Below are 55,263 nucleotides of genomic sequence, written 5' to 3'. Positions count from 1 at the left end.
GCAGATCGGTGCCAGCGACTTCGGCTACCGCATCGCCGAGCAGTTCGGCCTGCGCATGGTCGCGCCGCGCCCGGCGCTGGTGCCACTGACCTTCGGCGGCGAAGCCTGGGCGCCCTATGCCGAACTGGCCGGGCTGGCGCTGCCGGTGCGCATCGAGACCGGGGCCAGGAAGGAGAAGATGGCCTTCCTCGAGGACCTGCTGTTCACCCACCGCGGCCTCTCGGGCCCGGCCGTGCTGCAGATCTCGAGCTACTGGAAGCCCGGCGCGCCGCTCACGCTGGATTTCGCGCCCGGCGTGGACGTGGCCGCGGCCTTCGCCGAGGCCAAGCTGCGCTCGAGGAAGCGCATCGCCAACGAGCTCGCCGCCCTGGTGCCCTCGCGGCTGGCCGATGCCTGGGTCGGCCAGGACGGCGCGCTGCAGCGGCCGATCAACGAGGCCGCCGACCGCGCGCTGGCCGCGCTGGCCGAGCGCATCGCGCGCTGGCAGATCGTGCCCTCGGGCACCGAGGGCTACAAGAAGGCCGAGGTCACGGCCGGCGGCGTCGACACGCGCGACCTGTCGTCCCAGACGATGGAATCGAAGCAGCCGGGCCTGTATTTCATCGGCGAAGTGGTCGATGTCACCGGCTGGCTCGGCGGCTACAACTTCCAATGGGCCTGGGCGAGTGCCCACGCCTGCGCAAACGCGCTATAATCGCCGGCTAACTTTGGCCTTCCCTCAACGGCCACACACTTTTTCTTGTTGAGGAACCCCGGCCTGGGGCTCTCGATCCTCCCCCGGCCAAATTTCAAATCAACGATTCCTGATGACCACCATCCGCGTTAAAGAAAACGAGCCCTTCGACGTCGCCCTGCGCCGTTTCAAGCGCACCATCGAAAAGCTCGGCCTGCTGACCGACCTGCGCGCCCGCGAGTTCTACGAAAAGCCGACCGCCGAGCGCAAGCGCAAGAAGGCAGCCGCCGTGAAGCGCCACTACAAGCGCGTTCGCAGCATGCAGCTGCCCAAGAAGCTGTACTGACGCACCCTGGCACCGGAGACAGCGGCCGATTCGACAACACCGAACCCGCCGCCCTCCGCCCCGCCAACTGCCTTCCAGCCGCGCCAGGGAAACCTGCCGCGGCTTTGTTTTTTCCCGCAGGAGACCCCATGAGCCTCAAAGAACAGATCACCGAAGACATGAAGACCGCGATGCGCGCCAAGGACTCCGAGCGCCTGGGCACGATCCGGCTGCTGCTGGCCGCGCTCAAGCAGAAGGAAGTCGACGAGCGCGTCGAGCTCGACGACGCCATGGTCGTGGCCATCGTCGACAAGCTGGTGAAGCAGCGCAAGGACTCGGTCACCGCCTTCACCCAGGGCGGCCGCGCCGACCTGGCCGACAAGGAAGCGGCCGAGATCAAGGTGCTCGAGGTCTACCTGCCGCAGCGCATGGGCGCCGACGAGATCGCCGCCGAGGTCAAGGCCATCGTGGCCGAGCTCGGCGCCGCGGGCCCGGGCGACATGGGCAAGGTGATGGGCGCGGTCAAGACGCGCCTGGCCGGCAAGGCCGACATGGGCCTGGTGAGCGCCGCGGTCAAGGCCGCGCTGACCGGCGCCTGATCGCCATGACCGCCGGCACCGAGGCCGCCGCGATCCCGAAGGCCTGCGCCTGCCTGGTCGACGCGCGCGGCCGGCTGCTGGTGTTCCGCCATCCCGAGGACGGCAACATGCAGCTGCCCAAGGGCACCGTCGAACCGGGCGAGTCGCCCGAGTTCGCGGTGCGGCGCGAACTGCTCGAGGAATCGGGCATCGACCATGCCGGCGCGCTGGTCTCGCTGGGCACCCTGCAGCGCGACTGCGAGGCCGGCGTCGAGGGCAACACCCACCGCCATCCGCAGCTGTGGCACCTGTTCCTGATGCACGCCGAAGGGCCGCTGCCCGAGCACTTCGACCATGTGGCCATGGGCAGTCCCGAGGAGGACGGCCTGGTGTTCTCGTTCAGCTGGCTGGCGCCCGAGGCACCGATCGACGGCTACGCCCTGCCCTACCGCCAGACCATCGAGCGGGTGCGCGCCGCGCTGGCGTCGACGCAGCCCGTCGCGGCCGGCTGAGGAAGGCTCCCGCTCATCCCATGGCCCGCACGGCCATGTAGGCGCCCAGCAGCCCCAGCCCGACCAGGAAGCAGCGCCTGAACACCGGCACCGGCAGCCGCTGGCGCAGCCAGGTGCCCAGCACCATGCCCGCGATCGCCGGCACCAGCATCAGCGCCGAACCGCCGAGCACCGCCAGCGGATAGCCTCCGTTGCCCGCGAGCCCGATCGCCAGCACCACGGTCGAAGTGGTGAACGAGATGCCCATCGCCTGGATCAACGCGTCGCGCTGGAAGCCCAGCGCCTGCAGGTAGGGCACGGCCGGCACCACGAACACCCCGGTCACGGCCGTCACCAGCCCGGTCGCGATGCCGACCAGCGGCCCGAGCCAGCGCTCGTGCGCGGGCGCCACCTTCAACTGCCGCCCGGTCAGCCCCCACAGCGCATAGGCCACCAGCGCCACGCCGAGCGCCACCGAGGCCCAGGCACCGGCCGGCACGCCCAGCCACCAGGCACCGCCCAGCGTGCCCGCCACGATGCCGGCCTGCATGCCGCCGATGCGCCGCAGCACCGGCAGGAAGCTCGCGCGCGGCCCGGTCTGCCAGACGTTGGTGACCAGCGAGGGCACGATCAGCAGCGCCGCCGCCTGCACCGGCCGCATCCACAGCGCGAGCAGGCCCATCGACACCGTCGGCAGCCCGAGGCCGATCACGCCCTTGATCACGCCGGCCAGCAGGAAGACCGCCGCGGCGGCGAAGCCGTGCCCCGCGAGGCCGGCCAGTTCGTTCGAGAAGGAGGAAGACGTCATCGGCGCGCAGTCTGCCGGCCGCGGCGCCGGCAGGGAATCCGGCATTCGCGCAGCGAGCCTCAGGCACAGACTGAGGCCGGCGTGCTACCTTGCGGGCTCACCATGCGATTCGATCTCACCGACCTGCGGCTCTTCCTCCACGTCGTCGAGGCCGGCAGCCTGACCGCCGGCGCGCAGCGCTCGCACATGACGCTGGCCTCGGCCAGCCAGCGCGTGCGCGGCATGGAGGACGCGCTCGGCACCCCGCTGCTCACGCGCCATGCCCAGGGCGTGCGCCCCACCGAGGCCGGCCGCACCCTGCTGCACCATGCGCGCGTGGTGTTGCAGCAGATGGAGCGGCTGCGCGGCGAGCTCGGCGAATACGGCCAGGGCCTCAAGGGCCATGTGCGCTTCCTCTGCGGCACCTCGGCGCTGACCGAGCACCTGCCCGAGGTGCTGGCGCGCTTCCTGGCCCAGCATCCGCGGGTGTCGATCGACCTCGAGGAACGGCCCAGCCCCGACACCGTGGAGGCGCTGCGCGCCGGGCTGTGCGACATCGGCATCGTCTCCGACGCCATCGACACCGAGGGCCTCGAATGCCATCCGTTCCGGCGCGACGACCTGGTGCTGGTGATGCCGCGCGGCCATGCGCTGGCCGGGCGCCGGCGCGTGAAGCTGGCCGAGGTGGTCGACAGCGAGTTCGTCGGCCTGCCCGCCGACAGCGCGCTGCAGCAGCTCGTGACCATGCATGCGCGCGCGCTCGGGCGCCACCTGTCCTACCGCGTGCGGGTGCGCAACTTCGAGGCCGTGTGCCGCATGGTCGAGCAAGGCATCGGCGTGGGCATCCTGCCGCAGACCGCGGCCGCGCGCTGCGCGCGTTCGATGAAGATCGCGCGCGCCTCGCTGGCCGACGCCTGGGCCGAGCGCACCTTGATGGCCTGCGTGCGCAATTCGGAGGAGCTGCCGCTGAACGCGCGGCGCATGCTCGCCTACCTGCTGGAGCCGGTGGAAAAGCCTTGAGCCCCGCGCGTGACCGGCCGCCCCTGCGCCGCGCGCGCCGCCACGAAGGCCTCGAAGGCCTCGGCGCTGGTCTTGCGCGGGCGGTAGCCGAAGCGCTCCTTCAGCGCGGTGTTCGACAGCACCGGCCGGTAGCGCAGGAAGTCGAGCTGCTCGGGCCCGTAGCGGCTCACGCCGAGCGCCGAGCCCACCGCCAGCGCCGTCTTCAGCACGCCCGCGGGAAAGTCGACGGTGCGCTTGCCCAGCCGCGCCGCGATCTCGTGGATCGGCAGCGCGCCATCGCCCGCGAGGTTGTAGCAGCCGGACGGCGTGCCGCCCTCGAGCGCATGGGCGATGGCGCCGGTCACGTCCTCGTCCCAGACGAAGACGAAGGGACTCGCGCTGCCGCGGATCGCGATCAGCCGCCGCTTCTCGAACAGCGCCGTGATCTGGTTGTCGACGCGCTCGCCGAGGATGGTGCCGATGCGTAGCACCGTCTGCGCCAGCGAGGGATGGCGCGCGCGCCAGTCGGCCAGCAGCTCCTCGACCTGGCGCTTGTGGTCGGCATAGGCGAACACGGCATTGCCGCGCAGCGGCTGGCGCTCGTCGATCCAGGCCGGGTTGTCTGCGTGGTAGCCGTAGGCCGCGCCGCTCGACGACACCACGATGTGCGCGACCCGGTACATGGTGCAGGCCTTGAGCACGTTGCGCGTGCCGCCCACGTCGACCGAATGCTCGAAGTCGCGGTTCGAGTCCCTGCCCGGCGTGACGATCGAGGCCAGGTGCACCACGGTGTCGATGGCATGGTCGGCGAAGGCCTTGCCGATGCCGGCCTCGCGCACGTCCTGCGCCAGGTAGGCCACGCCCGGCAGCCGGCGCTCGCGCGGCACCTCGCGCACGTCGAGCGCCACCAGGCCCTCGAGCTGTCCATGGCCGAGCCGCGGCGCGAGCGCGGCCAGCACGCCACGGCCCAGGAAGCCGTCGGCGCCCGTCACCAGCACGCGGCGCGCGGCGGCCGTCATGGCGTCGCGGGCCGGCGGCCCCACCAGCTCGCGAGCGCGAGGCCCGCGATGATGTCCCAGAAGCCCCAGACGCCGGCCACCACGGCCATGCCGCCGAGCCCGCCGAAGAAGCTGAAGATCAGCACCAGCCCGAGCCCCGCGTTGCGGATGCCGACCTCGATCGCGACCGCGCGCCGGTCGTAGTCGGCCAGCCCCGACAGCCGCGCGCAGAGGTAGCCCGTGCCGAAGGCCAGCGCGTCGTGCAGCACCACGGCCAGCAGCACCAGCCCCACGTAGTCGAGGAAGTAGCGCCAGTTGCCCGCGATCGCGCCGACGATGAAGGCGATCAGCGCGAGGAAGCTCAGGATCCGCGCCGGCTTCTTGATGCGCGCCGTGAGCCCCGGCAGCCGGTGCGCGCAGGCCACGCCGAGCACGAAGGGAATGCCGATGATCATCACGATGTGGCCCAGCATGTCGAGCGGGTCGAGCGCGATGGTCTGGAGCAGCGGCGCGGCGGTCGGATGCAGCCCGCCCCAGAAGGCGAAGTTCAGCGGCATCAGCACGATCGACAGCGCGTTCGAGATCGCGGTCATCGACACCGACAGCGCCACGTTGCCGCCCGCGCGGTGCGTGAGGATCTGCGAGATGTTGCCGGGCGGGCAGCAGGCCACCAGGATCATGCCGAGCGCGATGCTCGGGGCCGGCTTCAGCAGCAACGTGAGCGCGAAGGTCACGGCCGGCAGCACGATGAACTGCGCGCCGATGCCCACCGCCATCGCGCCGGGCATGCGCGCCACGCGCTTGAAGTCCTCGATGCGCGTATCGAGCGCGATGCCGAACATCAGGAAGCCCAGCACCACGTTGAGCAGCACCAGCGAGGCCGGGTTGAAATGCAGGCGGATCTCGTCGACGGGCAGCATGGGGCGCGTGTCCTTTTTCGTCGGCTCAGGAAGGATCGGCCAGCGCCGCCGAGGCGGCGCGCACCGCGGCGCGGTAGGTGTCCTTGTGCACGTAGTAGGCCATGCGCTCGAGTTGCAGGTACCTGTAGCCGCCCGAGAGGTCGGGCGGCGGTCCCTTGGCGGCCGTGCGCAGCGCCGCGGCCTTGGGCGAGCCCGCCGCCTGCGCGCGCAGGTAGCGCGCCACCAGTTCGGCCTGCTCGTAGCGCCCCTGCCAGCCGATGCCGCTGGCCTCGATCATGCCGAGCACGGCGAGGTTCTCGAAGCGCGGCGAGAAGATGTTGAGGTACAGCCGCGGTGCCATGCCCTGCCAGTCGAGCAGCGCGCGGTCGATGAACGGATAGTGCAGCGCATAGCCGGTGGCGGTGAGGATCAGGTCGTAGTCGCGCGTGCCGCCGTCCTTGAAGTAGACGGTGTGGCCGGCCAGCCGCTCGACGTCGGCGCGCACCGCGATGTCGCCATGGCCGATGTGGTGCAGGATCAGCGAATTGACGATCGGATGCGACTCGTACATGCGGTAGTCGGGCTTCGGAAAGCCGAAGCGCGTGGGGTCGCCGGTGAACCACTGCAGCACCTTGGCGTCCAGCCGCTGCTTGAGCCACGGCGGCAGCGGCTTCTTGCCGCCGAGCGTGTCGGCCGGCTTGCCGAACACGTACTTGGGCACGAAGTAGTAGCCGCGCCGCACCGAGATGTCGACGCACTTCGCGTAGTGCACCGCGTCGACCGCGATGTCGCAGCCCGAGTTGCCCGCGCCCACGATCAGCACCCGCTTGCCCTTGAAGATCTCGGCGTGCTTGTAGTCGCTGGTGTGCAGCAGCTCGCCCTCGAAGTGGCCGTCGAAGCGCGGATGCTTGGGCTCCGACAGCGTGCCGTTGGCGATCACCACGCCCTTGAATTCGAAGGTCTCCACGCCCTCCTCGCCATCGCCGTCGGCCGGGCCCACGCTCACCTGCCAGGTGGTGTCGGGCGCATCCGAGGTCGGCTCCACGCGCAGCACGCGCGTGCCGAAGCGGTAGTGCTCGCGCAGCCCGAAGCGGGTGGCGAAGTCGCTGAAGTAGCGGCGCAGCTCGCGGTGGCTCGGATAGTCGGCCACCGTGTCGGGCATCGGGAATTCGGTGAACTCGGTGGTCCTCTTGCTCGAGATCAGGTGCGCCGAGTGGTAGACCGTGGAGCGCGGGTTGTCGATGTCCCACAGCCCGCCCACGTCGCTGTGCGCCTCGAAACCCTGGAAGGGAATGCCGTGCTTCTGCAGGTTGCGGGCACCGGCGAGGCCCGAGGGGCCGGCGCCGATCAGCGCGATCTGTTCGTGGGTGGGCACTGTCGCTGTCACGTTGGCGGCGAGCCTTCCTTCGGCGTTGGCGGTGATGAAAAGGGTGGCAGCCCGGGGATCGGCGTGGCGCCGGCCTCGCCCGCGCGCGGCTTGCGCGGCTGACCGCTCAAGAGCCGGTCATGCAGCGCCTCGGGCAGGCAGTCGAGCGCCTTCGAGAGCCAGCCGATGCGCCGCGGCAGCACGATGCGCTCGCGGCCCGCGGCCACCGCCGCGAGCGTGCGGCGCGCGGCCTCCTCGGGCTCGAGCAGCCCCGGCATCGCGAAGCGGTTGCCCGCGGTCAGCGCGGTGCGGATGTAGCCCGGGCTCACCGTGTGCACCCCGACGCCGCTGCCGCGCAGCTCGGCGCGCAGGCTCTCGAGGTAGCGGATCAGCCCGGCCTTGCTCGCGCAATAGGCGCCGTTGCCCGGCATGCCGCGCCAGCCCGCGATGCTGGCCATGCCGACCAGCGCGCCGCGCGCCTCGCCGCGCATCGCGGCCACGAAGGGCTGGAAGGTGGTCGCGGCGCCCAGCAGGTTGATCTCGAGCATGCGGCGCAGCACCGCGAGGTCCTCGGCCTGCGCGGTGTCGAAGCCGCCGGCCACGCCCGCGTTGGCGATCACCAGGTCGGGCGTGCCGGCCCGGGCCATCCAGTCGGCAGCCATGGCCTGCATCGCCACCGTGTCGGCCACGTCGGGCGTGTAGACCGCGCAGCGCCCGGGCGCCAGCGCCTCGAGCGCGCGCAGCCGTTCGCGATCGAGCCCCACCAGTGCCACCTGCGTGCCGTCGGCGATCAGCCCGCGCGCCAAGGCCTGGCCCAGGCCGCCACAGGCGCCCGTCAGCACGGCATTGCGAAAGCGAGGGGGCATCGGGGAAGCGCGGCTCGAAAAAAGATGCGCCCCAATGTAGCGGCGCGTTTTACCGCGCCGCCCCGGCGTTTTCCCTTGCACGCCGGGCCGCGGGGGCCGGCGCCGCTCAGGCCTCGGCCGGAAACTCGATCTGGATCTTCACGTCCGTCGCCCGCCCTGCCGCGGCCTCCTCGAAGGCGCGGATGCCGTCCTCGAACGCGAAGGTGCGCGAGATGAAGGGCTTGACGTCGACCTGGCCCGAGGCGATCAGCGCGAGTGCGCGCGGGAAGATGTTGGCGTAGCGGAACACCGACTCGATGCGCAGCTCCTTCGCCTGGATCGCGACGATGTCGAAGGCCACCGGCGCCGGCGGAATGCCCACCAGCACCACGCAGCCGCCGGGGCAGGCCAGCTCGAAGATGCCCTCGAAGGCGCGCACGCTGCCGCTGGCCTCGAACACCGCGTTGGCGCCCCAGCCGTCGGTCAGCTCGCGCACCGCGTCGGCCAGCTGGCGCTCGCGGATGTTCACCGTGCTCACGGCCGGGTTGTTCGCGAACAGCGCGAGCTTCTCGGGCACCAGGTCGGCCAGGATCACGCGCGCCGCGCCGCCGGCGAGCGCGGCCAGCACGGTCATCGCGCCGATGGTGCCGGCGCCCACCACCACCGCCACGTCGCCGGGCTTGAGCGCGGCCTTCTTCGCGGCCTGCAGGCCGATCGCCAGCGGCTCGACGATCGCGCCCTCGGCGAAGCTCACGTTGTCGGGCAGGCGGAAGGTGAAGGCCGCCGGATGCACCACGTAGGGCGTGAGGCAGCCGTGGATCGGCGGCGTGGCCCAGAAGCGCACGGCCGGGTCGAGGTTGTAGATGCCTTCGCGCACGGCGCGCGAGTCGAGCTGCGGAATGCCGGGCTCCATGCAGACCCGGTCGCCGGGCCGCAGGTGCGTGACCTCGCTGCCGACCTCGGCCACCGTGCCCGAGGCCTCGTGGCCGAGGATCATCGGCTGGTCGACCACGTAGGGCCCGATGCCGCCGTGCTGGTAGTAGTGGACGTCGCTGCCGCAGACACCGACGGTGTGCATGCGGATCTTCACGTCGCGCGGGCCGACCGGCTGCGGCGGCAGCGCGATCTCGCGCAGCGCGAGTTCGTGGGCTTTCTCGAGGACAAGGGCTTTCATGGAAGGTTCTTGCAAAGGGTCGATCGGGTATTCAGTGCAGCGCTTCGGCCGCGGCGCGCCGCAGCGAAGCACCGGTCTGCGCATCGAACAGGTGGAGCTGGGTCGCGTCGATGCCGAAGCGCACGCGCTCGCCGAGCCGCGGCGCCTGCGCCGAATGCACCAGCGCGGCGATCTCGCTGCCCGGGCCGTCGCCGATGCTCACGAGCACCTCGTTGCCGAGGTACTCCACCAGCTGCACCTGGCCCACGAAGGCGCCCGCGTCGTCGGGCCGCGCGAGCAGGTGGGCCGGCCGGATGCCGAGTGTGACGCGCTCGCGCCCCTCGAGCGCGAAGCGGCGCGCATCCACGCGCACCGTGCCGCCGTGCCCGCGCAGCACGGCGCCGCCGTCGCCGTGCGCCACCGTCATCTCGAGCAGGTTCATCGGCGGCGTGCCGATGAAGCCGGCCACGAAGGCAGAGCGCGGGTTCTCGTAGATCTCGCGCGGCGAGCCCACCTGCTCGATGCGGCCGTCGCGCAACAGCACGATGCGGTCGGCCAGGGTCATGGCCTCGTGCTGGTCGTGCGTGACATAGACCGTGGTGGTGCGCAGCGTCTGGTGCAGCCGCGCGATCTCCACGCGCATGTGGTTGCGCAGCTTGGCGTCGAGGTTCGACAGCGGCTCGTCGAACAGGAACACCTTGGGCGTCTTGATCATCGCGCGCGCGATCGCCACGCGCTGCTGCTGGCCGCCCGAGAGCTCGGTCGGCCGGCGCTCGAGGTAGCGCTCCAGGCCCAGCGTGTCCGACACCTCCTTCACGCGGCGCGCGATCTCGCTCTTCGGCACCTTCAGGCGCTTGAGCCCGAAGGCGATGTTGTCGCGCACGCTCATGTGCGGATAGAGCGCGTAGTTCTGGAACACCATCGCGATGCCGCGCTCCTGCGGCGGCAGGTCGTTGACGCGCGTGCCGCCGATCAGCAGCTCGCCGCCGCTGATGTCCTCCAGGCCCGCGAGCATGCGCAGGATGGTCGACTTGCCGCAGCCCGAGGGGCCGAGGAAGACGACGAACTCGTTGTCGCAGACGTCGAGGTCGAACTGGTGCACCACTTGCGTGTCGCCGTAGCGCTTGATGATCTTGTGACAGCTGATGGCGGACATGTTGTTTCGTCTCTCTGAAAGGGGATGCGCGGTCTTCATGCCGCGTCGCGCTTGCGCTTGAAGGCCGCGTTGAGGAAGCCGCTGAGCACGCCGATCATCAGGAGCGGCGGCAGCGACAGCAGGATCACGGAGGCATTCAGGATGCCCCAGGGCACGTCGCGCCCGAGCTGGCTCAGCTCCGAGGCCACGATGGGCAGCGTCTTGGCGTCCGAGGTGGTCAGCATCAGCGCGATCAGGAACTCGTTCCACACCAGCACGAAGCCGAAGGCGATGGCGCCGACCAGCGAGCGCGCGGCGATCGGCAGCGCCACCTTGAAGAAGATCGCGTAGGGGCCGTAGCCGTCGACGCGGCCGGCCTCCTCCACCTCCCGGGGCACCGCCTTGAAGGCCGGGATCGCGAGCCAGATCACGGTCGACAGCGTGAGCAGCGTGTAGGTCACGATCAGCGCGATGCGCGTGTCGTAGAGCTCGAGCTGCAGCCAGATCACCATCAGCGGGATCGCCACCGCCACCGGCGGCAGGAAGCGCATCGACAGCACGAAGAACTGGATGTCGTCGGCGCGCCGCACCGGGTAGCGCGCCAGCGCATAGGCCGCGGGCAGGCCCAGCAGCGCGCCGATCAGCACGGCCGAGCCCACCACCACGAGCGAGTTGACGAGCCCCTGCGCCACCGCCTCGCGGCCCAGCACGTAGTCGTAGTTCTCGAGCGTGGGCGTGAAGAGGAACTTCGGCGTCGACGAGACGATGTCGACCCGGTTCTTGAACGAGTTGAGGAAGGTCCAGAGCACCGGCACCAGCGCCGAGAGCGCGGCGGCGGCGAGCACCAGTCGCGCCACCAGGGTGCCGAGGCCCAGGCGCCGGCGCGCGGCCGGGCGGATGGCGGGCGCATCGCCGGCGCGCAGCACGGGCGCGGCGGAAGTCGTGGCGGGGGTCATGCGGGCCGGGTCCATTTCCAGAGGTAGGTGAAGGCCACGGTCGAGGCCACCATCATCAGCACGGCCATGCTCGAGGCATAGGAGATGCGGCCCGACTCGATGAAGCCCTGCGAGAAGGCATACATGTCGAGGGTCTCGGTCGAGATGCCGGGGCCGCCGCGCGTCATCACGTAGATCAGGTCGAAGGCGCGCAGCGACTCGATCATCTTCACGAAGGTCAGGCTGATCAGCGGCGCGCGCAGCATCGGCAGCGCGACGAAGGCGTAGACCTCCCAGGGCTTCGCATGGTCCATGCGCGCCGCCTCGAAGGGCTGCGGCGGCAGGGTCTCGAGCAGCTTGAGCACGATCACCGCGAAGAACAGGCCCCATTGCCAGACGTCGACGAAGGCCACCGTGAGCAGCGCCGTGAGCGGCTGCGCGAGCAGGTCCAGCGGCTCGCCGGTGATCGCCTTGTAGGGCCAGGTCAAGAGGCCGAACAGCGGATGGAAGGCGAACTTCCAGACGAAGGCGGCCGACACGCGCGGCAGCAGCACCGGCACGATGAACAGCATGCACAGCACATTGCGCCAGCGCGGCGTGGCGCTCTGGAACAGCAGCACGCCGAGCAGCACCGCGAGCCCCATGGTGGCGCTCACGGTCAGCAGCTCCCAGGTCAGCGAGACGCCGACCGAGTTGAGGAAGCGCCGGTCCGAGAACAGCTGCAGGTAGTTGGAGAACCACACCCAGCCGATGTCGGACTGGCCGAGCTCGCGGTCCTGCAGCGACACGGCGATGGCGAACACGGTGGGCACCAGCGCCAGCACCGCGAGCACGAGCAGGCCGGGGCCGATGAAGACGAGCGGCAGTCGGGTCTTGTGAAGGGTCATCGCGGGACTCGCAAGGAACGCGGGGCCGGGCGGCTCACTTGCGGCGCCGCGCGATCAGCTGCTTGGCGTAGCCGTCGAGCTCGTCGAGGCCGGCCTGGATGTCGGTGCGCGAGCCGGTGATCAGCTCCTCGAGGATGATCCCCCAGCGATCGCCGAGGTCGGGCCAGGCCGGGTCCTGCCAGAAGTTGACCGCGGTGAGCTTGCCGGTGTCGGCCAGCGCCTTGCCGAGGTCGGCGCCGTAGCGCTTGGCGAACTCGGGACTGCCCAGCACGCTGGTGCGATTCAGTTCGCCGAACTGGCCCTCGGCGAGGCGGCGCTGCTCGTTCTTCTTCGAGGTGGCCCAGGCGATGAAGAGGCCGGCGCACTTCTTCGCCTCCTCGCTCTTGTTGGCCTTGGCGCCGATCGCCAGGCCGTGGCCGTAGCCGCCGCCGGTCAGCGGCGCGGGCGGCGTCGCATAGGCGATCTTGCCGATCACGGTCGACATCTTGGGATCGAGCGCGTTGCCCGCGAGCGGCGTCGACTCGACCAACAGCGCCACCTTGCCCGCGAGGAAGGCGCCGGTGGCCTCGTCCCAGCCGCCGGTCTTGGTGCCGGGCGCCGAGTACTTGAAGAGCTCGAGGTAGGTCTGCGTGGCCTTGAGCGCGGCGGGCGAGTCGAACACCGGCTTGTCGCCGTCGAACCACTGGCCGCCATAGCCGCGGAAGTAGGGCATCCAGCGCCACACGTTGGCGCCCGAGCCGCGCTGGCCGCGCAGCGCCACGCCGTAGACGCCGTTGGCCGGGTCGTTGAGCTTCTTCGCGGCGGCCACGAATTCCTCGAGCGTGGCCGGCGGCTTGATGCCGGCCTTCTCGAGCAGGTCCTTGCGGTAGACCATCAGGTCGCCGCCGCCGGTCAGCGGCGCGAACCAGGCCTCGCCCGCGTAGGTGGCGACCTTCTGGCGGCCGGGATCGAAGTCGGCGTAGTCGTAGTCGGCCGGGTAGTACTTCGCGAGCGGCACGATCCACTTCGACTGCGCGAACAGCGGCACGTTGGCCTCGTCCACGTAGTAGACGTGGTACTTGCCCACGGTCGAGGCATCGGCGCGCGTCTTGGTGCGGCGGTCGTTCTCGTTGAGGTTGTCGATGCTGAACGAGGCGCCGGCCAGGGCCTTGAACTCGTCCTTGTACTTTTCGAGCAAGGTCAGGCCGTCACGCGGCTGCGCCAGCACCCGCACGTCCTCCTTGCACATCGCGCCCTGCGCCAGCGCGGCACCAGCGGCACCGGTCGCCAGCAGCGCCACGAGCAGCGTGCGGGCGCGGGCGCGCCTCCCTGCGGATTCCTTGAACATCGCTTGTCTCCGTTGAACTTGTTGCGGATCGCCGGCCGAAGCCGGGGAACAAGCCCGCCGTGCCGGGCGCCCTTTTCGAGGGGCGGCACGACAGCGACGGGACGGGGTGAAGCGTATGCAGCGGCTCAGCGGCGCCGCGTACCCCCCAAACGGGGTACTGGTACTTTCATGACCAGGCCGACTGGGGTTTTACCGGGGTCGTGGGCGGGTAGTGGACGGTGCGCAGCCCGAAGCGCTCCTGCGCCTGCTGGCGGTAGGCGCTGGGCGTCATGCCCTTGTGCTGCAGGAAGCGGCGGTTGAAGTTCGCGATGTTGAAGAAGCCGACCTCGTAGCAGATGTCGCTGACCAGGCGGTCCGAGGTCTGCAGCATCTGGCAGGCCTTGGCGATGCGCAGCCGGGTCACGAACTCGGTGAAGGTGCTGCCCATCTGGCGGTGGAAGTAGCGCGAGAAGCTGCTCTCGGCCATGTTCGCGATGGCGCTGACCGAGGCCAGCGAGATCTCCTCGGCCAGGTGCTCGTCGAGATGGTCGAGCACGCGGCGCATGCGCGTGCTGGTGGCGGGGTCGCCGTCGGAGGGCTCGTCCTCGCTCGAGATCAGGCGCCAGTCCTCCCAGCGCGCGAGCTCGTGCAGCAGGCCGATGAACTCCGCCAGCCGCGCCATGCCCTCGTGCGCCTGCACGCGCTGGAAGCGCTCGCGCGCCACTTCGCCGATGCCGAAGAACTCGATGCCGCGGCGCGCGCGGTCGAGCATCGGCAGCACCGCGTCGATCTCGGGGAACAGCGCCGAGCCCTTGCGCAGCGGCTCCTCGCGGAAGTGGATCACCATGCTGCGGTCGGCGATGCCCTCGGCCGGCACGTCGTCGGAGATCCAGGTGTGCGGCAGCCGCGATCCCACCAGCGCCACGTAGCCGGGCTCGAAGCGGCCGATGTGGTTGCCCACGAAGGCCTGGCCGGTGGTGCGGTTGATGATCTGCAGCTCGTACTCGTCGTGGTAGTGCCAGCAGTCGAAGGGCCAGGGCACGCCGTGCTGCAGGCAGCGCACGGTGCCGCCGCCTGCGGGCTCGAAGCCCAGGCGCGGGTCGCGCAGCAGTTCGTGTTCGAGTTCGGGTTTGCGGGCGGCGCGCTGGGGTCGGTTCATCGTTCGTTGTCTCCCTGCCATCAGGCCGCCAACCGGATGCCGCGACCGCGGCGCCCATTCCCCGGGGGATCAGGCGCCAGCGACCTTCATGCGGTTGACCAGCAGCGAGCCCGTCGTCTTGGCGCCGAAAGTGTAAGCATCGGCCCCGATGGCTTCAATCCCCATCAGCATGTCCTTGAGGTTGCCGGCGATGGTGATCTCCTCCACCGGGAACGCGATGCGGCCCTTCTCGACCCAGAAGCCGCTGGCGCCGCGCGAGTAGTCGCCGGTCACGTAGTTCACGCCCTGCCCCATCAGCTCGATGACGAACAGGCCGGTGCCCAGCTTCTGCAGCATGGCGTCGAGGTCGTCGCCGGCCTGCGTGAGGCGCGAGCTCAGCACCAGGTTGTGCGAGCCGCCGGCATTGCCGGTGGTCTTCATGCCGAGCTTGCGCGCCGAGTAGGTCGAGAGGAAGTAGCCCTCGAGCCGGCCCGCGTCGACCACCTTGCGCGCCCGCGTGATCACGCCCTCGTCGTCGAAGGGCGAGCTGCCCTTGCCGCGCAGCACGTGCGGGTCTTCGCTCACGTCGACGTGCGAGGGCAGCACGGGCTTGCCGAGCGAGTCGAGCAGGAAGGTGCTCTTGCGGTAGAGCGCGCCGCCGCTGGTGGCCTGCACGAGCCCGCCGAGCAGGCCCGCGGCCAGCGGCGACTCGAACAGCACCGGGCATTCCACGGTCTTAATCTTGCGCGACTTCAGGCGGCTCAGCGCGCGCTCGGCGGCGTAGCGGCCCACGGCCTGCGGGCTCGCGAGCTCGTCGGCCGAGCGCATCGAGCTGTACCAGGCGTCGCGCTGCATGTTGTCGCCCTTGCCGGCGATCGGCGCCACCGAGATCGAATGGCGCGAACTCGCGTAGCCGCCGCGGAAACCGTGGGTGTGGGCGCTGAAGAAGTGGCTCTGCTGGGCCGAGACACCCGCGCCTTCGCTGTTGGTGATGCGCTTGTCGGTCGACAGCGCGGCGGCCTCGCACTCGAGCGCCAGCTTCGCGGCCTGCTCGCTTGTCACCGCCCAGGGGTGGAACAGGTCGAGGTCGGGATGCTCCTTGGCGATGTCGGCCTCGTCGGGCAGGCCGCTGACCGGGTCCTCGGCCGTGAAGCGCGCGATGTCGTAGGCCGCCTGCACGGTCTGGGCGATGGCCGCTTCGGAGAAGTCGGAGGTGCTGGCATTGCCGCGCCGGTGGCCGACGTAGACGGTGACGCCCAGCGACTTGTCGCGGTTGCGCTCGACGTTCTCGAGTTCGCCCTTGCGCACCGAGACGCTGAGGCCGCAGCCCTCGGAAGCTTCGGCCCCCGCGTTGGTGGCCCCCAGCTTCTTGGCATGGGCCAGGGCCGAATCGACCAGGTTTTCGAAGAAGGAGCGGCTGTAGGCGAAGCCGGAGTCGGCGCGCGAGGAAGAGGTCGTCATGTGGGTGGCTATGATACTTGCGCCCCCCGTTTCCCGTTTGGCACCGTTTTCCCCTCGGTCCCGCCGCGTTGCACCGCCGCGCGGCGCGGCACAGAATCCATCCCCATGTCCCGCAAACCCAAAAAAGGCTACTTCGTCCGCGGCCAGTTCGTCGCCGAAGGCAGCGAACTCGACCTGGAGCTCAAGCGCGAGCTCAAGGGCACCGACGACGCCAGCCGCACCGACCTCAAGCGCGAGAGCGCCGAACTGCAGAAGCTCGGCGAAGAGCTCATGACCCTGCGCGCCGCGCTGTTCGACGCGCTGCCGCTCGACGAGAAGCTGGTCGAGGCGATCCGCGAGGCCAAGCGCATCACCAACTTCGAGGGCAAGCGCCGCCAGATGCAGTTCATCGGCAAGCTGATGCGCAAGCTCGACGAGCCCACGCTCGAGGCCGTGCGCGCCGCGCTGGCCGAGCAGTCCAGCGGCCCGGCCGCCGAGACCGCGCTGCTGCACGAGGCGGAGCGCTGGCGCGATCGCCTGATCGCCGACGACGATGCGCTCGGCGGCTGGATCGAGACCCACCCGGCCACCGATGCCCAGCAGCTGCGCGCCCTCGTGCGCCAGGCGCGCAAGGACATCAAGGCCGGCCCGGCCGGCGAGGCGCCGCGCCAGGGCAAGGCCTACCGCGAGGTGTTCCAGCTCGTGCGCGAGCAGCTCGCGGTGCATGGCGGCGACGACCATGCGGCGGCCGCGGCGGCGCAGGACCGCGAGGAGGACGCATGAGCGGTTTCGATCCCGTACGCATCGGCATCGTCTCGATCAGCGACCGCGCCTCGAGCGGCGCCTATGAAGACAAGGGCCTGCCCGCGCTGCAGGACTGGCTGCGCCGCGCGCTCAAGAATCCGATCGACTTCGAGCCCCGGCTGATCCCCGACGAGGCACCCGGCATCAGCGCCGCGCTGATCGAGCTGGTCGACGCCGGCTGCTCGCTGGTTCTGACCACCGGCGGCACCGGCCCCGCGCTGCGCGACGTGACGCCCGAGGCCACGCTGGCCGTGGCCCACAAGGAGATGCCGGGCTTCGGCGAGCAGATGCGCCAGATCAGCCTGCGCTTCGTGCCGACCGCGATCCTCTCGCGCCAGGTCGCGGTGATCCGCGACCAGAGCCTGATCATCAACCTGCCGGGACAGCCCAAGTCGATCGCGGAAACGCTCGAGGGCCTGAAGGACGCCGAGGGCACGCAGCTCGTGCCCGGCATCTTCGCGGCCGTGCCCTACTGCATCGACCTGATCGGCGGGCCCTACCTCGAGACCGACGACACGGTCTGCAAGGCCTTCCGCCCAAAGTCGGCGATCCGGCCCGCGCGCTGAAGCTTCAGGGCTGGACCGCCGCGCCCCGGGCCTCGACCTCCTTGAGGCAGGCCTGCACCGCGGCATTCGACGCCTGCTCGTAGCAGCGCGAGGCGGCCGCACGCAGCTGCTTCTGCTGCTCGCGGCGCTGCTGCGCGTTGTCGAGCTGCCAGGTCATGAGCCATTGCATGGCCAGCGCCAGCGCGATGCCGAAGCCGATGGCGGCGCCGACCACCGTCGAGCGCCAGGTCCTCGTGGGGGACGCGGAATCCGCGGGCACCGATGCCGCGTCGAAGGCCATCGGCGAATGCGAGGGCGCACTGGCCTTGCGGCGGCGCGGCTCGCGGGCGGCGGCCTCGATGGAAGGCGAATAAGACTGGCGGTGGCTGCGGCTCATCGGTCCTGTGTGCTGTGATTCGCGGCGGATTGTGCGCCATCCGCGAGTCACGGACTGCTCAGGTGCCGAAGCCGTGCGTCTCCCCCGCCTGCTCGCAAGGCACGCGCTCGGCCTGCACGGTCGAATGGTGGATGTCGAAGCGCTCGGCCAGCAGCGCGCGCAACCGCTGCACCAGCGGCGCCAGGTCGTCGACACCGGGCGCGCTCACCACGTGCACGCTGAGGCTCACCTTGCCGCTGGACAGCGCCCACACGTGCAGGTCGTGCAGGCTGGCCACGCCCTCGCTCGCGAGCAGCGCGCGCTCCACCTCGGGCAGGTCGACCTCGTCGGGCACGCCCTCGAGCAGCACGTTGAGGCTCTCGCGCAGCAGGCGCCAGGTGCGCGGCAGCACCCACAGGCCGATGGCCACCGCGATCAGCGAATCGACCCAGGCCCAGCCGGTGAAGCGGATCACCAGGGCGCCGACGATCACGCCCACCGAGCCCAGCATGTCGGCCCAGACCTCGAGGTAGGCGCCCTTGACGTTGAGGCTCCTGTCCTTGCCGCTGGCCAGCAGGCGCATGCCGATCAGGTTGACGACCAGCCCGCCCGCGGCCACCAGCAGCATCATGGTCGACTGGATCTCGGCCGGCGCCGCGATGCGCCGCCAGGCCTCGTAGAGCACGTAGATCGCCACCAGGAACAGCAGCACCGCGTTGAGCACCGCCGCGAGGATCTCGAAGCGGTGGTAGCCGAAGGTACGGCGCCGGTCGGCCGGCCGCCGGCCGATGCGGATGGCGGCCAGCGAGATCGCCAGCGCCACCGTGTCGGTGAACATGTGGGCGGCATCGGACAGCAGCGCGAGGCTGCCCGAGACCAGCCCGCCGACCACCTCCGCCGCGAGGTAGGTCGAGGTCAGCAGCAGCGCCCAGCGCAGTGCCTTCTCGTTGGCGCCGGCGCCGTGCGAATGCTCATGGGCCATGGGATGCCTGCGGTTCGGGGTCGATGGGCGCGCCCTGCCGACGTTCCAGCAGCGCCGCTTCGTCCTCCTCGTCGTCGCGCCGGTGCGCGATCCGGTAGAGCAGCGGCAGCACCAGCAGCGTGAGCGCGGTCGAGGACAGGATACCGCCGATCACCACCGTGGCCAACGGCCGCTGCACCTCGGCGCCGGTGCCGGTGGCGATGGCCATCGGCACGAAGCCCAGCGAGGCCACCAGCGCGGTCATCAGCACCGGCCGCAGCCGGGTCAGCGCGCCCTCGCGGATCGCGGCATCGAGCGGCAGGCCGCCCTCGCGCAGGTTGCGGATGAAGGACAGCATCACCAGCCCGTTGAGCACCGCCACGCCCGACAGCGCGATGAAGCCCACCGCGGCCGAGATCGACAGCGGGATGTCGCGCAGCCACAGCGCCACGATGCCGCCGGTGAGCGCGAACGGGATGCCGGTGAAGACCAGCAGGCCGTCCTTGAGGTTGCCGAACATCGCGAACAGCAGCACGAACACCAGCATCAGCGACACCGGCACCACGATCTGCAGCCGCTTCGTCGCCGACTCGAGGTTCTCGTACTGGCCGCCCCAGTCGGTCCAGTAGCCCACGGGAATGCGCACCGACTGCATCGCCTGCTCGGCCTCGGCCACGAAGGAGCCGAGGTCGCGCCCGCGCACGTTGGCGCTGACCACGATGCGGCGCTTGCCGTCCTCGCGGCTGACCTGGTTGGGGCCGGGCGCGACCGACAAGGTGGCGACCTCGCCGAGCGGGATGAAGCTCAGCCGCTGGCCCTCGGGCGCGGCGCCGGTGGCGCCCTGCACCGTGCTGCCGGCAACGCCCGTGGGCGCGGCCGTGCCGCGCGGCAGCGCGATCGGCAGCCGCTGGATCGCCTCCAGGTCGGTGCGCAGGTTCTCGGGCAGGCGCACCACGATGCCGAAGCGCCGGTCGCCGTCGAACAGGGTGCCGGCCTCGCGGCCGCCGACCGCGGTCGAGATCGCGTCCTGCACGTCGCCCACGTTGAGGCCGTAGCGCGCGGTCTTGCCGCGGTCGATCTCCACCGTGAGCATCGGCAGGCCCGTGGTCTGCTCGACCTTGACCTCGGCCGCGCCTGCGATGCCGTTGAGCACGCCGGCCACCTGCGCGGCGGTCTTCTCGAGCACCGCCATGTCGTCGCCGAAGATCTTCACCGCCACGTCGCTGCGCACGCCCGAGATCAGCTCGTTGAAGCGCAGCTGGATCGGCTGCGAGAACTCGTAGTTGTTGCCCGGCAGCTTCTCGACCTCCTCCTGCACCGCCACCAGCAGCTCGGCGCGGCTGCGCTTGGGCGTGGGCCATTCGCTCTCGGGCTTGAGCATGATGTAGCCGTCGGAGATGTTCGGCGGCATCGGGTCGGAGGCGATCTCGGCCGTGCCGGTGCGCGCGAACACGCGCTCGATCTCGGGGAACTTGGCCTTCAGCGTGCGCTCGAGCTGCTGCTGCATCTCGACCGACTGCGTGAGGCTGGTGCCCGGGATGCGCAGCGCCTGGATCGCGAAGTCGCCCTCGCTGAGGCTGGGCACGAACTCGGTGCCCAGGCGCGTGGCCAAGAGGCCCGAGAGCACCACCGCCACCGAGGCCAGCGTGATCACCAGCGGCTTGGCGTTCATCACGCGCGCCAGCAGCGGCTCGTAGGCGCGGCGCGCCCAGGTCATCAGCCGGTTCTCCTTCTCGCCGACCTTGCTGCCGATGAACAGCGCCACGGCCGCCGGAATGAAGGTGATCGACAGGATCATCGCGCCCAGCAGCGCGATCACCACCGTGAAGGCCATCGGGTGGAACAGCTTCCCCTCGACGCCGGTGAGCGCGAAGATCGGCAGGTACACGATCATGATGATGAGCTGGCCGAACAGCAGCGGCCGGCGCGCCTCCTGCGAGGCCGCGAAGACCTCGTGGAAGCGTTCGCTGCGCGTGAGCGGCCGGCCCTTGTGGGCCTGCGCATGGGCCAGGCGCCGCACGCAGTTCTCCACGATCACCACTGCGCCGTCGATGATGATGCCGAAGTCCAGCGCGCCCAGGCTCATGAGGTTGGCGCTGATGCGCTGGTTCACCATGCCGGTGAAGGTGAACAGCATCGACAGCGGGATCACCAGCGCGGTGATGACGGCCGCTCGGATGTTGCCGAGGAACAGGAACAGGATCGCGATCACCAGCACCGCGCCCTCGAGCAGGTTCTTCTTCACCGTGGCGATGGCCTTGTCGACCAGCACCGTGCGGTCGTACACCGTCACCGCCTTCACGCCCTCGGGCAGGGTGCGGTTGATCTCCTGCATCTTGCGGTCGACCGCCTGCGAGACGCTGCGGCTGTTCTCGCCGATCAGCATGAACACCGTGCCCAGCACCACCTCGCGGCCGTTGTCGGTGGCGGCGCCCGTGCGCAGCTCCTGGCCGATGCCGACCTGCGCCACGTCGGACACGCGCAACGGCACGCCCTGCGCGTTGCCGAGGATCACGTTGCCGATGTCCTCGGCCGACTTCACCTGGCCCGGCGCGCGGATCAGGTACTGCTCGCCGCGCTTCTCGATGTAGCCTGCGCCCACGTTGGCGTTGTTGCGGTCGAGCGCGGTCACGATGTCGGTCATCGTGAGGCCGTGCGCGAGCAGCTTGGCGGGATCGGGCGCGATCTGGAACTCCTTGGCGTAGCCGCCGATGGAGTTGATCTCGGTCACGCCCGGCACGTTGCGCAGCTGCGGCTTGATGATCCAGTCCTGGATCTCGCGCAGGTCGGTCGACGTGTAGGGCTGGCCGTCGGGCCGCTTCGCGCCCTCTTCCGTCTCCACGGTCCAGAGGTAGATCTCGCCCAGGCCGGTGGAGATCGGCCCCACCACCGGCGAGATCCCCTCGGGCATCTTCTCGCGCGCCGACTGGATGCGCTCGTTGACGAGCTGGCGCGCGAAGTAGATGTCGGTGCCGTCCTTGAAGATCACGGTCACCTGCGACAGCCCGTAGCGCGACAGCGAACGCGTCTGCTGCAGGCCCGGCAGGCCGGCCATCACGGTCTCGATCGGGTAGGTCACGCGCTGCTCGGTCTCCAGCGGCGAGTAGCCGGGCGCGGCGGTGTTGATCTGCACCTGCACGTTGGTGATGTCGGGCACCGCGTCGATGGGCAGCTTCTGGTAGCTGAACACGCCGAGCGCGGCCATGCCCAGCACCGCGAGCAGCACCAGCCAGCGCTGCTCGATGGCGAATCGGATCACACGTTCGAACATCGTGCGTCCTCAGTGGGTGTGGGTCGCAGAGGCCTTGCCCTGCTGCGACTTGACGACGAAGCTGCCCGCGGCGGCATAGGCCTGGCCCGGCTTCAGGCCGCCCGTGATCTCGATGCGCTTTCCGTCGCTGCGACCGGTCTGCACGGCCTGCGGCATGAAGCCGCCGGGCACGCGCAGGAACACGGTGGGCTTGTCCTCCACGCTCTGCACCGCCTCGGCCGACACCGTGACCGGCGCCTGCAGCTCGGAGGCCACCAGCTCGACGTTGACGAACAGCCCCGGGCGCCACACGCGCTGCGGGTTGTTGAGCGTCACGCGCGCGGTCGCGGTGCGCGTCTGCGCGCCGAGCAGCGCGCCCACGTACGAGACCTTGCCCTGCGCCACCTGGTCGAAGGCGGTGGAACGGATGTTGACCGTCTCGCCGGTGCGCACCAGCGGCAGGTGCTGCGCGGGCACGCTGATCTCGGCCCAGACGGTGGACAGGTCGGAGACGGTGAAGACGTTGGCGTCTTCCTTGACCGATTCGCCGAGCGAGATGTGCTTCTCGACCACCAGCCCGTCGAAGGGCGCGCGCAGTTCGTAGCGGCCCAGCGCGCCGCCGCCCGAGCCCGGCACGGCGCCGAGCGCCAGCAGCTTCTGGTTGGCGTTGGCGACCGCGATCTGCGCCTCCTGCATCGCCTGCTGCGCCTGCAGGTAGTCCTGCTGCGGCGAGATCTTCTCCTCCCACAGCTTCTTTTCGCGCTCATAGGTGCTGCGCGCCAGCTCGAGCCGGCGCTGCGCCGACTGCAGCTCGCTGCGCTGCTCCGACAGCGCCGGGCTCGAGATCACCGCCAGCACCTGGCCGCGCCGGACCTCCTGCCCGAGGTTGGCGGGCACGCTGTCGACCACGCCCGGCACGCGCGGCACCACGTGCGCCGTGCGGTCCTCGTTGAAGCGGATCTCGCCCGGCAGTTGCAGCGCGGTGCGGATGTTCGCGGGGCCGGTGGTCTCGATCGCCACGCCGGCGGCCTGGATCTGGGCCTCGGTGAAGGCGATCCTGCGGTCCTCGCCCTCGTGCCCGCCGGCGGCGGCCTTGGGTTCGGCCTTGGTCTCGCCCTTCGCTTCGCCTTTTGCTTCGCCCTTGGCCTCCTCCTTGGCCCCGTGCCCGTGGCCGTCGTCGCCGGCCGCGGCCTTCTTCTCGCCCTTGCCCTCCTCCTCGTGGTGCTCGCCATCGGCATGGCCCTTCGCCTCCTCGTGGTCATGGCCATGGCCGGCGGCTTCCTTGCCGCTCTCGTGGTGCTCCTCGTCGGCATGCGCGGCCGACTCGGCGTGGCCGCCGACGGGCTTCGACGGTCCTCCGGTGCGCAGGATCAGCGCGCCGACGGCCAGCCCCGCGGCCAGTACGACGGCGATCGCGATCCATTGCTTGCGGCCCACGGCGGGCGCGGCGTTCTTGCGTTCTTGTTCGATGCTCATGGGAAACCTCAGCGGGTGACAGCGGAATGGGGGTGGCGGCGGGAATGGCGGCCACGGGGGCCGGGGTGGCGAGGTCGTCGGACAGGCCCTCGGTGCCGAGCAGCCGGTCGAGCTCGCCCGCGGCGCGGTGCGCCTCGGCCAGCGCCAGCAGGTACTGCGCGCGCACCTGGAACAGCGTGCGCTGCGCATCGAGTGCCTCGAGGAAGCTGAACTTGCCGAGCTCGAAGCCCTTGGTGGCCGCGCGCCAGGCCTCGGCCGCGCCGGGCAGCGCGTCGCGCTGCAGGGTCTCGGCGGTGGCGCGCGCCGAGCGCAGCCGCTCGCCCGCCTGGGCCAGGTCGGCGCCCAGCTGCAGTTCGGCCGCGGCGAGTTCGTCGCGCGCCTTCTCCTCGCGGCTCAGGGCCTCGGCGAGGTTGCCGCGGTTGGTGTCGAAGATCGGCAGCGGCACCGACAGGCCCAGCACCACCTGGTCACGGCGCGAACCGCCGGTGCCGCCCTCGCCCTCGGAAGCCGGTACGCGCTTGGCGCCCAGCGACACGGTCACGTCGGGAATGCGCTTGGCGCGCTCCAGCTCGGACAGCGCGCGCCGGCGCTCGACCTCGAGCCGCGCCTGGCGCAGCGCCGGTGCCTCGGCACGGCGCAGCGCCACCTCCTGCTCGCTCATCGGCTGCGGCAGGCCATCGACCGCGCCTTCGACCTGCGTGAAGCGCGGCGCCGGATTGCCCCACAGCGCCGCGAGCTGCTGGCGCGCCGTGCGCAGGGTGCCCTCGGCCTGCATCAGCTCGACGCGGATGCCGGCCTCCGCCACGCGCGAGCGGGTTTCCTCGAGCGGCGAGACCTTGCCGGCCGCCACGCGGTTGGCCGCGGCGCGCGTGGCCGCTTGCGCGAGGCCCACCGAGTCCTGCGCCAGCCGCAGCCGTTCCTGCGCCGACAGCACCTCGAAGAACAGCGTGATCGCGGTGGCGCGCAGTTCGGCGCGCTTGGCCGCGAGCGCGGACTCGGCCTGGTCGCGCGCGCGTTCGGCCGAGCTCACGCGCGCCGCGCGCTTGCCGCCGAGCTCGATCGGCTGGCTCAGCTGGACGGTGGTGGTGCGGTTGTCGCGCCGCGTGTCCTCGAGCGTCACGTCGAGCGTGGGATTGGGCCAGGCGCCGGCCTGCACCAGCGCGCCATCGGTGGCCTCGCGCTCGCGCCGGGCCGCGAACAGGCCCGGGTTGGCCTGGAACGCCAGCGCGAGCGCGCTGCGCAGGGTCAGCGGGCTCGCGGGCTCGAGGCTGGCGGAGGCCTGCGATGAGGCAGCAGAAGTGGGAGTGCCGGTCGCGGCCTGCTGCGTGGGCAGCGAAGGCTGGGCGAAGACCGGGGGTACCGCCAAGGCCAACACGGCCAGCGGCACGAAGAGCGTGCGCATCGGATTCTCCTGGGTTGCGAAACAACGAACGGGAAAATCCGGCGAGAGCTCAGTGCATGAACGGTGTCAGTGCGAAAAGGGAATGAAGGCGTGCTCTCGCCGGATCAGGCGGCGAGAGTCCATGCGGGGCGCACGGGCACTTCGGGGATGTGGGAGTCGAAGGACTCGGCGAGCACGGCGCGCGGGCCCTGCGGAACGAAGGCGATGCCGGGCACTTCGGCGGGCGCCGCCACGGCATGCTGCGCATGACCGAAGTGGCACAGGGCACAGTCGCCGATCGCGGGATTCGGCACGTTGCCGGCGTCCTTCGACGTACCCGCGTCGGCGTGGCTGCGATCCTCGGCCGCGTTGCCCGGATGCTCGTGGTGGCCCCAGTGCTGCGTCTGCGCGTCCTGTTCGTGCGCGCAATAGGCGGCCGACATCGCCCAGCTGTACTGGAGCGGAAGCAGGAACACCAGGAAGATCAACAGCCAGCGGCGCATGGGAGCGGGAGTATATCGACGGCACCTGCGTTGCCGGGCCTCTCAAGACCCCACGGAACGCGGGTGCAGCGCAATGTACGACGCCTCGAAAGGGCTTTGTCCGTCAGACGGATTACGAATTTGTAACCCCCTGCGGAGCCCCTGTTTCATTACCATCCGGCGATGCGAATTCTTGTGATCGAGGACGAGCCCAAGCTGGGCGACTACCTCAAGAAAGGCCTGGAGGAGAACGGTTACGTCGTCGACATCGCGCGCGACGGCATCGAGGGCCGCTACCTGGCCACCGAGGGCGACTACGGCCTGATCCTGCTCGACGTGATGCTCCCGGGCATCGATGGATTCGCGGTGCTCAAGGCGATACGCCGCACCAAGAACGTCCCGGTGCTGGTGCTGACCGCGCGCGACAAGGTCGAGGACCGCGTGAACGGCCTGCAGCAGGGCGCCGACGACTACCTGGTCAAGCCCTTCTCGTTCTCGGAACTGCTCGCGCGCATCCAGGCCCTGCTGCGCCGCGGCCAGGCCCAAGACGCCACCGTGTTGCGTCTGGCCGACCTCGAGCTCGACCTCGCAAGCCGCAAGTGCCAGCGCGCGCGCAAGCGCGTCGACCTGACCTCGAAGGAATTCATGCTGCTGACCGTGCTGCTGCGCCGGCGCGGCCAGATCCTGTCGCGCACCACGCTGGCCGAGCAGGTGTGGGACATGAACTTCGACAGCGACACCAACGTGGTCGAGGTGGCGATCCGCCGGCTGCGCGGCAAGATCGACGATCCCTTCGAGGTGAAGCTGCTGCACACGGTGCGCGGCATGGGCTACGTGCTCGAAGACCGCTCCTGGGCCTGAGGGCCCGGTCTCCCGTCCCTCTCCCGGCGAGCATGCGCGCCCCCTCCATACGCCGCCGGCTGTCGCTCTGGTTCGCGGCCCAGACCTTCTTCGGCCTGAGCGTGGTGTGCCTCGCGGTCTACCTCGTCACGGCCTGGAACTTCGGCGCCAAGCAGGACACCGAGATCGCGCACAAGGCCGAGCTGGTGCAGCACCTGCTGGCCGAGAGCGAGAAGGCCGGCGATCTCTCGACCCTGCGGCACAAGCTCGAGGACTTCTTCTCGATGGAGGACGAGTTCAGCCTCTCGATCGTCACGGCCACGGGCGACACCATCTTCCGCTCCGCGCCGCCGGCCGGCGGGCGCTGGGTGCGCAGCGACCTGCGCATGCCGTGGCGCGCGCCGGGCGCGCAGGCCGCGCCGCTCACGGTCTCGATCGGCATCAGCGTGGCCAACGACGCGCGCCTGCTCGAGCGCCTGGCCTGGACCCTGCTGGGCGCGGTGCTGCTGGGCACGGCGCTGGTCTCGCTGACCGGCTTCTGGCTGGTGCGGCGCGGCTTGCGGCCACTGAAGGCGCTGGCCGAGCGCACCGCGGCGATGGCGCCCGACCGGCCCAACGAGCCGATCGACGCGCTGGCCTTCGCCGAAGAGCTGCAACCCTGGATCACGCAGTTCAACGCACTGCTGTTGCGCGTGCAGCGCGCCTACGTGCAGCTCGAGTCCTTCAACGCCGACGTGGCGCATGAGCTGCGCACGCCGCTGGCCAACCTGATCGGCTCGACCGAACTCGCGCTGACCCGGCCGCGCGGCAACGAGGAACTGCAGGCGGTGCTGGCCTCCAACCTCGAGGAGATCGGCCGCCTCTCGGGCATCGTGACCGACATGCTGTTCCTCTCGCAGGCCGAACGCGGCGGCGCGACGCGCTCGCGCGCGACCGTGAGCCTGGCGGCGCAGGCGGTGGACGTGATCGACTTCCACGACGCGATGCTCGAGGAGGCCGGGCTGCAGGCGCGCGTCGAAGGCGATGCCAGGGTCGACGTCGATGCGGCGCTGGTGCGCCGCGCGCTGTCGAACCTGCTGGGCAATGCCATCCGCTTCGCGGCGCCGGGATCGACCGTCGCGATCGAGATCGGCCCCGACAGCGGCCCGGGCAGCCAGCGCGACGCGATCGCGCTGGTGCTCGTCAACCGCGGCGCCGCCATCGCGCCCGAGGTGCTGCCGCGGCTGTTCGAGCGCTTCTACCGCGCGGCCCCGGCGCGCGACGGCTCGGCCCGCCACCATGGGCTGGGCCTGTCGATCGTCGAGGCCATCGCGCGCATGCATGGCGGGCGCGTGTTCGCGGCCAGCCATGACGGCACGACGCGCATCGGCTTCACGGTGCCAACGCAACCGTGACGCGCGGGCGTTCGGCCGCCTTCGGCCGCTGACGCCTTTCTTCTTCATCGCACACGTAACGCCCGAGAACTTTGGGCTTCTTTCGCGGAACTGCGCGTACCTTTCGTCGGCCAAGCCGGGTTTATCCCGATACGGCGCAGGCGCCGCGCCCCCAAGAATCCGCCCTCAATAAAAAGCACGGACGTTCGTTTTATTAACCGGCACCCAAGGAGATGAGCATGAATGGATTTTTCGGTGGCCTGCTGCGCCGCCTGGCGCTTTCCACGGTCTTCGCCCTGCTGGGCCCCCTGAGCCTTCTGGGCATCGCGGCGCCCGCGCAGGCGCAGGACACCGCCACCCAGACCAGGTACCCCATCGTGCTCGTGCACGGCCTGTTCGGTTTCGATTCGCTGTTCGGCGTCGACTACTGGTACGGCATTCCCTCGGCGCTGCAGCGCAGCGGCGCGCGCGTGTTCGTGGCGCAGGTGTCGGCCGCCAACAGCACCGAGGTGCGCGGCGAGCAGTTGCTCGCCCAGGTGAAGAACATCCTGGCGATCACGGGCGCCGCCAAGGTCAACCTGGTGGGCCATTCGCACGGCGGCCCGACCATCCGCTACGTGGCGGGCGTGGCGCCGCAGCTGGTGGCCTCGGTGACCTCGGTGGCCGGTCCGAACAAGGGCTCGCGCGTGGCCGACATCCTGCGCGGCACCGTGCCGGCCGGCTCGCTCGGCGAGAGCGTGCTCAACGGCGCGGTGAATGCCTTCGTCGCGCTCATCAACCTCGGTTCGGGCGGCACCGGGCTGCCGCAGATGCCGGTGGCCGCGCTGAACTCGCTGACCGCGGCCGGCTCGGCCGACTTCACGCGCCGCTTCCCGCAGGCCGTGCCCACGGGCTGCGGCGACGGCGCCGAGGTGGTCAACGGCGTGCGCTACTACTCGTGGACCGGCAAGCAGCCCGTGACCAACCTGCTCGACCCCAGCGACGCTTCGCTCGGCCTGCTGAGCCTGAGCTTCGGCGAGACCAACGACGGGCTGGTGGCCGTGTGCTCCTCGCGGCTGGGCAAGCACCTGGGCGACTACCGCCAGAACCACCTCGACGAGGTGAACCAGCTGCTCGGCGTGCGCGACTGGCTCGCGCCCGACCCGGTCGCGCTGTACCGCCAGCACGCCACCCGCCTCAAGCAGATCGGCCTGTGACGCGCCGCTGGCCCCTGGTTCTGGCCGCGGCCGCGGTGGTGGCGCTCGGCGGCTGGTGGTTCGGCATGTCGGGCCCGGCGGAAAGCGAGGCGCGCACGGGCGAGGCCACGTCGGCCGGTCCCGCGCCGTTGCCGCAGGCACCCGCGGTCACCGCGCCTGCAGCCATCGCCGACAGCTTCCTCACGCCGAACCTGCGCGACCGCATCGAGGCGCTCTTGCTCGAGGCCGGCGAGGCCGCGAGCCCCGAGGACCTCAAGCGCCGCGTGGAGGCGCTGGTGCCCGCGCACTTCGCGCAGCACGAGGCGGCGCGCGCCCGGGCGCTGCTGGGCCGCTACGTCGACTACCGCGTGGCGCTCGGCGCGCTGCAGCTGCCGGCCGACCTCGGCGATCCGCGCGCGCTGCGCGACACGGTCGAGGCGCGCCGCCGGGTGCGCGAACAGCACTTCATGCCCGACGAATACCAGGCGCTGTTCGGTGCCGACGACGACTTCGACCGCTACAGCCTCGCGCGGCTCGAGATCGAGCGCAACACCGCCCTCACGCCCGCGCAGCGCCAGGCCGCGCTCGAGGACAACGAGCGCAGCCTCGGCGAGACCCAGCGCGCGCAGCGCGCCCAGACCGTGGCCCAGCTCCAGGTGGCCTCGCAGACCGCGGCGCTCGAGGCGCGCGGCGCCAGCGACCAGGAACGCTTCGCCGAACGCAGCGCTCAGTACGGCGCGCCGGCCGCGCAGCAGCTCGCGCAGCTCGACCGCGAGGAACGCGACTGGCAGGGGCGGCTCGCGCAGTACGCGGCATTGCAATCGGCCAAGGCCGACGCGCAGTCGCTCGAACAGATGAAGCAGCAGCTCTTCACGCCCGAGGAACGGATGCGGCTGGAAGCGGCGCTGCAGTTGCGCGCGCAGGCGGCGGCCGCGGCGCCGTCGATGACGCCGCGCTAGGACTCCACGCGCGCCGCCTCGGCCGCGCGCGCCTCGCGCCCCATCACGAGGTTGATCAGCGGCCCCGTCATCGCCGTGGTCGCCAGCGCCATCACCAGCAGCATGGTGAAGAGCTCGGGGCCGATCAGGCCGACGTCGAGGCCGATCTTGATGACGATCAGTTCCATCAGCCCGCGCGCGTTCATCAGCGCGCCGGTCGCCAGGCTGTCGCGCCAGCCGTAGCCGGCCAGGCGCGCGCCGATCGCGCCGCCGGCCAGCTTGCCGACGCTGGCGACCGCGACGATCAGCAGCAGCGCGCCGATGCCGGCGCCCGAGAAGGCGCTGGCCGTGGTACCCAGTCCCGCGAGCGCGAAGAACAGCGGCATCAGCAGCACGATCGACAGCGGCTCGATGCGCTCCTGCAGCGAACGCAGCAGGCGGTCGTCGCGCGGCAGGCAGGCACCGAACAGGAAGGCGCCGAACACCGCGTGCAGGTGCAGCCATTCGGTGAGCAGGGCCGAGACCAGCAGGCCGATCATCAGCGAGGCCAGCACCGTGGTCGAGGGCTCGCCGTCGGGCGCGCGGGTGCGCAGCAGCCAGGCATAGGCCGGCTTCAGGCCGAGGAACAGGAAGGCGAACAGCGCCACCGCGCCGCCGCCGGTGCGCAGCAGCCCGGGGTAGCCCTCGCCCGCGCCGGCCAGCGCCACCACGAAGGCCAGCAGCACCCAGGCGAAGACGTCGACCACCGCGGCCGCGCCCAGCGAGAGCTGGCCGAAGGGGGTGCGCGTCAGGCCGCGGTCCTTGAGGATGCGCGCCATCACCGGGAACGCGGTGATCGACAGCGCCGCCGCGATGAACAGCGCGAAGGGCCAGAAGCCCACGCCGGCCGGTGCCAGCGAAGGATGCAGCGCGGGCGCGATCGCCAGGCCCAGGCCCAGCGGCGCGACCACGCTGGCGATGCCGACCCAGCCGGCCGACCGGAGCTGCGCCTTCACGCCCTGCGAGGCGCGCAGCTCGAGGCCGACCACGAACATGAACAGCACCAGGCCCACGGTGGCGAGCGCCGACAGGCCGCCCAGCGACTCCCTGGCGAAGATCTGGCCATGCAGCGAGGGGAACAGCGCGCCCATGACGGCGGGACCCAGCATCAGGCCGGCGGCCATCTCGCCGACCACGCCCGGTTGGCCGAGATGGCGCAGTACCCAGCCGCAGACGCGGGCCGTGCCGAGGATGACGATGAGTTGCAGCAGCAGCGTCGTGGTGGACATCGGCGGATGTTAAGTCCCGCCGCGTCCGGCCTCGGTCCACAGCGCGGCCATGGCGCGCAGCAGCGACTCCTCGACCACCGGCTTGAACAGCACCGGCACGCCCGACTCGCGCACGCGCTGCAGCCGCGGCGGCGCGGTCTCGCCGGTCACCAGCAGCAGCGGCAACCGGCCGCCCTGGCTCCGGCGCAGCCGCAGCCCGGCGTCGAGGCCGTCGGAGCCGTCGGCCAGCCGGTAGTCGCACAACAGCAGGTCGTAGGGCCGGCCCTCGGCGCCGGCGCGCGCCAGCGCCTGCGCGGCGGCGGCCTCGTCGGCCACCGCGTGCAGGTCGATCGCGTGTTGGCGCAGCAGGCCGGTCATGGCATCGCGGATGTCGGCCTCGTCGTCGACCAGCAGCACGCGGCGCGGCATCGGTTCGATGCGCGGCATCGGCGCGCGCGGCCCGAACGAAGGCGCGGGCGTGAAGGACTGGCGCCATGGCGGCGCGGCCGCGACGGCGGGCGCGCAGGCCTCGTCGCGCGCCGGCGCGGCGGGCACCACCACGCGCACGTGCGTGCCCCGGCCCAGGCGCGAATGCATCTGCACCGGATGGCCGAGCAGGCGCGACAGCCGCTGCACGATCGCCAGCCCGATGCCCAGCCCGCGCGAGCGGTCGCGGCCGGGGTTGTCGATCTGGTAGAACTCCTCGAAGATCCGGCCCGACTGCTCGGGCGCGATGCCGATGCCGGTGTCGCGCACCTCGATCCACACCACTTCGCCGCGCTCGCGCGCGATCACCGACACCCCGCCGCGCCAGGTGTACTTGAGCGCGTTGTCCATCAGGTTCGACAGCATGCGGTGCAGCAGTTGCGGATCGCTGCGCACCCACAGCCCGCTGGCGCGCACGCGCAGCTGCAGCTGGCGCTGCTCGGCCTGGGCCGAGAAGGTGTGGTTGAGCGTGAGGAACATCGCATCGAGCGGCACCGCGTCGAGCACCGGCGCGACCACGCCGGCATCGAGCCGCGACACGTCGAGCATGGTGTCGAGCGAATGGCCCAGCGCATGCACCGCGCGCATCAGCCGCTCGGCGTTGCGGCCTTCGGGACGGTGGCGCAGCTCGTTCTCGAGCGCCGCGCCGAACAGCGCGATCGCATGCAGCGGCTGGCGCAGGTCGTGGCTCGCGGTGCCGAGGAAGCGGCTCTTCTCCTGGCTCGCGCGCTCGGTGGCCACCACCTGCTCGCCCAGCCGCGCGGCCAGCACCTCGTTGCGAAAGCGCAGCCGCAGCGCCTCGTCGAGCACGCGGTGCTGGCGCGTCGCGATGCGCAGGGTGAGCACCAGGTGCACCGCGCCGAACACCGCGAGGAACAGGTGCACGCCATCGCCCTGCCAGGCCAGCGCGAGCACCAGCCCCGCCATCATCGGGATGCCGTAGCCGTACAGCGCGGGCTTGAGCGAGCACAGCGACTGCATCGAGCGGGTCCAGCCGCTCATGATGACCACCACCAGCAGCGTGGTCGTCACCAGGTCGTCGGGCGCCATGAAGAAGGCCGGCACGGGGGCCGCGACGAGGCTCAGCAGCGTGACCTGCGCGGCATAGCGGCGGGCCCAGGCCGCGCTCATGGCATCGGGGATGCCGGCATGCCAGCGCGGCGCCAGCAGCACCGCGAGATCGGTGGCGACCACCAGTCCCAGCCACGACAGCGCGGCGACCGAGCTGCGCTCGAAGGTGGCGACGCCGAGCGCGATGGCGAAGCCGATGTGGGTGGCGACCGAGACGTTGCGCGAGCCGTAGAACGAACCCAGGTGCTCGCGCAGCACGCGCTGCGCGAGGGCACGGTCGAGGGGCTCGCCGTTCGGGTCGCGGGCTGCGGCGCTGGTCATCGGGACGATTCTGGGGACCGCCCCCGGTGCTCGGAAGTGCCCTAAGTCATGGGACGAACCAGCGGTCGGCCCACTGGTTGAGCGGCTTCAGCCGCCGCACCAGCTCGGCGCCCGACTCGGTCAGCGCATAGCCCGCGTCGACCAGCGTCACGATCCCGGTGGCGCGCAGCTCCTTCAGGCGGTCGTTGAGCACCGAGGGCGACATCTCGCCGCAACTGGTGCGCAGCGCGCGAAAGCTCTGCGGCTGGCCGTCGCGCAGCTCCCACAGCACGCGCAGGGTGCCCTTGCGGCCGAGCTGCTCGAGCAGCCGCATGACGGGACGGCGGTGCGCCGCGGGGGCTTCGGCGGGATCGTTCTCTTGCATGGTCGGGGGCGAGTCGCGTGCGTTACTTCGCTACGAATTTCGTAGCGATTTCAAGCCATTCTATGCAAGGAGCCCCCCATGACTGCAGAGACCGCGCCCCGCATCCCGCCGCTCGAGGCGCCCTACCCCGAAGGCATCGCCGAACTGCTCGCGCGCATGACGCCACCGCAGGCCCCCGAGGTGCTGGCGCTGTTCCGGGTGCTGGCCGTGAATCCCCGGCTCGCCGAGCGCACGCTGGAGTTGGGCCGCCACTTCCTGGGCCGCAAGGCCTCGATCTCGCTGCGCGAGCGCGAGCTCGTGATCCTGCGCGTGTGCGCGCGTTGCGGTGCCGAGTACGAATGGGGCGTGCACTGGAGTGGCTTCGCCGACGCGGCCGGCCTCGGCGAGGCCGAGCGGCGGGCGACGGCCGGGCGCGACGCGGACCTGTCCCCACTGCAGCCGCGCGACGCCCTGCTGCTGCGCATGGTCGACCAGTTGCACGACACGGGCGACATCGACGATGCGCTGTGGCATGCCCTCGGCGAGTACTGGGACCACGCGCAGTGTCTCGAGCTGATGATGCTCGCGGGCTGGTACCACGCGGTGAGCTACGTCTGCAACGCGGCGCGCGTGCCGCTCGAGCGCTGGGCCGCGCGCTGGTAGTTCAGGCGCCGTTCTTCTCGGCGCGCATCAGGCGCAGCCCGTTCGCCACCACCAGCAGGCTCGCGCCCATGTCGGCGAACACGGCCATCCACATGGTCGCGCTGCCGAACACCGCGAGCACGAAGAACACGCCCTTGATGCCGAGCGCCAGCGTGATGTTCTGCCACAGCACGGCGTGCGCGCGGCGCGACAGCCGGATGGTCTCGGGAATGCGGCGCAGGTCGTCGTTCATGATGACCACGTCGGCCGCCTCCATCGCGGTGTCGGTGCCGGCGCCGCCCATCGCGAAGCCGATGTCGGCCTGCGCGAGCGCGGGCGCGTCGTTGATGCCGTCGCCGGTCATGGCGGCCATGCCGTAGCGCTGCTGCATCGCCTTCACGGCATCGAGCTTCTCCTCGGGCAGCAGGTTGCCGCGCACGTCCTCGATGCCGGCATGCGCGCCGATGGTCCGGGCGGTGGCGGCGTTGTCGCCGGTCAGCATCACGGGCACCACGCCGAGCGCGCGCAGTTCGGCCACGGCCGCCTGCGACGAGGGCTTGATGGTGTCGGCCACGGCGAACAGCGCGAGCACCGCCTGCGGCGAGGCCAGCAGGGTGACGGTGCGGCCGGCTTCCTCGTGGCGCTTCAGCGCGGCCTCGATCGCGGGCGTGCAGAGGCCGCGTTCCTCGATCAGCCGGTGGTTGGCCAGCGCGTAGCGTTGGCCGCCGTGCACGGCTTCCACGCCGCGGCCCGGCAGCGCCGCGAAGTCCTGCACCTCCTCGAGCGCATGGTCGACCGACTTCAGCCCCTCGGCGATGGCCCTGGACACCGGGTGGTCGGAGCGCCCCGCGATGCTGGCCGCGATGGCGAGCACGGCCGCGTCGCCGCCGGCCGTGGCGCCGAGCACCTCGGACTCGACCAGCCTGGGCTTGCCCTCGGTGATGGTGCCGGTCTTGTCGAGCGCCACCGCCTTGAGCTTGCGCGCCTCCTCGAGGTAGGTGCCGCCCTTGATCAGGATGCCGCGCCGCGCGGCCGAGGCCAGCGCGCTCACCACCGTCACCGGCGTGGAGATCACCAGCGCGCAGGGGCAGGCGATGACCAGCAGCACCAGCGCCTTGTAGATCGCCTCGAGCCAGGTCCAGCCCATGGCCCAGGGCGTGAACAGCGCGATGGCCAAAGCGAGCGCGAACACGGCCGGCGTGTAGATCGCGGCGAAGCGGTCGACGAAGCGCTGCGTGGGCGCGCGCGTGCCCTGCGCCTCCTCCACCGCGTGGATGATGCGCGCCAGCGTGGTGTTGGCGGCCACCGCGGTGACGCGGAACTCGAGCCCCGCGGTCTGGTTGATGGTGCCGGCGAAGACGGTGTCGCCCACGGTCTTGTCGACCGGGATGCTCTCGCCCGTGACCGGCGCCTGGTCGATCGCGCTGCTGCCGGCCGTGACCACGCCGTCGAGCGCCACGCGCTCGCCGGGGCGGATGCGCACCACCGCGCCCAGCGGCACCTCGCTCGCGGGCACCGTCCGCCAGCCGCCATCGGGCTGGCGCACCTCGGCCTGCTCGGGCGCCAGCGCCAGCAGGCTCTGGATCGCGTTGCGCGCGCGGTCCACGGCGCGTGCCTCGATCAGCTCGGCGATCGCATAGAGCGCCATCACCATCGCGGCCTCGGGCCACTGGCCGATGAAGAAGGCGCCGGTCACGGCCACCGCCATCAGCGCATTGATGTTGAGCCGGCCGCGCACCAGCGCCGCGAAGCCCTTCTTGTAGGTATCGAGACCCGCGAGCGCGATGGCCGCGAGCGCGAGTCCCATCTCGAAGGCCATGAAGCCCTTGCCCTCGAGCGCGAGGAAGGAGATGGACTCGGCGCCGATGGCGAGCACCAGCGCCGCGACCAGGCGCGCGAGGCCGGCGCTCTTCCAGCCCGCGGGCTCGATGGCGCGCGCCGCGCCCGGCGCGGGCGCGGCCACCGGTTCGGGCTTGAAGCCGGCCTTGCGGATCGCCGCCAGGGCCTCGGCCAGCGCGGCTTCGTCGGCGGTGATCGCCATCGTGCGTTCGCCGAGCCGGAAGCGCAGCGCGCCGATGCCGGCCACGGGCTCGAGCGCGCGGCGGATCTCGGACTCCTCGACCGCGCAGTCCATGGTGGGAATGCGGAACAGCGTCGCGCCCTTGGGCAGGTCGGCCGCCTCCGGCGCCGACACGAAGGCCGACACCGAGGCCGAGCCGCAGCCCGTGTGGCTGCAGCAGGCGTCGTGCGCCGGCGGCGCGGCCGCGGGCGCATGGCCGTGATCGTGCGCATGGCCGTGGTCGTGGCCGTGCGCGCCGGCGGGCCGGATATCCCTGTCGAGCGTGTTCTGGTTCGTCATGGGCTCGATTGAAAACCCTGAAGCAGGTGTAGAGTCAAACGCAGTGCCCCCACCCGCTGGCGGGGCTTCGCCGGCCCACCCGGCCCGCCCTCCTCGCCAGCCTTCCATCTGCCGCATCATGAAAATCGGTGACCTGGCCAAGGCCGCGAACACGCCCGTCGAGACCATCCGCTACTACGAGCGCGAAGGCCTGCTGCCCGCGCCCGCGCGCACCGAGGGCAACTACCGCATCTACGGCGAGGACCATGCGCAGCGCCTGGGCTTCGTGCGCCGCTGCCGCTCGCTCGACATGACGCTCGACGAGATCCGCAGCCTGCTGAAATTCCGCGATGCGCCGCAGGAGGACTGCGGCGAGGTCAACCAGCTGCTCGACGACCACATCGGCCATGTGGCGGCGCGCATCGCCGAGCTGCGCACGCTCGAGAAGCAGCTGAAGGCGCTGCGCCGGCAATGCGGCGGCGCCGATGCGGCCCAGCCCTGCGGGATCATCCAGGAGCTCGACGCGGCCGCGCTCGAGCCCGAGGGCTTCGGCCAGCACGCGGGGCACGTGCACGGCGCGCTGCACGCGCCCGCGCGCCGCTAGCGGCCGGGCCCGGGCTTCATCCGCAGAGCTCGATCCAGCGCCGAAGCCGGCCCGCCACGCGCGGTGTGTTGAGGCGGGCGACCGAGCCTTCCATGTCCTCGCCGCCCTCGACCTGGCACAGCAGCACCACCTCCTCGCGTGCGGCGCCGGTGCCGAAGAATCCCTCGCCATCGAGCTGCGCCATCGCGGCGATGCAGGCCTCGAAGAGGCCGTCGTGCAGCACGTCGAAATCGACGCCGCAGGGCAGGTCCTCGCGGTGGCAGGCCAGGATCATGCGGTAGGCGATGTCGAGGAACTCGCCGCCATCGTCGTGGGACCACTCGCCGGAGCTCCAGATCTCGCTCTCGTCCTCCATCTCGCCCGGTTCGCCCAGGGCGAGGTCGCTGGCGGCATGCACGATCGTCATCGCGCTCTCGTCGCTGCCCAGCGCGAAAAGCCGGAAGGTCCGCTCGGGCTCGGCCGCGCGAATGGCCTCGAAGGCGCGGCGGGCGCCCTCGCGGATCTCGGTCGTGAGCAGCACGAAGTCGACGCGGGCCGGGTCGTGGATGCCTTGGCGCACCCGCACGTAGCCCTGGGCCTCGATCTCGCGGCTGCGCTGCGCCAGGGCCTCCATCGCGGCCTGGGGGCTGGCGAACTCGGCGACGCTCGAGCGACCCCAGGTCTGCACCTTGCCGCTCGCGGCCCAGAGCGAATTGCCGAACTGCCGCAGCTCGTGGAAGTCGGTGGGCCGCTCATCCTCGAAACGATGGAACAGCGCCCAGCTCACGTCACTTCCCCACCAGCTGCGTGAGCTTCTCCGCCTCGAAGCACTCGTCGCGCGCCGCGTCGCCGGGCACGCAATCCCTGGTGCCGGGATGGGCCGAGAGCTTCTCGATCGCCTGCCACAGCAGCGCGATCTGGTGCTCCTGGCTCGAGGCGTTGTCGATCAGGCCGCGCAGCGCCTGGCTCAGCGGATCGTCGTCCTGCGTGATGCCGTAGGCGGTGAATTTCTGCGGCACGGTCACGTCGGCGCTCTCGCCGGCCTTCGAGGGAATGATGCGCGCCGGGATGCCGACCGCGGTCGCGCCCGCTGGCACCGGCTTGATGACCACCGCGTTGCTGCCGATCTTGGCGCCGTCGCCCACCACGAAGCCGCCCAGCACCTTGGCGCCGGCGCTCACCACCACGTTGCGGCCCAGCGTCGGATGGCGCTTGGTGCCCTTGTAGAGCGAGGTGCCGCCCAGGGTCACGCCCTGGTAGATGGTGCAGCCGTCGCCGACCTCGGCGGTCTCGCCGATCACCACGCCCATGGCATGGTCGAAGAAGACCTCGCGGCCGATCTTGGCGGCCGGGTGGATCTCGATGCCGGTGAGCCAGCGCGCCATGTGCGCGATGAAGCGCGCGGGCCACTTGAAGCCATGGTTCCAGCAGGCGTGGGCCCAGCGATGCAGCACCACGGCATGCAGGCCCGGGTAGACCGTGAGCACCTCCCAGGCGCTGCGCGCGGCGGGGTCGCGTTCGAGGATGCACCGGATGTCGGCGCGCAGGCGAGAGAACATCGCTGCCTTCGTATGTTTTGGTTATGACGATAGGGGCCGCGCAGTCTATAGCCGGGCCTCATCGCGTACGGACGATGGGGTTTTAGCGCCGGATCTTGCCGGCCGCCGCCTCGCTCATCGCCTTGGCGATGCCGCGCAGGATGTGGATCTCCTCGGCCGTGGGCTGGGCCCGGTTGAACAGCTGCTGCAGCCGCGGCATCAGCTTCTTGGGCGCCTCGGGATCGAGGAAGCCCACCTCCACCAGCGAGCGCTCCCAATGCTCGAGCATGCCGGCCACGGCCTGGGCATCGGCCGCCGGCGGCGGCGCGACCGCGTCGCGCGCCGCGAAGCCGCCGAGCGCGAGCCGCCATTCGTAGGCGATCACCTGGATCGCGGCGCCGAGGTTGAGCGAGCCGAAGTTCGGGTCGGTGGGAATGCTCAGCGCGACGTGGCAGCGGTAGACGTCCTCGTTGCGCATGCCGAAGCGCTCGGAGCCGAACAGGAAGGCCACGTGCTCGTCGCCCCGCGCGGCCAGCGGGCCCAGGTGCTCGCGCGGGGTGCGCGTGGGCGGGCCGAAGTCGCGCGGCACCATCGCGGTGGCGCACAGGTGGGTCACGCCGTCGAGCGCCTCGTCGAGCGTCTCGACGATGCGCGCATTGGCCAGCACATCGAGCGCGCCGCTCGCGCGCTGGATGGTTTCCTCGCGCCGCAGCACGTTGGCCCAGCGCGGCGCGACCAGCACGAGTTCGCCGAAACCCATGGTCTTCATGGCGCGGGCGGCGGCGCCCACGTTGCCGGCGTGGCTGGTCTGGATCAGGATGAAACGGGTGCGCATGGAGGGGTGGGGAGACAGGGAGCGGCCGAGCCGGTAAAATCCCCCGATTCTCGCCGCCCGCATCGCCGGGCCGGTTTCCGGGTCCTTCAGGGACCCACCCCCCAGTTCTTCCAGTCAGTCAGGAACGACAGCCGTGGCCGCCCGGGCCTTTGCCGGGCCCGCGCAGGCGTTCCGCTCACGCTCACAATTCAGAATGTCGTCCCCCAACCTGCATCCCATGCTCAACGTGGCCGTGAAGGCCGCTCGCGCCGCCGGCGCCATCATCAACCGCGCCGCGCTCGACGTCGAGGCCGTGCGCATCTCCCAGAAGCATGTGAACGATTTCGTCACCGAGATCGACCACGCGAGCGAGCAGGCCATCATCGAAACGCTTCTCACGGCGTACCCGGGGCACGGCATCCTGGCCGAGGAATCGGGCTCCGAGCACGGTGCCAAGGATTCCGACTACGTCTGGATCATCGATCCGCTCGACGGCACCACCAACTTCATCCACGGCTTTCCGTTCTACTGCGTGTCGATCGCGCTGTCGGTGCGCGGCAAGATCGAGCAGGCCGTGGTCTACGACCCCACGCGCAACGACCTGTTCACCGCCACCAAGGGCCGCGGCGCCTACGTCAACGACCGCCGCATCCGCGTCTCCAAGCGCACCCGGCTGTCCGAGTCGCTGGTGGCCACCGGCTTCCCGTTCCGCACCGGCGACAACTTCAAGCAGTACCTGGCCATCATGGCCGACCTGATGCCGCGCATGGCCGGCCTGCGCCGCCCCGGCGCCGCCGCGCTCGACCTCGCCTACGTGGCCGCCGGCTACACCGATGCCTTCTTCGAGACCGGCCTCAACCCCTGGGACGTGGCGGCCGGCTCGCTGCTGGTGACCGAGGCCGGCGGCCTGATCGGCAACTTCACGGGCGAGCCCGACTTCATCGACCAGCGCGAATGCCTGGCCGGCGCGCCGCGCATCTACGGCCAGCTCGTGCCGCTGCTGGCCAAGTACTCGAAGTTCGCGAGCGTCGACGACAAGCTGCGCGCCAGCGACCGCGTGCGCGCGATCGCCGCCGCGAGCAAGCCGCAGGCCGAGGGCTCGGCCGACATCTACGCGCGCAGCACCGTGACCGAGATGGGCCCCGCGGAAGACGCCGAGGCGCCCGCCGCCGCCGCCGCTGCCCCGGCCAAGCGCAAGCTCACCCGCATCCGCCGCGACGCCCCCGCCGCCACCGGCCCGTTCGAGGGCGACGCTTCCGCCAAGTGATGGCAGGGGCCCGCGCCATCGGCGGCGAGACCCAGGCCTCGGTGCTGCAGCAGCGCCTGCGCGCCGCGCTGCGCATCGCGCTGAGCCACTACGTCGCCAGCGGCCTCACGGTCGCGCTCGGCCTGCTGTTCATCTCGGGCGGCGTGCATTTCTGGCTCGGCACCGTCGCGGCATCCTCGGCCGCGGTCGGCGTCATCGTCACCGCGCCGCCCGACCTGCCGGGCCCGCGCCGCGGCAAGTTCTGGCAGATGCTGCCTGCGCCGCTGATCGGGCTGCCGCTGTTCTTCGCCGTGCAGATGCTGCACGCCGCGCCGATCCGGCTCGGCCTGCTGCTGGTGCCGGCCACCTTTTTCGCCTTCCTGGCCATGGCCTGGGGCAAGCGCGGCATCCCGATCGCGATCGCCGTGATGTTCTCGATGATCTTCTCGATGGCCACGCCCACGCCGCACGGCATGGCCGAAGCCATCGAGCGCACCTGGCACTTCGGCCTCGGCGCCGGGCTGTACGTGCTGTGGTCGGTGCTCGCCAACCTGATCCTCAACACGCGCTTTCGCGTGCAGTCGGTGGCCGACGTGCTGTATTCGCTGGCCGCGCTGATGCGCACCGAGGCCAGCCAGTTCACGCCCAAGGACGAGACCGGCGACGTGCGCGAGACCCCCGCGCCGATGCTGGGCCGCCTGCTGCGCGAGCAGGCCGCGCTGGCCGACCAGCTGCAGGCCACGCGCGACATCGTGCTCGAGTCGCCGCGCACGCCGCGCCGCCAGCGGCTGGCCGCGATGCTGGTGATCGTGCTCGAGATGCGCGACCAGCTGCTCGCGAGCGAGCTCGATCTCGACGCGCTCAAGACCCATCCCGCACACGCCGATGCGCTGGTCGAGATGCGCTGCGTGCTCGAGGAACTGGCCGAGGACACGATCGCGCTGGCCGACGCGCTGCTCATGGGCCGCCATCCGCACCTCGTGGCCGACCGCCGGCCGCGCCTCGCCGCGATCCACGTCGATGGCGAGGATTCGGCCGGCCATCCGCATCCGGTGCTGCCCGGCCCCAACGCCGCCATGCTCGCGCGCGGCCTCGCGAGCCGCATCGGCCACATCAACGACGAGGTGCTGCGCCTGTCGGCCATGGCGCGCGGCGACGCCGAGCCCAACCTCGCCGTGGTGCGCGCCAACTGGCAGATGTTCGTGAGCCCCACCGACTGGTCGTGGCGCCCCTTCTTCACCCTGTGGCGCTGGGACGCGCCACCGCTGCGCCACGCGATCCGCGCCGCGCTCGCGATCGCGGCCGGCTACGCGGTCGCGGTGTCGATGCCCTGGGGCTCGCACGACTACTGGATCCTGCTGACCATCGTGGTGGTGCTGCGCGGCAGCCTCTCGCAGACGCTCGAGCGGCGCAACCACCGCGTGGCCGGCACCCTGCTGGGCTGCGTGCTCGCGGTCGGCCTGCTGTCGGCCCATCTCTCGGCGCTCGGGCTGCTGGCCGTGCTCACCATCGCGCAGGCCATCGCCCACAGCTTCGCGGTGCGGCGCTACCTGATCACCGCGGTGGCCGCCACCGTGCTGGGCCTGCTGCAGGCCCACATGCTCAACACCGGCGCGGCGCCGCTGTTCGCGCTGTTCGAGCGCATCGCCGACACGCTGATCGGCGCCGCGCTCGCCTGGGCCTTCTGCTACGTGCTGCCCTCGTGGGAGCGCGGCCAGATCCCGGCGCTGGTGGCGCGCGTGCTGACCGCGCAGGCACGCCATGCGCGGCTCGCGCTGGGCCTGGGCCAGCTGCAGACCGTCGACAGCAGCCCCGAGCTCGAATGGCGGCTCGCGCGCCGCGAGGCCTTCGACAGCCTCTCGGCGCTGGTGCAGGCCACGCAGCGTTCGCTGTCCGAACCGCGCGCGGTGCAGCCGCCGGTCGAGCCGCTCGAGCACCTGCAGGCCCACAGCTACCAGCTGCTGGCGCAGCTCAGCGCGGTCAAGTCGATGCTGGTGCTGCGGCGCGACCGCCTCACGCCCGGCGAGGTCGAGGGGCCGCTCGCGCGCACCACGCAGCGCATCGAGGCCGCGATCGGCGCGGTGCCCACCTCGGGCCCCACGCAGCCCGAGAGCACGGCCTCCACCGCCGTCGGCGGCCCGATTCCGCTGCCCGATCCCTTCGACAACGACATCAGCCCCTGGCTGCTGCGCCGGCTCGACCTGGCGACCGCGCTGTCGACCCAATTGCGAGACGATGCGGCCCGAATTCTTCAAGCATTGAACGAACAGGAAGCTTCGGGACTCGCATCGGCATGACCCTGATGCAATCCATCCTCTCCCATCCCTGGTTCGGCACCTGGCTGGCTGCCGTCATCGCCGTTCCCGTCGCCCTCGTCGTCCACCGCATCGGCGGCATGGTGCTCAAGCGCATCACGCGCCCCGCGCCCGCCATCCACGCCCTGGTGGTGGCCTGCCATGCCCCCGCGCGCGTGGTGCTGCCGCTGATCGCGCTGCAGATGGTGTGGCAGGCCACGCCCGAGGACCTGCGCTACATCGCGAGCGTGCGCCACCTCAACGGCCTGCTGCTGATCGCGGCCACCACCTGGCTCGCGCTCAAGGCTATCGGCGGCTTCGCCGACGGCGTGCTCGCGCAGCATCCGTCGGACATTGCCGACAACCTGCAGGCGCGCCGCGTGCTCACCCAGACCCGCGTGCTCGCGCGCACCGCCATGACCGTGGTGGTGATCGCCGGCGGCGCCATGATGCTCATGACCTTCCCGGGCGCGCGCCAGGTCGGCGCCAGCCTGCTGGCCTCGGCCGGCGTGATCGGCATCGTGGCCGGCCTCGCGGCCAAGCCGGTGTTCAGCAACCTCATCGCCGGCCTGCAGCTCGCGCTCGCGCAGCCGATCCGCATCGACGACGTGCTCGTGGTCGAGGGCGAATGGGGCCGCGTCGAGGAGATCACCGGCACCTTCGTCGTGCTCAAGATCTGGGACGAGCGCCGGCTGATCCTGCCGCTGACCTACTTCATCGAGAAGCCGTTCCAGAACTGGACCCGCCACTCCTCGCAGATCCTCGGCTCGGTGTTCGTCTATGCCGACTACGGCATGCCGCTGGCGCCGCTGCGCGCCGAGGTCGAGCGCATCGTGAAGGCCTCGCCCGAATGGGACGGCCGCTTCTTCAACCTTCGCGTGACCGATGCCACCGAGCGCACCATGCAGATCCGCGTGCTGTGCACCGCCGCCACCTCGGGCATGGCCTTCGACCTGCGCTGCAACGTGCGCGAGGGGCTGATCGATTTCATGCAGCGTGAGTACCCGCAGCACCTGCCGAAGGTGCGCGTGGGCAACGACCACCCGGCCGAGCGCGAGCCCGGCCCGCTGCAGCCGCAGGCCGTGGCCTGAGCCGCGCCTTCCATTCCGAGCGTGCCGCGTTGAAGCCCGATCCCGAACCCCGAGGCCCGCTGGTACGCGCCCTGTTCTATGCCTTCGCCGTGCTGTGCCTGGTGCTCGGCCTCATCGGCGTGGTGGTGCCGGGCATGCCGACCACCGTCTTCATCCTGCTGGCCGCCTGGGCCGCGGCGCGCAGCTCGCCGCGGCTGCATGCCTGGCTGCTCGGCCACCGCATCTTCGGGCCGCTGCTGCACAACTGGGCCCACGGCCGCACCGTGAGCCGGCGCGCCAAGTGGAGCGCCACCGTCACCATGGCGCTGTGCGCCGTGATCGTCTCGTACACCGCGCACCGGGCCTGGACCGCGGTGCTCGCGATCGGCTGCATGGCGGTGGTGCTGGCCTGGCTGTGGTCGCGGCCGCTGCCACCGCCCTGAACCGCGCCCCTCCGCGTTTCCCCGTTATCCCGCCCTACGCCATCCGACTCGCCAGCGTCGGCCAGAAAGGAAGAACGACATGAAGACCGAAGACATCGACGCCGCCCCCGACAGCACCGCCGCGCGCGTCGCGCTCTGGCGTGCGCTGCATGTGGAGGCCGACGCGCCGCCGCATGTGCTCGACGATCGGATCGGCCTGCGCTTGCTGGACCCGCCGCCCGGCTGGCGCGAGCGTGGCGACATGGACCCGGACTTCACCCGCCCCTTCCGCGCGTCGATCGTGGCGCGCGCCCGCTTCATCGAGGACCTGGTCGCGGAACACGCAGCCCTCGGCACCGACCAGTACGTGATCCTCGGCGCCGGCCTCGACAGCTTCGCGCAACGCCGCCCCGAGCTCGCGTCGCACCTGCGCATCTACGAGATCGACCGACCCGGCCCACAGGCCTGGAAGCACCGGCGCCTGCGGGAACTGGGCTTCGGGCTGCCCGAGGGGCTGCGCTTCGTGCCGGTCGACTTCGAGGCAGGCGCCTCGTGGCGCGACGGGCTCGCGGCCGCCGGCTTCGATGCCAAGCGGCCCGCCATCGTGGTCTCGACCGGCGTCAGCATGTACCTGAGCCGCGAGGCCAACCAGGCCACCTTGCGCGAGGTCGCGTCGTTCGCGCCGGGCACGCGCTTCGCGATGAGCTTCCTGCTGCCGCTCGAGATGGCCGACCCCGCCGTGCGTCCCGGGCTCGAGATGGCGGTCAAGGGCGCGCGCGCCAGCGGCACGCCCTTCGTGAGCTTCTTCGCGCCGCAAGAAGCCGTGGCGCTCGCACGCGACGCGGGCTTTGCCGAAGCGACGCATGTCTCGGCCGCCGACCTGAGCGGGCGCTACTTCGCGGATCGAAGCGATGGCCTGCGTCCGCCCGATGGCGCGGAAGACCTGCTGGTCGCAAGCGTCCAGGGGTCCTAGGCGCCCTTGCGCATCGACGGCAGCGCGAGATTCGTGAACGCCCGCAGCAGCCACTCGACCGGCCCGTAGGCGAAGCGCCCCATCCACCAGCGGCTCAGCGGCAGCTGGCAGCCGAAGATCGCGAAGGCGATCCCCATCGCCGCGAGCGGCGGCGTCGCGCCGATCCAGCGCAGCCCATAGGCCAGGAACAGCCAGGCGCAGACCGCCGACTGCAGCAGGTAGTTCGACAGCGCCATGCGCCCCGCGGGCGCGAGCCAGCTTTCGAGCACGCGGCCGCGCGGCGTGCGGAACAGCAACACCAGCGCGCAGGCATAGGCGGCGCTCAGGAACGGTGCCGTGAGCAGCGTGACCGAGAGCCCGAGGAAATCGCGCACCGCGCCATCGACGCGCAGCGCCGACTGGGCATAGAAGGCCGCGCCCGGCAGTCCCACCGCCAGCCCCCAGGCCAGCAGGCGCCGGAACAGCGGCAGCCGCGCGCCGGTATCGGCCAGCAGCGCATGCCGCCCCGCGACGAAGCCCGCGAAGAACATCGCGAGCGCCGTCGGTGCCTGCACCAGCGCCGTGAGCCACCAGATCTGCGACAGCTCGCGCAGGTGCTGCACGATCACCGTCATCGGCGTGCCGCGGTAGGCCGCCAGCGCCGAGGCGGCTTCCGCGTAGGCACTGCGCAGGTCCATCGATCCGCCGCCCAGCGCGAACGACAGCAGCGCGCTGAAGGCGGCCCACAGCAGCGCGGTGCCCAGCACCAGCGCGATTCCGGCGCCCAGCAGCAAGCGGTCGCCGCGCCGGTGCAGCAACAGCAGCACCAGGCCGATCACGCCATAGGTCGTGAGGATGTCGCCCTGATAGAGCAGCACCGCATGCGCCACGCCCAGCAGCCACAGCCCCAGCAGCCTTCGCGCCATGCGCGGCGCGAAGGCGCGGCCCGCGCGCTGCGCGGCCTCCTTCTGCAGCAGGAAGCTGTAGCCGAACAGGAACGAGAACAGCAGATAGAACTTGGTCTCGAAGACGAAGGTGCGCACGAACACCGCGAGCCGCTCGGGCAGCGGATTCGCGAGCGGATCGGGCAGCCCCGTGCCGTAGTAGGTCGAGGCGAAGGTCGCGATGTTGACCACCAGGATGCCCAGCAGCGCGAAGCCGCGCAGCGCATCGACCGTGGTCTGGCGCTGCGGCGCTTCGGCCTCGCTGGCTCCTCCCATGCGGCGCTCAGACCACCGGCGCGCGTCGGGGATCGGTCACCGGGCAATGGCCGTGCACCTCGAGCAGGCGCAGCAGGTCCTCGGAACTGCGCGCCTTGGCCCAGTCGCGCTCGGTGTCGGAGATGCCCACCACATGCAGGAAATCGAACTTGCCCGAGTCGAGCTGCGCTGTCGCCGGATAGTGCTTCGGCTGCGCCAGCACCACATGGCGCAGCACCGAGGCGGCCTTCTGCCCGATCGGCCCGCCCAGCGGGATGCGGTCGCCGTAGTCCAGCGGCGGCTTGTCCTCGCCGAAGCGGCCGTGCGCGAGCAGCACGTTGTAGGCCAGCAGCTTCTGGAGCAGCTTGATGGGCCAGGTCTCGCCGGCCTGCGACGGCACCTCGAGCACGAGCTCGGAGCCGATCCACGAGTAGTCCTCGGGGTCGTAGTCGGCGGGCTCGCCCTCCCAGGGCGTCGAGCCGCCCGAGGTCACGTAGAGCCAGGAGTTGCGCAGCGGCGTGGGCTCGAACTCGAACACGCCCAGGTGCAGCCAGCGCGGATCGATGTCCTGCGCGCCCAGCGCCGAGAAATCGTCGGGGCCCAGCACGAAGATGCCCTTGCGCTTCTCGCCGAAGAGCTGCGGATAGAGGACTTCCTCGCGGTATTTCCAGACTTCTTCCATCGAGCTCATCGCGCTCTCTCCTCGTTCGGCGGGTGGCGTCGCACCCGATTAGATACCAGGCCCCGCGGCCACGCGCCGGCCCACGATCCGCCGGATCGCCTCGATCAGCAGCCGCGCACCCTCGCCCGTTTCGGCGCCGCGCCGCACCGTCATGCCCACCGGCCCCTCGGTGCTCGCGGTGTCGATCGCCACGCGCCGCAATTCGCCGCGCGCGATGAAGCCCTCCACCGCGCCTTGCGGCGCGAACCACACGGCGTCGGAGCGCTGCAGCAGCCCGAAGATGAAGCTGGTGTCGGTCGCCTCCACCAGCCGGTGCGGCAGTTCGAGGCCGCGCGCGATCAGGAAGGCATCGGCTGTGTGGCGGATCAGCGTGCCCGACACCGGCAGCACCAGCGGATGGCCGGCCAGCGCATCGAGCGGCGGCCGGCGCCGCGCGGCCAGCGGGTGGCCGGGACGCACGACCAGCAGCAGCGGCTCGCTGTAGAACTGCTCGAAGGCGAGATCGGCCATCGCCGAGGCCTGGGCCAGCCGCCCCAGCACGAGGTCGATCTCGCCCTGGCGCAGCTGCGTCATCAGCTGCGAGTTGGTGCCGCTCATGACCCGCACGCGCAATGCGGGATGGGCGGCATTCAGCTGCGCGACCGCCTCGGGCAGCAGGTTGGGCACCATGTTCGGCAATGCGCCGACGGCCACCAGCAACTGGTCGGCATCGGGCTGGTCCATGGCCAGGCCCATGCCCTCGCGCAGTCCGCGCAGCGCCGACACCGCGTGCCGCACCAGCACCTCGGCCGCGGGCGTGAGCTCGACGCCGCGGCGACGCCGCAGCAGCAGCTGACGCCCCACGATCTCCTCGAGCTCGGCGATGGTCTTGGAGACCGCCGGCTGCGTCAGCGACAGGGCCTCGGCCGAGCGCACCAGGTTGCGCTCCTGCGCCACGGTCACCAGGCACTGCAGGTGGCGCAGCTTCAAGCGTGAAAAGTTCATGGCTGACATGGCGGTTCTCAATGACGCAACAGGTTTTCAATATAACTATATGGAATATCTGGTGGAACAGCTTTCAGTTGTGCGCGCGGCGCGGCGCTCCTAGAGTGCGCCGACACGGAGACAAGGAAACACCCGCATGACCCCCCGCATCCCGAAGGGCCGGCGCCTGGCGCTCGCCAGCGCCTGCATGGCCGCAGCGCTCGTCCTGGGCCTCGGCACCCCGGCCGCCGCCCTGGCGCAAACCGAAGCCGCGTACCCGGCCAAGCCGGTGCGCTTCCTCACCAACTTCCCGGCCGGCGGCCCGCTCGACATCCTCGGGCGCGCGCTCGGCGAGGTGCTGCAGAAGGAACTGAAGCAACCCTTCATCGTCGACAACCGGCCCGGCGCGGGCGGCAACATCGGCGCCGACCTCGTGGCCAAGAGCCCGGCCGACGGCTACACCGTGCTGCTGAGCATCGACAGCACCTTCACCATCAATCCGCAGCTCTACGCCACGATGCCCTTCGCCGCGAAGGACCTGAAGCCGCTGATGATCTTCAGCTCCTCGGGCCTGGCCTTCGGCACGGCCGCCTCGGTCAAGGCGAAGACGCTGCCCGAGTTCGTCGCGCAGGCCAAGGGCGAGTCGGTCACCTTCGGCTCGGCCGGCAACGGCAGTCCCGGCCACATCGCCGCGGAGATCTTCGCCAACGCCACCGGCGCGAAGATCACGCACGTGCCCTACAAGGGCAACGCGCCCGCCGTGCTGGCGCTGCTCTCGGGCGAGGTGCAGGCCGGCATCCTGGCCACGCCGGGCCTGCTGCCGCACCTGCAGGCCGGCAAGCTGCATGCGCTCGCCGTCACCGGGCGCCAGCGCTCGCCGCTGCTGCCACAGGTGCCCACGGTGGGCGAGCTCGGGCTGAAGGACCTCGAGTTCGAGGTGCTCTATCTCGCGATGGTGCCGGCCGCCACGCCCGAGCCCGTGATGCAGACCTTGCGCACCGCGCTGCAGGCGGCGCTGGGCCGGCCCGAGGTGAAGGCGCGGCTCGCCTCGCTCGACATGGTGGCGCTCGGCGAGACCGGTGCCGCGGCCGCGGCGCACCTCGACGGCAACCGCGAACGCTACGGCCGCATCGTCAAAGCCACAGGCATGAAGGTGGACTGAGAAGGTGTGAATGAACCTGCTGCGCGCCCCGATCTCGCTCCTGCAGCCGGTGCAGCGCGGCGTCGAAGCGCTCGGCCTCGCCGGCATCGAGCGCGCCCATCAGCCCGGCATTGATCGCCGTCACGAGCGGAAAGAGTTCGTCGTAGAGCGCCTGCCCGCTGTCGGTGAGCCCCAGCCGCACCTGCCGCCGGTCGCCCGCGCGCGCCACGCGCGAGACCAGCTTCTTGGCCACCAGCGAACCCACGGCCTTCGAGGTGCGCGCGCGGTCGAGCTGCGCATGCTCGGCCAGTTGCGAGGAGCCCAGTTCGCCGCGGCTCGCGAGCGTGGCGATCAGCCGCCATTCGCGGCGCGTGATGCCGAAGCGGCCCTCGCACAGGCGGATCACCATGCTGCCGGCCACCGCGAGCAGGCGCGAGAGGCGGTAGAGCAGCAGGTCGTCGAGCGGGCGGCGGGGCGCCGCGCCGGCGTCCACGGCCGTCCTCGCGGTGGCCTTGGCCGGCTTGCGGGCGGTCGCTTTCACGGGCACTTCGGCGGGCATGGGCATCTCGCGCGGGTAAATCCGGGGAATGGTTGATTTGATCAATCGACTGTAGCGTCTCCAGAATCGTCCGCAGCCGCGGGCACACGACCCGCCAGAACGGCGCCATTCGGAGACTTCGCCCCATGCCTTCCCCCACGCACGCTTCCCACCTGCCCGCCCCCGGCCGCCGCCGGCTGGTCGCCGCGCTCGGCGGCCTCGCGCTCGCGCCCGCGCTGTCGCGCGCCCAGGGCTTCGCGCCGGGCCAGCCGATCAAGGTGCTGATCGGCGTGCCCGCGGGCGGCACGCAGGACGTGCTGACGCGCGCCATCGCGCACGAGGTGCGTGACAGCCTCGGCCCGCTGATCGTCGACAACCGCTCGGGCGCGGCCGGCCGCATCGCGGTGGACACGGTCAAGACCGCGCCGCCCGACGGCCACACGCTGCTGCTGGGCACGGCCGGCATGATGACCATGTTCCCGAGCGCCTACCGCAACCTCTCCTACGACCCGATCAGGGACTTCGTGCCGATCCTCAACGCGGCACGCTTCGAGCTCGCGCTGGTGCTCAACAAGGACGTGCCCGCGAACACACTGCCCGAGTTCATCGCCTGGGCCAGGGCACAGGGCGACAAGGTCAGCTTCGCCTCGTACGGCGCCGGCACGCCCTCGCACTTCCTCGGCGAGATGCTCAACCGCGCGGCCGGCCTGAAGATGGTGCACGTGCCCTACCGCGGCTCCACGCCCGCGCGGCAGGACGTGATGGGCGGCACCGTGCCGGTCTATTTCGACACCGTGGGCGGCGCGCAGCAGATGCTGCCCTCGGGCCGCGTCAAGGTGCTGGCCACCAGCGGCGAGAAGCGCTCGCCGCTGATGCCCAACCTGCCGAGCTTCGTCGAGGCCGGCTACAAGGACGTGGTCGCCACCGCCTGGTTCGCCTACTACGCGCCGCTGAAGACGCCGCAACCGGTGGTCGAAAAACTGCGCGCCGAGTTCGCGCGCGCCGTCAACAAGCGCGAGGTGCGCCAGATGCTGCTGCAGAACGGCATGTATCCGGTGGCCGACACGGGCGACGCGCTCGTGAAGACCATGCGCGAGGACACGGCACGCTGGGCCGGCATCATGAAGGCCGTGAATTTCCAGGCCAACGACTGACCCCCTACATCCATCAAACGCAAAGGAGGAAGAACCCATGCACCCGAAACACAAGATCACCCGCCGCCTCGCCGGCCTGATGGCCATCGCCGGCCTCGCGACGGCGCTCGCCGCCACCGGCGCCGCGGCACAGCCGCTCGACGGCCCGCTGCGCATCGTCGTCGGCTATGCGCCCGGCGGCGCCACCGACCGCGTTGCGCGCATCGTCGGCGACAAGCTCGCGTCCAAGCTCGGCGTGCCGGTCATCGTCGACAACAAGCCCGGCGCGGGCGGCCGTCTCGCGGCGCAGCAGGTCAAGGTCACGCCCGCGAACCAGAACGTGCTGATGCTCGCGAACCCCGCCGTGATGGTGGTGGCGCCGCTCGTCTTCAAGGACAACGGCTACGACGCCGAACGCGACTTCGTGCCGGTGTCGCACGTCAACGACTACGACTTCGCGCTCGCCGTGTCGCCCACGCTGCCGGTGCGCGAACTCAACCACCTGCTGGCGTGGATGCGCGCCAACCCGCAGCAGGCCAACGTGGGCGTGCCGGCCACCGGCAGCCTGCCGCACTTCTTCGGCCTCATGGTCGGCGAGAAGGCCAAGGTCCAGACCCAGGTCATCGGCTACCGCGGCTCGGCGCCGCTGCTCAACGACCTGATCGGCGGCCAGGTGCCGATCGCGGTCGACACCGAGGACGTGGTGATCCCGCAGCACGACGGCGGCAAGCTGCGCATCCTCGCGATCTCGGGCACCAAGCGCTCGCCCTTCGCGCCCTCGGTGCCCACCTTCAAGGAAGCCGGCCTCGACCTCGCGGCCAGCGGCTGGAACACCTTCTTCGCGCCCGTCACCATGCCGCGCGAGAAGGTCGAGCGCCTCGCCACCGCGATCCGCGAGGTGATGCAGGACCCCGACACGGTGCGCAAGTTCACCGACTCGAAGATGACGCCGGTGGTCAGCACCCAGGCGCAGACCGCCGCGATGCTCAAGGCCTACCGGCTGCAATGGGGCCCGGTGGTGCAGAAATCGGGCTACCAGCCCTGACCCTTTCCCGGCCCATCGGGCCCTCGACACCATGACAAGACCCAACATCATCTTCATCGTCGCCGACGACCTCGGCTATGCCGACCTCGGCTGCTACGGCGGCCGCGACGCCGTCTTCGGCCCGGTTTCGCCGGTGCTCGACGGCCTCGCCGCCAACGGCCTCAAGCTCACGCAGGGCTACGCGAACTCGCCCGTGTGCTCGCCCACGCGCTTCGCGATGATCACGGCGCGCTACCAGTACCGGCTGCGCGGCGCGGCCGAGGAGCCGATCAACAGCAAGAGCCGCGGCAGCAGCACGCTGGGCCTGCCGGTCGACCATCCCACCCTGCCCTCGCTGCTCAAGGCCAGCGGCTACCGCACCGCGCTGATCGGCAAGTGGCACCTCGGCTATCCGCCGAGCTTCGGTCCGCTGCGCTCGGGCTACGAGGAGTTCTTCGGCCCGATGTCGGGCGGCGTCGACTACTTCACCCACTGCGACTCCAGCGGCCGCCACGACCTCTGGTACGGCGAAGAGGACAGGCAGGAAGAGGGCTACCTCACCGACATCCTCTCGAAGCGCGCCGTCGACTTCGTCGAGCGCATGGCGCAGCAGCCTGCGCAAGAGGCCAAGCCCTTCTTCCTGAGCCTGCACTACACCGCGCCGCACTGGCCGTGGGAAACGCGCGACGATGCAGACAAGGCGCCGCTGGTGAAGGACAACCTGTTCGACCTCGCGGGCGGCAACATCCACGTCTACCGCCGCATGATCCATCACATGGACGAGGGCATCGGCTGGATCATGGCCGCGCTCGAGAAGCACGGCATGGCCGACAACACGCTCGTGGTGTTCACCAGCGACAACGGCGGCGAGCGCTTCTCCGACAACTGGCCGCTGGTCGGCGGCAAGATGGACCTGACCGAAGGCGGCATCCGCGTGCCATGGATCGCCCACTGGCCCGCCGTCATCGCGCCCGGCGGCGAGAGCGCCCAGCACTGCCTGACCATGGACTGGTCGGCCACCATGCTCGATGCGGCCGGCGTGCAGGCCGATCCGGCCTATCCGCTCGACGGCGTCTCGCTGATGCCCGTGCTGAAAGACGCGAAGCACGGCTTCCGCCGCCCGCTGCACTGGCGCATGAACCACCGCGGCCAGCAGGCGCTGCGCGACGGCGACTGGAAGTACCTGAAGGTCGACGGCAACGAGTACCTGTTCAACATCCCCGCGGACGAGCGCGAGCGCGCCAACCGCGCGAAGCAGGAGCCCGAACGGCTCGCGGCGATGCGCGAGGACTGGCTCGCCTGGAACGCGACCATGCCGCCGATTCCGGAGGATGCGACGGTGAGCCTGGGATATTCGGTGAAGGACATGCCGCAGCGCTGAGCGCCGCGCGAGACTCAGGCCTCGTCGGCGCCGCCCCGCGCGCTGGACATCCCCAGGCTCCACAACCGCAGCGCCACATGGATCTCCAGCGCCCGGCTCGCGCTGCCCCAATGCCCCAGCAGTTCCTCGACGCTCGCGAGCCGCTGACGCACGGTGTTCACATGGATGCCCATGCGCGCCGCGGTGGTCTTCGCGTTCTGGTTGCAGTCGAAGTAGGCCAGCAGGGTCGACGTGAGTTCCGCGCCGCGCTTCCTGTCGTGGCTCGTGAGCGCGCCGATGGTGGCGTCGAGGAAGGTGTTGAGACTGCCCTGGTCGTGGGTCTCGAACAGCACCGAATAGAGCGCCATCTCGTTCTGCCCGACGATGGCGCCGCGCATGCCCAGGCGCCCCAGCACGGGCAGCGCGCGGCGCAGCGCGGCGTACAGCGCGGGCATCTCGGCCGGCGACTGCACGGGCCGCGACAGCACGCCGCGGTAGGCATCGCCGAGCTCGCGCCGCGCGAAGGCGGTGACGGCCTCGAGCACGTCCTGCGCGCGGGTCGCGGCGCAGACGATGGCGAGGGCACCGTCGACCTCGTCGAACACCTGCTCGGTCATCGGCGTGCCGGCGCGCAGGCGCCGGGCCCAGAAGCCGGGCCGGGGCTCGGCCATCTCGACCACCATCAGCGAGATCGGCTGCGAGAGATCGAGGCCGAAGCGCTCGGCGCGGTCGCGCGTGAGCGCGGGCTCGTCCTGGCGCGGCGAGATCAGGGTGCGCAGCAGCGCCGCCACCTCGCGGCTCTTGCCGGCCTCCACGCGCTCCTGTGACAGCAGCACGATGCCGATGATGCTGGAACTGCGCTCGAAGGTGCGCAGCGAGGTCTCGCGCAGGTCCTGGCGCCGGAACAGCAGCACGGCGCCGAGCACCTCGTTGCCGCCGAGCACCGCGATGGCGCGGCACAGCTCGCCGTCGCGCTCGTAGGCCACCACCGAACGGCCGGCCTGCCGGCTCTCGCGCAGTGCCTTCGCGAGCGCGGCGCTGTGCTCGTCGTTCGGCGCGTGGGCGTCGGCGGCCGTGCCCTCGTAGCCCGGCGCCAGCGCGCGGCCGATGACCTGGTGGGCCTCGTCGAGCACCAGCACGCCGCCGTTGAGCAGCTGCGCGATCGATTCGCACAGCGCGCCCAGCGACGCGCCCTTGGCCAGCAGCGAGGTCAGCTGCTCGTGCGCCTCGGCCGCGCCCTGGACGTCGCGCACGTGCCGCTCGAGTTCGCCACGCGCCTGGTCGGCATGCGCGAGCGCGTCCTTCGCTTCGGCGAAGGCCTTGGCGTTCTCGATCGCCACCGCGGCATGCGCGGCCAGCGTGCAGAGGATCGACACGTTGAGCGCCGTGTGCGTGCGGTGGTAGCGGTCGGCCACGAACAGCAGGCCGATCACCTCGTCGTCGCGCATCAGCGGCGCACCCACCAGCGCGGCCACGCCCTCGTCGCGAAAGATGTCGTCGAGCGTGGGGTCGTGCGCGAAGCGGTTGTCGTGCAGGTAGTCGGGCGTGAAGAAGGGCAGCCGCGTCGTCATCACGATGCCCGCGATGCCGAGGTTGCGTCCCACGGTCATGCGGCCGGTGCGGTCGGAGATAGCGCCGTCGGCCACCACCACCTGGAACGCGCCGGTCGCGCTGTCGTAGACCGTGAGCCAGCACAGGTGCGAGCCCATCAGGTGGCGCGCGCGCTTCACGATGGTCTTGAGCAGGCCCGTGAGGTCGAGCCGGCCCGAGAGGTCCTGCGCCGATTCGATCACCGCGAGCATGCCGCGCTCGCGCTGCTCGTGCAGCTCGAGCCGGTTGCGCAACGCCATCGCCATGCGCACCAGCTCGACCAGGCTGGACTTGCGCCGCAATGCATCGGGCAGGGCTTCCACGGCCGCGAGCCGGCCGGCGAATTCTTCCGCGGGTGCATTCCGGTGCAGCAGGCCGATGAGTTCGGCGGCGATCTCGTCGGCCGCCTGCTCGCTCGCATCGCGCGAGGAGCCCGCCGCGCGCGGTCGTTCGGTGGACAGGGATGACATAGGGCCGCGAAGGCTAGCAGAACGATGCGGCCATGCCCATGGGTCCGATCCCTCTCCCCTGGCGCCGCGATGGCGATCGCGAGCACCGCATCACATCGGGAGGGGGTCGCCAGTGTGCGCGACGCACATAGTTTTGAAGCGATGCTTTCAAGACACTGACCGTGAAGCGAGAGCGCCATGGCGCCCGCATGGACACAACGAGACACCACAGGAACCCATGAGCATCATCGATTCACTGCG

52 protein-coding genes and 1 pseudogene (2 of these 53 only partly in view) are annotated in these 55,263 nt (G+C 71.0%); 23 read left to right on the top strand and 30 right to left on the bottom strand.

The window, feature by feature from the left end; genetic code table 11:
- The 4 genes from ACEN9J_RS30935 to ACEN9J_RS30920 all read left to right on the top strand — a co-directional run.
- On the top strand, positions 1–694 hold the 3' portion of the coding sequence (locus ACEN9J_RS30935) for an NAD(P)/FAD-dependent oxidoreductase (protein ID WP_413762924.1). 539 nt of this gene lie to the left of the window's left edge; the window shows 694 of its 1,233 coding nt (coding positions 540–1,233); its start codon lies beyond the left edge, outside the window; it ends in the stop codon at positions 692–694.
- Between the two features lie 112 nt (positions 695–806).
- On the top strand, positions 807–1,019 hold the full coding sequence (gene rpsU, locus ACEN9J_RS30930; RefSeq protein ID WP_007833691.1) for a 30S ribosomal protein S21: 213 nt from the start codon (positions 807–809) through the stop codon (positions 1,017–1,019).
- A 128-nt stretch (positions 1,020–1,147) separates the two neighbouring features.
- Positions 1,148–1,597, top strand: a complete 450-nt coding sequence (locus ACEN9J_RS30925) for a GatB/YqeY domain-containing protein (protein ID WP_057592139.1) — start codon at positions 1,148–1,150, stop codon at positions 1,595–1,597.
- 5 nt (positions 1,598–1,602) lie between these two features.
- Entirely contained in the window at positions 1,603–2,088 is a 486-nt protein-coding gene (locus tag ACEN9J_RS30920) for an NUDIX domain-containing protein (protein WP_413762923.1), read from the top strand.
- 13 nt (positions 2,089–2,101) lie between these two features.
- Here ACEN9J_RS30920 and ACEN9J_RS30915 read toward each other — a convergent pair whose 3' ends face one another.
- Positions 2,102–2,875 (bottom strand): sulfite exporter TauE/SafE family protein, encoded by a 774-nt coding sequence (locus tag ACEN9J_RS30915; protein WP_413762922.1) that lies wholly within the window; start codon positions 2,873–2,875, stop codon positions 2,102–2,104.
- Between the two features lie 102 nt (positions 2,876–2,977).
- On the opposite strand from ACEN9J_RS30915, the gene ACEN9J_RS30910 reads away from it, so the two are divergent.
- The gene (locus tag ACEN9J_RS30910) at positions 2,978–3,874 is read left to right on the top strand and encodes a LysR family transcriptional regulator (RefSeq protein WP_208513308.1); all 897 of its coding nucleotides are present in this window, start codon (positions 2,978–2,980) and stop codon (positions 3,872–3,874) included.
- Here ACEN9J_RS30910 and ACEN9J_RS30905 read toward each other — a convergent pair.
- The 11 genes from ACEN9J_RS30905 to pmbA form a co-directional block, all read right to left on the bottom strand.
- The gene (locus ACEN9J_RS30905) at positions 3,844–4,872 is read right to left on the bottom strand and encodes an NAD-dependent epimerase/dehydratase family protein (protein ID WP_413762921.1); all 1,029 of its coding nucleotides are present in this window, start codon (positions 4,870–4,872) and stop codon (positions 3,844–3,846) included. The two genes, ACEN9J_RS30910 and ACEN9J_RS30905, sit on opposite strands and share 31 nt — an antisense overlap.
- Positions 4,869–5,771 carry a bile acid:sodium symporter family protein gene (locus ACEN9J_RS30900; protein ID WP_413762920.1) on the bottom strand — a complete coding sequence of 301 codons (903 nt, stop codon included), beginning with the start codon at positions 5,769–5,771 and terminating at the stop codon, positions 4,869–4,871. Before ACEN9J_RS30900 ends, ACEN9J_RS30905 begins: the two co-directional genes overlap by 4 nt.
- 25 nt (positions 5,772–5,796) lie before the next feature.
- Positions 5,797–7,137, bottom strand: coding sequence for a flavin-containing monooxygenase (locus ACEN9J_RS30895; RefSeq protein ID WP_413762919.1), 1,341 nt, complete (start codon positions 7,135–7,137; stop codon positions 5,797–5,799).
- The gene (locus ACEN9J_RS30890; RefSeq protein WP_413762918.1) at positions 7,134–7,982 is read right to left on the bottom strand and encodes an SDR family oxidoreductase; all 849 of its coding nucleotides are present in this window, start codon (positions 7,980–7,982) and stop codon (positions 7,134–7,136) included. The genes ACEN9J_RS30895 and ACEN9J_RS30890 overlap by 4 nt, the downstream gene beginning before the upstream one ends.
- A gap of 106 nt (positions 7,983–8,088) precedes the next feature.
- Complete coding sequence (locus ACEN9J_RS30885; RefSeq protein WP_261212564.1) at positions 8,089–9,135, bottom strand: NAD(P)-dependent alcohol dehydrogenase; 1,047 nt, start codon at positions 9,133–9,135, stop codon at positions 8,089–8,091.
- 31 nt (positions 9,136–9,166) lie between these two features.
- The gene (locus ACEN9J_RS30880; protein WP_057592132.1) at positions 9,167–10,270 is read right to left on the bottom strand and encodes an ABC transporter ATP-binding protein; all 1,104 of its coding nucleotides are present in this window, start codon (positions 10,268–10,270) and stop codon (positions 9,167–9,169) included.
- Positions 10,271–10,305: 35 nt separating this feature from the next.
- Positions 10,306–11,205, bottom strand: coding sequence for a carbohydrate ABC transporter permease (locus tag ACEN9J_RS30875; protein WP_413762917.1), 900 nt, complete (start codon positions 11,203–11,205; stop codon positions 10,306–10,308).
- Entirely contained in the window at positions 11,202–12,071 is an 870-nt protein-coding gene (locus ACEN9J_RS30870) for a carbohydrate ABC transporter permease (RefSeq protein WP_057592131.1), read from the bottom strand. Before ACEN9J_RS30870 ends, ACEN9J_RS30875 begins: the two co-directional genes overlap by 4 nt.
- 34 nt (positions 12,072–12,105) lie before the next feature.
- Positions 12,106–13,398 carry an ABC transporter substrate-binding protein gene (locus ACEN9J_RS30865; RefSeq protein ID WP_413762916.1) on the bottom strand — a complete coding sequence of 431 codons (1,293 nt, stop codon included), beginning with the start codon at positions 13,396–13,398 and terminating at the stop codon, positions 12,106–12,108.
- A 166-nt stretch (positions 13,399–13,564) separates the two neighbouring features.
- On the bottom strand, positions 13,565–14,536 hold the full coding sequence (locus tag ACEN9J_RS30860) for a helix-turn-helix domain-containing protein (protein ID WP_057592129.1): 972 nt from the start codon (positions 14,534–14,536) through the stop codon (positions 13,565–13,567).
- A gap of 69 nt (positions 14,537–14,605) precedes the next feature.
- Complete coding sequence (pmbA, locus tag ACEN9J_RS30855) at positions 14,606–15,976, bottom strand: metalloprotease PmbA (protein ID WP_413762915.1); 1,371 nt, start codon at positions 15,974–15,976, stop codon at positions 14,606–14,608.
- A gap of 105 nt (positions 15,977–16,081) precedes the next feature.
- Here pmbA and yjgA point away from each other — a divergent pair, with 105 nt between their 5' ends.
- Both yjgA and mog read left to right on the top strand, forming a co-directional pair.
- A complete protein-coding gene (gene yjgA / locus ACEN9J_RS30850; RefSeq protein WP_057592127.1) occupies positions 16,082–16,738 on the top strand; it encodes a ribosome biogenesis factor YjgA in 657 nt (218 codons plus the stop codon).
- Complete coding sequence (gene mog, locus ACEN9J_RS30845; RefSeq protein WP_261212556.1) at positions 16,735–17,325, top strand: molybdopterin adenylyltransferase; 591 nt, start codon at positions 16,735–16,737, stop codon at positions 17,323–17,325. Before yjgA ends, mog begins: the two co-directional genes overlap by 4 nt.
- A 4-nt stretch (positions 17,326–17,329) precedes the next feature.
- On the opposite strand, the gene ACEN9J_RS30840 is transcribed toward mog, so the two are convergent.
- The 6 genes and pseudogenes from ACEN9J_RS30840 to czcI form a co-directional block, all read right to left on the bottom strand.
- Entirely contained in the window at positions 17,330–17,701 is a 372-nt protein-coding gene (locus ACEN9J_RS30840) for a hypothetical protein (protein ID WP_413762914.1), read from the bottom strand.
- Positions 17,702–17,759: 58 nt separating this feature from the next.
- Positions 17,760–18,662 carry a cation diffusion facilitator family transporter gene (locus ACEN9J_RS30835; protein WP_413762913.1) on the bottom strand — a complete coding sequence of 301 codons (903 nt, stop codon included), beginning with the start codon at positions 18,660–18,662 and terminating at the stop codon, positions 17,760–17,762.
- Entirely contained in the window at positions 18,652–21,912 is a 3,261-nt protein-coding gene (locus ACEN9J_RS30830; RefSeq protein ID WP_057592123.1) for a CusA/CzcA family heavy metal efflux RND transporter, read from the bottom strand. The genes ACEN9J_RS30835 and ACEN9J_RS30830 overlap by 11 nt, the downstream gene beginning before the upstream one ends.
- A 9-nt stretch (positions 21,913–21,921) precedes the next feature.
- Complete coding sequence (locus ACEN9J_RS30825) at positions 21,922–23,367, bottom strand: efflux RND transporter periplasmic adaptor subunit (RefSeq protein WP_413762912.1); 1,446 nt, start codon at positions 23,365–23,367, stop codon at positions 21,922–21,924.
- A gap of 46 nt (positions 23,368–23,413) precedes the next feature.
- Positions 23,414–24,769 (bottom strand): annotated as a pseudogene (locus ACEN9J_RS30820) (TolC family protein); the annotation flags it as partial.
- 104 nt (positions 24,770–24,873) lie between these two features.
- On the bottom strand, positions 24,874–25,251 hold the full coding sequence (czcI, locus tag ACEN9J_RS30815; protein WP_057594848.1) for a cation efflux protein, CzcI family: 378 nt from the start codon (positions 25,249–25,251) through the stop codon (positions 24,874–24,876).
- Positions 25,252–25,413: 162 nt separating this feature from the next.
- Between czcI and ACEN9J_RS30810 the strand changes: the two genes are divergently transcribed.
- From ACEN9J_RS30810 to ACEN9J_RS30795, 4 genes are all read left to right on the top strand, one after another.
- Positions 25,414–26,091, top strand: a complete 678-nt coding sequence (locus ACEN9J_RS30810) for a heavy metal response regulator transcription factor (RefSeq protein WP_057594849.1) — start codon at positions 25,414–25,416, stop codon at positions 26,089–26,091.
- Positions 26,092–26,123: 32 nt separating this feature from the next.
- A complete protein-coding gene (locus ACEN9J_RS30805) occupies positions 26,124–27,464 on the top strand; it encodes a heavy metal sensor histidine kinase (RefSeq protein ID WP_413762911.1) in 1,341 nt (446 codons plus the stop codon).
- A gap of 218 nt (positions 27,465–27,682) precedes the next feature.
- Positions 27,683–28,639: an esterase/lipase family protein gene (locus tag ACEN9J_RS30800; protein ID WP_296737341.1), complete on the top strand. Its 957-nt coding sequence runs from the start codon at positions 27,683–27,685 to the stop codon at positions 28,637–28,639.
- Positions 28,636–29,577 (top strand): lipase secretion chaperone, encoded by a 942-nt coding sequence (locus ACEN9J_RS30795; RefSeq protein WP_413762910.1) that lies wholly within the window; start codon positions 28,636–28,638, stop codon positions 29,575–29,577. The genes ACEN9J_RS30800 and ACEN9J_RS30795 overlap by 4 nt, the downstream gene beginning before the upstream one ends.
- Here ACEN9J_RS30795 and ACEN9J_RS30790 read toward each other — a convergent pair.
- From ACEN9J_RS30790 to ACEN9J_RS30780, 3 genes are read right to left on the bottom strand one after another with little or no spacing between them, the layout of a single operon-like run.
- The gene (locus ACEN9J_RS30790; RefSeq protein ID WP_413762909.1) at positions 29,574–30,824 is read right to left on the bottom strand and encodes a cation:proton antiporter; all 1,251 of its coding nucleotides are present in this window, start codon (positions 30,822–30,824) and stop codon (positions 29,574–29,576) included. The genes ACEN9J_RS30795 and ACEN9J_RS30790 overlap by 4 nt on opposite strands.
- A 9-nt stretch (positions 30,825–30,833) precedes the next feature.
- Entirely contained in the window at positions 30,834–32,681 is a 1,848-nt protein-coding gene (locus tag ACEN9J_RS30785; protein ID WP_413762908.1) for a hybrid sensor histidine kinase/response regulator, read from the bottom strand.
- Positions 32,682–32,727: 46 nt separating this feature from the next.
- Positions 32,728–33,045, bottom strand: coding sequence for a winged helix-turn-helix transcriptional regulator (locus ACEN9J_RS30780; RefSeq protein ID WP_413762907.1), 318 nt, complete (start codon positions 33,043–33,045; stop codon positions 32,728–32,730).
- A gap of 78 nt (positions 33,046–33,123) precedes the next feature.
- On the opposite strand from ACEN9J_RS30780, the gene ACEN9J_RS30775 reads away from it, so the two are divergent.
- Entirely contained in the window at positions 33,124–33,687 is a 564-nt protein-coding gene (locus tag ACEN9J_RS30775; RefSeq protein ID WP_413762906.1) for a carboxymuconolactone decarboxylase family protein, read from the top strand.
- 1 nt (position 33,688) lies between these two features.
- Here ACEN9J_RS30775 and ACEN9J_RS30770 read toward each other — a convergent pair whose 3' ends face one another.
- A complete protein-coding gene (locus ACEN9J_RS30770) occupies positions 33,689–36,025 on the bottom strand; it encodes a heavy metal translocating P-type ATPase (protein ID WP_413762905.1) in 2,337 nt (778 codons plus the stop codon).
- Between the two features lie 118 nt (positions 36,026–36,143).
- Here ACEN9J_RS30770 and cadR point away from each other — a divergent pair, with 118 nt between their 5' ends.
- Entirely contained in the window at positions 36,144–36,608 is a 465-nt protein-coding gene (gene cadR, locus ACEN9J_RS30765) for a Cd(II)/Pb(II)-responsive transcriptional regulator (protein ID WP_057594856.1), read from the top strand.
- Positions 36,609–36,624: 16 nt separating this feature from the next.
- Here the strand turns inward: cadR and ACEN9J_RS30760 are convergent, their stop codons facing one another.
- From ACEN9J_RS30760 to ACEN9J_RS30750, 3 genes are all read right to left on the bottom strand, one after another.
- Positions 36,625–37,374 (bottom strand): DUF4303 domain-containing protein, encoded by a 750-nt coding sequence (locus tag ACEN9J_RS30760; protein ID WP_413762904.1) that lies wholly within the window; start codon positions 37,372–37,374, stop codon positions 36,625–36,627.
- Between the two features lies 1 nt (position 37,375).
- Complete coding sequence (cysE, locus tag ACEN9J_RS30755; protein ID WP_057594858.1) at positions 37,376–38,146, bottom strand: serine O-acetyltransferase; 771 nt, start codon at positions 38,144–38,146, stop codon at positions 37,376–37,378.
- 82 nt (positions 38,147–38,228) lie between these two features.
- Positions 38,229–38,960 carry an RNA methyltransferase gene (locus ACEN9J_RS30750; RefSeq protein WP_057594859.1) on the bottom strand — a complete coding sequence of 244 codons (732 nt, stop codon included), beginning with the start codon at positions 38,958–38,960 and terminating at the stop codon, positions 38,229–38,231.
- A 193-nt stretch (positions 38,961–39,153) separates the two neighbouring features.
- On the opposite strand from ACEN9J_RS30750, the gene ACEN9J_RS30745 reads away from it, so the two are divergent.
- From ACEN9J_RS30745 to ACEN9J_RS30725, 5 genes are all read left to right on the top strand, one after another.
- Entirely contained in the window at positions 39,154–40,206 is a 1,053-nt protein-coding gene (locus ACEN9J_RS30745; protein WP_057598651.1) for an inositol monophosphatase family protein, read from the top strand.
- The gene (locus ACEN9J_RS30740) at positions 40,206–42,482 is read left to right on the top strand and encodes an FUSC family membrane protein (RefSeq protein WP_413762903.1); all 2,277 of its coding nucleotides are present in this window, start codon (positions 40,206–40,208) and stop codon (positions 42,480–42,482) included. The genes ACEN9J_RS30745 and ACEN9J_RS30740 overlap by 1 nt, the downstream gene beginning before the upstream one ends.
- A 5-nt stretch (positions 42,483–42,487) precedes the next feature.
- Complete coding sequence (locus tag ACEN9J_RS30735; RefSeq protein WP_409976550.1) at positions 42,488–43,570, top strand: mechanosensitive ion channel family protein; 1,083 nt, start codon at positions 42,488–42,490, stop codon at positions 43,568–43,570.
- Positions 43,571–43,599: 29 nt separating this feature from the next.
- Positions 43,600–43,992: a YbaN family protein gene (locus ACEN9J_RS30730; RefSeq protein WP_203201969.1), complete on the top strand. Its 393-nt coding sequence runs from the start codon at positions 43,600–43,602 to the stop codon at positions 43,990–43,992.
- 79 nt (positions 43,993–44,071) lie between these two features.
- Positions 44,072–44,944 carry a class I SAM-dependent methyltransferase gene (locus tag ACEN9J_RS30725; protein ID WP_261212531.1) on the top strand — a complete coding sequence of 291 codons (873 nt, stop codon included), beginning with the start codon at positions 44,072–44,074 and terminating at the stop codon, positions 44,942–44,944.
- Here the strand turns inward: ACEN9J_RS30725 and ACEN9J_RS30720 are convergent.
- From ACEN9J_RS30720 to ACEN9J_RS30710, 3 genes are read right to left on the bottom strand one after another with little or no spacing between them, the layout of a single operon-like run.
- Positions 44,941–46,143, bottom strand: a complete 1,203-nt coding sequence (locus tag ACEN9J_RS30720) for a DUF418 domain-containing protein (RefSeq protein ID WP_413762902.1) — start codon at positions 46,141–46,143, stop codon at positions 44,941–44,943. The two genes, ACEN9J_RS30725 and ACEN9J_RS30720, sit on opposite strands and share 4 nt — an antisense overlap.
- Positions 46,144–46,150: 7 nt before the next feature.
- Positions 46,151–46,813, bottom strand: a complete 663-nt coding sequence (locus ACEN9J_RS30715; protein ID WP_413762901.1) for a suppressor of fused domain protein — start codon at positions 46,811–46,813, stop codon at positions 46,151–46,153.
- Between the two features lie 39 nt (positions 46,814–46,852).
- Positions 46,853–47,788, bottom strand: a complete 936-nt coding sequence (locus ACEN9J_RS30710; RefSeq protein ID WP_412179552.1) for a LysR substrate-binding domain-containing protein — start codon at positions 47,786–47,788, stop codon at positions 46,853–46,855.
- 136 nt (positions 47,789–47,924) lie between these two features.
- On the opposite strand from ACEN9J_RS30710, the gene ACEN9J_RS30705 reads away from it, so the two are divergent.
- Positions 47,925–48,929, top strand: coding sequence for a Bug family tripartite tricarboxylate transporter substrate binding protein (locus ACEN9J_RS30705; RefSeq protein WP_057594866.1), 1,005 nt, complete (start codon positions 47,925–47,927; stop codon positions 48,927–48,929).
- Here the strand turns inward: ACEN9J_RS30705 and ACEN9J_RS30700 are convergent.
- Positions 48,901–49,449 (bottom strand): MarR family winged helix-turn-helix transcriptional regulator, encoded by a 549-nt coding sequence (locus ACEN9J_RS30700; protein ID WP_413762900.1) that lies wholly within the window; start codon positions 49,447–49,449, stop codon positions 48,901–48,903. The genes ACEN9J_RS30705 and ACEN9J_RS30700 overlap by 29 nt on opposite strands.
- Positions 49,450–49,592: 143 nt before the next feature.
- On the opposite strand from ACEN9J_RS30700, the gene ACEN9J_RS30695 reads away from it, so the two are divergent.
- Genes ACEN9J_RS30695 through ACEN9J_RS30685 form a run of 3 tightly spaced genes read left to right on the top strand, consistent with a single transcriptional unit; the run spans position 49,593 to position 52,984 of the window.
- Positions 49,593–50,600: a Bug family tripartite tricarboxylate transporter substrate binding protein gene (locus ACEN9J_RS30695; RefSeq protein WP_261212524.1), complete on the top strand. Its 1,008-nt coding sequence runs from the start codon at positions 49,593–49,595 to the stop codon at positions 50,598–50,600.
- Between the two features lie 37 nt (positions 50,601–50,637).
- Positions 50,638–51,624: a Bug family tripartite tricarboxylate transporter substrate binding protein gene (locus ACEN9J_RS30690; protein ID WP_413762899.1), complete on the top strand. Its 987-nt coding sequence runs from the start codon at positions 50,638–50,640 to the stop codon at positions 51,622–51,624.
- A gap of 31 nt (positions 51,625–51,655) precedes the next feature.
- Entirely contained in the window at positions 51,656–52,984 is a 1,329-nt protein-coding gene (locus ACEN9J_RS30685) for a sulfatase (protein ID WP_413762898.1), read from the top strand.
- 14 nt (positions 52,985–52,998) lie between these two features.
- Here ACEN9J_RS30685 and ACEN9J_RS30680 read toward each other — a convergent pair whose 3' ends face one another.
- Positions 52,999–55,023, bottom strand: a complete 2,025-nt coding sequence (locus ACEN9J_RS30680) for a helix-turn-helix domain-containing protein (RefSeq protein ID WP_413762897.1) — start codon at positions 55,021–55,023, stop codon at positions 52,999–53,001.
- Positions 55,024–55,240: 217 nt separating this feature from the next.
- On the opposite strand from ACEN9J_RS30680, the gene ACEN9J_RS30675 reads away from it, so the two are divergent.
- On the top strand, positions 55,241–55,263 hold the 5' portion of the coding sequence (locus ACEN9J_RS30675; protein ID WP_261212518.1) for an SDR family oxidoreductase. Its footprint extends 769 nt past the window's final position; only the first 23 of its 792 coding nucleotides appear in the window; the start codon lies at positions 55,241–55,243; the stop codon falls past the right edge of the window.

This window comes from Variovorax sp. Varisp41, assembly GCF_047325085.1.
GTDB lineage: Bacteria > Pseudomonadota > Gammaproteobacteria > Burkholderiales > Burkholderiaceae_C > Variovorax.
Note: the sequence above shows the minus strand (reverse complement) of the source record. Positions and strands in the feature narration are given on the sequence as shown.

Bases quoted from the DNA above. Each gene is read 5' to 3' on its own strand.
- rpsU (WP_007833691.1), top strand. From the start codon at position 807: ATGACCACCATCCGCGTTAAAGAAAACGAGCCCTTCGACGTCGCCCTG.
- ACEN9J_RS30925 (WP_057592139.1), top strand. From the start codon at position 1,148: ATGAGCCTCAAAGAACAGATCACCGAAGACATGAAGACCGCGATGCGC.
- ACEN9J_RS30920 (WP_413762923.1), top strand. From the start codon at position 1,603: ATGACCGCCGGCACCGAGGCCGCCGCGATCCCGAAGGCCTGCGCCTGC.
- ACEN9J_RS30915 (WP_413762922.1), bottom strand. From the start codon at position 2,875: ATGACGTCTTCCTCCTTCTCGAACGAACTGGCCGGCCTCGCGGGGCAC.
- ACEN9J_RS30910 (WP_208513308.1), top strand. From the start codon at position 2,978: ATGCGATTCGATCTCACCGACCTGCGGCTCTTCCTCCACGTCGTCGAG.
- ACEN9J_RS30905 (WP_413762921.1), bottom strand. From the start codon at position 4,872: ATGACGGCCGCCGCGCGCCGCGTGCTGGTGACGGGCGCCGACGGCTTC.
- ACEN9J_RS30900 (WP_413762920.1), bottom strand. From the start codon at position 5,771: ATGCTGCCCGTCGACGAGATCCGCCTGCATTTCAACCCGGCCTCGCTG.
- ACEN9J_RS30890 (WP_413762918.1), bottom strand. From the start codon at position 7,982: ATGCCCCCTCGCTTTCGCAATGCCGTGCTGACGGGCGCCTGTGGCGGC.
- ACEN9J_RS30885 (WP_261212564.1), bottom strand. From the start codon at position 9,135: ATGAAAGCCCTTGTCCTCGAGAAAGCCCACGAACTCGCGCTGCGCGAG.
- ACEN9J_RS30880 (WP_057592132.1), bottom strand. From the start codon at position 10,270: ATGTCCGCCATCAGCTGTCACAAGATCATCAAGCGCTACGGCGACACG.
- ACEN9J_RS30875 (WP_413762917.1), bottom strand. From the start codon at position 11,205: ATGACCCCCGCCACGACTTCCGCCGCGCCCGTGCTGCGCGCCGGCGAT.
- ACEN9J_RS30870 (WP_057592131.1), bottom strand. From the start codon at position 12,071: ATGACCCTTCACAAGACCCGACTGCCGCTCGTCTTCATCGGCCCCGGC.
- ACEN9J_RS30865 (WP_413762916.1), bottom strand. From the start codon at position 13,398: ATGTTCAAGGAATCCGCAGGGAGGCGCGCCCGCGCCCGCACGCTGCTC.
- ACEN9J_RS30860 (WP_057592129.1), bottom strand. From the start codon at position 14,536: ATGAACCGACCCCAGCGCGCCGCCCGCAAACCCGAACTCGAACACGAA.
- pmbA (WP_413762915.1), bottom strand. From the start codon at position 15,976: ATGACGACCTCTTCCTCGCGCGCCGACTCCGGCTTCGCCTACAGCCGC.
- yjgA (WP_057592127.1), top strand. From the start codon at position 16,082: ATGTCCCGCAAACCCAAAAAAGGCTACTTCGTCCGCGGCCAGTTCGTC.
- mog (WP_261212556.1), top strand. From the start codon at position 16,735: ATGAGCGGTTTCGATCCCGTACGCATCGGCATCGTCTCGATCAGCGAC.
- ACEN9J_RS30840 (WP_413762914.1), bottom strand. From the start codon at position 17,701: ATGAGCCGCAGCCACCGCCAGTCTTATTCGCCTTCCATCGAGGCCGCC.
- ACEN9J_RS30835 (WP_413762913.1), bottom strand. From the start codon at position 18,662: ATGGCCCATGAGCATTCGCACGGCGCCGGCGCCAACGAGAAGGCACTG.
- ACEN9J_RS30830 (WP_057592123.1), bottom strand. From the start codon at position 21,912: ATGTTCGAACGTGTGATCCGATTCGCCATCGAGCAGCGCTGGCTGGTG.
- ACEN9J_RS30825 (WP_413762912.1), bottom strand. From the start codon at position 23,367: ATGAGCATCGAACAAGAACGCAAGAACGCCGCGCCCGCCGTGGGCCGC.
- czcI (WP_057594848.1), bottom strand. From the start codon at position 25,251: ATGCGCCGCTGGCTGTTGATCTTCCTGGTGTTCCTGCTTCCGCTCCAG.
- ACEN9J_RS30810 (WP_057594849.1), top strand. From the start codon at position 25,414: ATGCGAATTCTTGTGATCGAGGACGAGCCCAAGCTGGGCGACTACCTC.
- ACEN9J_RS30805 (WP_413762911.1), top strand. From the start codon at position 26,124: ATGCGCGCCCCCTCCATACGCCGCCGGCTGTCGCTCTGGTTCGCGGCC.
- ACEN9J_RS30800 (WP_296737341.1), top strand. From the start codon at position 27,683: ATGAATGGATTTTTCGGTGGCCTGCTGCGCCGCCTGGCGCTTTCCACG.
- ACEN9J_RS30790 (WP_413762909.1), bottom strand. From the start codon at position 30,824: ATGTCCACCACGACGCTGCTGCTGCAACTCATCGTCATCCTCGGCACG.
- ACEN9J_RS30785 (WP_413762908.1), bottom strand. From the start codon at position 32,681: ATGACCAGCGCCGCAGCCCGCGACCCGAACGGCGAGCCCCTCGACCGT.
- ACEN9J_RS30780 (WP_413762907.1), bottom strand. From the start codon at position 33,045: ATGCAAGAGAACGATCCCGCCGAAGCCCCCGCGGCGCACCGCCGTCCC.
- ACEN9J_RS30775 (WP_413762906.1), top strand. From the start codon at position 33,124: ATGACTGCAGAGACCGCGCCCCGCATCCCGCCGCTCGAGGCGCCCTAC.
- ACEN9J_RS30770 (WP_413762905.1), bottom strand. From the start codon at position 36,025: ATGACGAACCAGAACACGCTCGACAGGGATATCCGGCCCGCCGGCGCG.
- cadR (WP_057594856.1), top strand. From the start codon at position 36,144: ATGAAAATCGGTGACCTGGCCAAGGCCGCGAACACGCCCGTCGAGACC.
- cysE (WP_057594858.1), bottom strand. From the start codon at position 38,146: ATGTTCTCTCGCCTGCGCGCCGACATCCGGTGCATCCTCGAACGCGAC.
- ACEN9J_RS30750 (WP_057594859.1), bottom strand. From the start codon at position 38,960: ATGCGCACCCGTTTCATCCTGATCCAGACCAGCCACGCCGGCAACGTG.
- ACEN9J_RS30745 (WP_057598651.1), top strand. From the start codon at position 39,154: ATGTCGTCCCCCAACCTGCATCCCATGCTCAACGTGGCCGTGAAGGCC.
- ACEN9J_RS30740 (WP_413762903.1), top strand. From the start codon at position 40,206: ATGGCAGGGGCCCGCGCCATCGGCGGCGAGACCCAGGCCTCGGTGCTG.
- ACEN9J_RS30735 (WP_409976550.1), top strand. From the start codon at position 42,488: ATGCAATCCATCCTCTCCCATCCCTGGTTCGGCACCTGGCTGGCTGCC.
- ACEN9J_RS30725 (WP_261212531.1), top strand. From the start codon at position 44,072: ATGAAGACCGAAGACATCGACGCCGCCCCCGACAGCACCGCCGCGCGC.
- ACEN9J_RS30720 (WP_413762902.1), bottom strand. From the start codon at position 46,143: ATGGGAGGAGCCAGCGAGGCCGAAGCGCCGCAGCGCCAGACCACGGTC.
- ACEN9J_RS30715 (WP_413762901.1), bottom strand. From the start codon at position 46,813: ATGAGCTCGATGGAAGAAGTCTGGAAATACCGCGAGGAAGTCCTCTAT.
- ACEN9J_RS30710 (WP_412179552.1), bottom strand. From the start codon at position 47,788: ATGAACTTTTCACGCTTGAAGCTGCGCCACCTGCAGTGCCTGGTGACC.
- ACEN9J_RS30705 (WP_057594866.1), top strand. From the start codon at position 47,925: ATGACCCCCCGCATCCCGAAGGGCCGGCGCCTGGCGCTCGCCAGCGCC.
- ACEN9J_RS30695 (WP_261212524.1), top strand. From the start codon at position 49,593: ATGCCTTCCCCCACGCACGCTTCCCACCTGCCCGCCCCCGGCCGCCGC.
- ACEN9J_RS30690 (WP_413762899.1), top strand. From the start codon at position 50,638: ATGCACCCGAAACACAAGATCACCCGCCGCCTCGCCGGCCTGATGGCC.
- ACEN9J_RS30685 (WP_413762898.1), top strand. From the start codon at position 51,656: ATGACAAGACCCAACATCATCTTCATCGTCGCCGACGACCTCGGCTAT.
- ACEN9J_RS30680 (WP_413762897.1), bottom strand. From the start codon at position 55,023: ATGTCATCCCTGTCCACCGAACGACCGCGCGCGGCGGGCTCCTCGCGC.